Raw genomic sequence first — 57671 nt, forward strand, 5'->3', positions numbered from 1 at the left:
TATTCTCTATGACCAGCAGACTCTTTTCATTGAAAGGAACCTCATTGTCTTTTAACCATTTATTAAACAGTTTGATTCCTTGCTCATCATTGTCAAAACGAACAGACAGCATCGCTTGCTTTTCATTGTCGATGACACTGATCATAGAAAGATCAAACCATGATTTTGATACATCAATACCCAGGTAACACTGTTTTTCCTTTTTCATAATTTTGTTTCTCTTTATTAAAGTTTGACTAACCATTTTGCCCCATCGTCCAAGTCCTTAATAATGGGTCACAAACCCTAATTGCTATATGGACACCAAGGGAAAAATCAGCAGGGAATTTTATCATTGCATAGGCATTTAAGCCTTGACCGTATAGGTAATCCGTCCCTGCTGAGGTTAGTTATTTATCCACAAAATTTGTGGATTTCTAAAGAAAAAAGAAGCAAAAAAGAAATAGTAATAATAATAGTAATGTCTTTAGGGAATTGCCAAGGCAAATCTAAAGGACCGTGTTATTGTAATTATATTTTAAAACTCGCGATGGACAACACCTCGCGCGGGTCATTGCGAAGACGAGGAACGAGGATGTGGCAACCTGATTTCGCGCAGGGTGTTTTCATGCAGACTCCATAAACCTGGTTTACTCACTGCACAATGCAGTATACTCAATGCACTATTCAGTGTACTCTTTGCGTAAGCTAGTGCACTACTTGCAGAAGGCATTATACTGGTTGCAGAAGGCGGCGCACTACTTGCAGCACCAAATGTATTCCTTGCAGAACGCATTGTACTACTTGCGGAACCCAGTGCACTCTTTGCAGAAGGCGGTGCACTACTTGCAGCACCCAGTGTACAACTTTCATAAGACTGTGCAGTGCTCGCATCATGCAATGCACTCAATAACTAACAAAATCTGAACAATGCTATACTAATCAGATACCTGCATTTTGCATGAGGGATAGCAGCGGAAAGCCCACAACGAAACGAAGTGGAGTGAGGACTTGCAGCGGATAGCCCGACCCGAAGGGGCACGCCCAAATTCATTGACAAAGGGTGCTGGAAATCCTCCTCCTTTGGAGGAGTTAGATGAGGCAAAAAAAACCGGCTGCCTTCTGGCAGCCGGTCCGTTTTTCATATCTGTAAAGGTGAAACCTGACCTTCCATTATTTGATAACGCTCAGTTTTGCGTTTTTCTGAGTACCGTTAGACTGGATCAGAACCATGTACAGACCAGTGTTCATGTCAGACAGGTTGATGTCGATGTTCTGAGTACCAGATACTTTGTCACCAGCGAAAACTTCTTTAACCAGTTTACCGGTGATATCAGCAACTACTACGCGCAGGGTACCTGCATCTTTCAGTTGTACCATTACTGTTGCATTGTTAGCAGCAGGGTTAGGGAATACAACAGCAGACTGTACGTTTGTAGGCAGTGTAGCTACAGCAGTTGGGGTATTTACTTTAGAATAGTCAGTGTGCAATGGATCGAAGTTACACCAGCCTGACATCCAGTTGTCGTTTGTAGTACCAGTACCAGCAAATGCACCTACATAGTTTACTTTAGTGAAGAACGCATCGCTTGATTTGTTGTCATTAAAGTTAGGAGCGAAACCTGGCATGTTATAGTTTGCATAGTTGCCAGTAGTATCCGGATTCAGCGGATTGTTCGGATTGAACGTGTGCGCTGCGTTGTAAACGATCGGAGAAGTACTTGTTGGAACCATGTTCGGGTTCGTCATGTTGAACGGATCTTGCAGACGAACATCACCAGACTGAGAAGTGTAGATTTTGTTACCGAAAGCAGGATTCAGACCCCATGAGAATGGACCGGCAAATGGATTGAACGGATTGTTTGTAACTGTATCAGCGTTCAGGTTTGTTGGTGTCAAAGAACGTGCACCATCCACTACATACATAAACTCTTTACGAGAAGGAGTGCTTGCAGTTGGGATACCAGCAACGATGTTGTGACGGAATTGTACTCTGTCAGCAGTGATATTAGCAACTGTAGAACCGAAAGCTGCAGCTGATTCGTCGATCAGTACACCAGCAGGGTAACCTACTACAATACTGTTTACAAGGCTCAGTGCACTACCACGACGGATATGCAGGGCGCTTACGAAGTTAGGATCTACTGAAGCAAAGTTTGCCGGATTCTGGATTGGACCGAGAATAGTAGCGTTAGAAAAAACTGGTGCAGTAAGACCTGTAGTATCAGTCAAACCTGTAACAGTACCAGTCTGGTAGCTATCGCTTTCAAAAGCTTTAGAACCGCTCTGATCAGCTGCATTAGCACGCAGACTTGCTACGAACTGGTTTTTACCTTTATAACCGTTATCAGTATCGAAATCATCATCCCATGTACCAAGTGCAACGAGATATTTAGCATTTACAGTACCGCCAAACCATTCGTAGCTATCATCGCCAGAATAAGAAACCTGAATGTGATCAAGCTGTGTGCCATCACCTACAGAACACAAAGTCAGACCGTTGATTTCATTGTTTGGAGAGAATGCGATACCTGGAAATTCGATACGTACATAAGACAGCTGACCGCTGTTATCATGAGCATCAGTACCACCATACAGAGAGCGTGGACCGCCTTCTACCTGAGATGTACCGCTAGCCCAGTTGTTTGGTGCTTTACCGCAAAGGATTACACCACCCCAGTCACCGTAAGAACGGTTACCAGGAGCCTGGTTTGAAGTGAAAACGATTGGCGCTGTAGGCGTACCTACTGCAATCAGTTTTGCACCACGTTCTACGATAAGGCTACCTTTAGTGTTTTTATCACCTTTAATGATTGTACCGCTATCAATAGTCAAAGTTGCTCCCGCAGTAACATACACATAACCTTTCAACAGGTATTGCTGATCGTTTGTCCAGTGTGTATTTGTAGAAATGCTGTCCTGTACGTTAACTACAGTTACAGTTTGAGCTGAAGTGCGGCCAATGAATGCAGCGCTCAGCAAAAAAGGGAGGAAAAATTTTTTCATACGTTCTGTATTAATTTGAAGGCGAAATTATCTGCGCAGTGTTAAGGGATCATTACGCCAATGTTATCAACGTATGATTATTCAATCTCTGTAATGCCCACCAGTAAAGACTTTCAACAAAAAAAGCGCCACCAGAAAAATTCCGGTGGCGCACACATAGTATAGTGGTTATCCGATGAAAGACTAGATCTTGATTTTTACGCCAAGTGTAAAGTAACGACCCGGCTTATAGCTATAAAGATTACGATCATTATTCTTGTCAAACTTATTATCTCTGTTGATATCCTGTACATAACGAACCGATTGATCCAACAGGTTTTGGACACCAAAACTGATATTATAATAGCGTGCAAAAGTTTTAGAAATCGAGAAATCCAGAGACTGGAACGGCAATTCACCTTCGCTCGGATCATCTGTAGTACCCAGAGAGGACATACGCGGACCAAATACATTGTACAACAATGAACCTTGCAACGCTGCCTTCTCATTCTGGTAGAAGAAACCGGTATTTACGATATACGGAGATTGTCCCTGCATGGTTGTTTTCGGAATGATCTTCTTAATGCGCTGACTATCGAGACTCAACTCACTTTTGCTTAAAGAAAGGTTACCGACAAACACAAAGTTTTTAAACACATTAGTACCGAACTTATCATCGAAGAAACCAAGGTTTTTACGAACATCGATTTCTACACCATACATGTAGGCTGATTTACCGTTTGCAAAAGTATAAGCCTTACTGTCTGAACCACTACCCGGAATCACGATCTGTTGAATCGGATCTTTGAATGATTTGTAGAAGCCACCGATATGGATCATTTCACCAGCAGATGGATACCATTCCCAACGCACGTCGAAGTTCTGTACCTGAGCCACTTTCAGCGTATCGCCTTTCTCAGCGAATGAGTGCGGGAACAAAGCACCGTAAATACCGGCACGCTGATCGAAATCATAGAAATAGATCGGTGCAGCTTCACGGAACTCAGGACGGTTCAATGTTTTACCATAAGCAGCGCGGATCAGACTCTTCGTGTTGAAGTTATAAGTAGCATTCGCCGAAGGCAGAAAATATTTAGTTACAATGCTCGGATGAATGGTATCAAGGTTTACATAACCGTTGATCTCTTGCTTATTGTATTCATAACGGCCACCACCAAGGATATTGATCTTGTCGCCAATCGGGAGCTTTAATGAAACGAAGCTCGCAATCAAAGTATTTTTACCTTCGTATTTATCAGATGGCGCTGTGATTTCGCTCATCTGGAATTTACCTACATCACCCACATTCTGATCAGAGAAAATAGAACCTACATCCTGGTGCAACAGATAGTAACGTTGATCTGGCGGCGTCTGCAGTACATTAAGCGTATAACCCATCAGACGCTGAGAAAATTCACGCTGTTTATATTCCAGGAAGTTACCGGCATTTACCTCAAAGCTGTAAGCATTGCCAATATTCACTTTCTGTGTAATCATGTGGTTAAAGCTGTAAGTATGTTCCGAAAGACGGGCGTAATATTTACCACCACCGTTTACAGGATCCACCACACCCGCAACCTGTGCTACGTACATGCTATCCGGATCACCCGCTGATTTATTGTAGCGGATTCGGCGCAGGTCGGGCATATTTTTAAACATGTCGTTGTACCCGAGCGTCCAGGTATATTTAGTGTTATCGTTTTTTGATTTGTGCGTACCGCCAAGTTGTGTGTTGTAAGACGCACGGCTTTCATAGCCCATTGCGTAAGAAAGTTCATCCTGCGTAGACAATCCCGGATAAGGCTGATTCGTACGCATTGTGATGTAAGACTTCCCAAGCTGGCTGTACAGGTTTTTAAACTCAATTTTATTGTTGCCCCATACTACCGCAAGGTTATCCATCAAACCTACGTTCACTTTATTTTCAGAGCGCTGATCTTTATAATTGTATTGAATAGCTGTATCCTGCCATTCCTGGCGGCTTACCGAGTAGTTTGTATTAGTATTTGAATACGCCACGCCAAAAGTGTTACCGATTTTTACTTTCTTCAGTTTAAATACATTTTGCAAAGTCAGACTACCACGAAAATCCATCGGAGTGGCTTTCGTATTGAAACCCCAGTCATTTGGGAATGATTTGGTGATCGCATTTTTATTTGGGTCAGCAGCATCGATAAAAGATGGAACCGCGGATGGAATATTTCTCATACCGTTGTCAAAGCCCATCCAGTCTGTCGGAGATGGTTTGTTGAAATTAAAATCAGTACCCGTAGAACCAGAACGGTAAGAGCTGGAAAGACCAACAGTCAGCTGATTTTTTTCCGGCATTGAAGTCGTATAGATCTTCACCATACCGCCTGCAAAATCGCCGGGAAGATCCGGAGAAGGTGTTTTAAACACTAGGATACGATCAATAAGCCCACTCGGAATCATATCGAAAGAAAACGACTTTTTATCCGCTTCACTACTTGGCGCACTCGCGTCATTGAGCCAAACAGAGTTGTAGCGGTCAGACAAACCGCGAACAGTAATAAAACGATCTTCCTGAATAGTTACACCCGGAATACGTTTTACCACATCAGCAGCGTTACGGTCCATTGTTTTGGAGATCTGTGCAGCGGAGATACCACTCACAATTGTGGCACTTTTGCGCATTTCAAGTACCACAGCACTTTCTGTGTGTGTGATCTTATTCGTTTTCACAGTTACTTCTTTCAGCTGACTTTTATCTGCTTCCATTGTAAAATCGAAAGTAGTTGCGCCTTTTACCGTAATCTGTGTAATTGTCTTTTTATACCCGATATAAGAAAGTGTCAATTCATACTTACCATCCGGAACATCTTCAATGATAAACTTTCCGTCTACGTCCGACGCCGCGCCTTTTGTTGAATTTTTCAAAGTCACCATTACACCGGTAAGTGGTGTACTAGTGCCAGCGTCTTTAATGACACCGGAAATGTTGCCTGCGTACGAAAAAATAGAGGTGAAGAGGAGGAAAAAAATGAGGTGTAAAGCTTTCTGCATGCCCGTTAATTTATTTTGCAAAATTACCGGTTGACATGCCGGAAGCGGCCGCTAAAGCTATTATGCTTGGATTACCATTAAGTTAAGTAATCATTAATTAAATCGTGATTCTCAGGGGTTGAAAACAAAAAGCTTAAAGCCTAAAGCTTGCTCGTATTCCCTTGGCTGATCACAGTTAGATCGCAAACATCTGATGTTTATTCCCGTCAAACCCGAATAAGAAGCAAAGACACAAAGCCAGTATAGACCTACAAGCAACCTATCCCTATGCTAAAACCGAAACACAACTTCAGTATTTCTTCAACTTCTATTCTTAAGCGAGCAAAAAAACACAAAGCGCGTACAGATGCTGCGTGCAACAGCTCGATACTACTCGCATCAAAAGATCAGGGATCAGGGATCAGCCATCCACTACTCGCTCGGAAATCCCCTCCCTCGCGGGATTAGGGGAAGCAAAAAAAAGGCTCCCTTTCGGAAGCCTTTTCAAATTCAGTTTGAACGAAACTAAGCGTTTTCTTCTGTAGCAGCATCCTGTGCAGGAGCTTCAGTAGCAGGAGTTTCTTCAACAGCTGGAGCAGCTGTTGGAGCAGCAGCTTTAGCTGTGTTACGGCTACGGCGAGTTTTCTTCGCAGCACCGTCTTTAGCTTCTTTACCGTAGATTTCGTTGAAGTCTACCAGTTCAATCATTGCCATATCAGCAGCGTCACCCATACGTTTAGGCAGCTTGATGATACGCAGGTAACCACCAGGACGGTTAGCAACTTTATCACCGATTACACCAAACAGTTCTTTGATCGCTTCTTTGTCTTGCAGGTAGCTGAATACAACACGACGGTTGTGCATGCTGTCTGCTTTAGCACGAGTGATCAATGGTTCCGCATACACACGCAGAGATTTCGCTTTAGCGAGTGTAGTAACGATACGTTTGTGTTCAATCAGTTGGCAAGCCAGGTTGCTCAACAATGCAGCGCGGTGCGATGCAGTACGACCGAGGTTTTTGATTTTGTCTCCGTGACGCATGACTATTTAATTTTAAAATTTGCCTTTCGGCTTTCCCCCACACCGTGTCAAGGAATGTGAAGTACTCTGGTTAATAAAAAATGTATAAAAGGATTTTCAAAGAATGACTGACCAATCGTCAATCACAAATCTCCAATCATCAATATTCAATGATTAGTCTTCGCGAGAAGCGAATTTACCGATATCCATTCCGAAACCCAGACCGCGTTCGTGCAGTACTTGTTCAATTTCAGACAGAGATTTCTGACCGAAGTTGCGGAATTTCATCAGTTCTTCCTGAGTGTATTGAACCAGTTCGCTCAGAGAGTTGATCTTAGCAGCTTTCAGACAGTTGAAAGCACGAACAGAAAGTTCCAGATCTTCCAGCGGAGTATTCAATACTTTACGCAGTTGCAGTGTTTCTTCATCGACTACTGCTTCTTTTTCTTCGCGTTTAGTATCCAGAGAGATGTTTTCATCAGTGATGATCATCAGGTGCTGGATCAGAATGCGAGATGCTTCTTTAACTGCTTCTTCAGGATGAATCGTACCATCGGTAACTACATCCATGATCAGTTTTTCGAAGTCAGTGCGTTGTTCTACACGGGTATTTTCGATCGTGTATTTTACGTTTTTGATTGGCGTAAAGATAGAGTCGATCGCGATGAAGCCCAGTGGAGCATCTTTTGGACGATTTTCTTCAGACGGCACATATCCACGGCCTTTGCCGATGTGGATTTCAATGTTGAACGTAGTAGTGCTGTCCATGTTGCAGATTACCAGTTCAGGATTCATAACTTCAAAGTTTGGAGTTGCTTCGCCGATCATTGCTGCAGTGAAGTTATCCTGGCCTTTGATAGTCAGTTCAATTTTGTCAGTAGAAACATCGCTGTCAACGATTTTCTTCAGACGTACTTGTTTCAGGTTCAGGATGATTTCTGTAACATCTTCCAGAACACCTTTGATGGTAGCAAATTCGTGATCTGCACCAGCAATTTTAATAGCAGTGATTGCATAACCTTCCAGAGAAGACAACAATACACGGCGCAATGCGTTACCGATGGTAACACCGTAACCAGGTTCTAACGGACGGAATTCAAATTGTGCTTCGAAATCCGTTGCTTTTTGGAGAACAATTTTGTCTGGTTTTTGGAAATTTAAAATCGCCATAATGAGAGATTGATTTTTCTTTTTTTTGTTTGATAAATATCAGGTCGACCATTGTCTTCCTATCAGCATCCGTTGCGTCGCACACTTCGGGGTTCGGGATTCTCTTGCCCACCCTCAAATTCTCGCTAGCAAACGGAGTGCAAATTTACATAAAATAGTAATGTCAAAAAACAGGTAAAGCCCCTGCTTGTCGCAGGGGCTTTAGAAAGTTTTATTATTTAGAGTACAACTCTACGATCAGTTGTTCCTTAATGTTTTCAGGAACGTTCTCGCGCTCAGGGTGAGCGATGTATGTACCTTTCAGATCTTTATCGTTGAAGTCAACCCAGTTGATTTTTGGATTCTTCGGACGAATCAGACTTGTAACAGCAGTGTTTGCCTTGCTCTTAGGTTTCAGTTCGATCACATCACCTGGTTTCAGACGGTAAGAAGGTACGTTTACCACTTCACCGTTAACCATTACGTGCTTGTGAGAAACCAGCTGACGAGCAGCAGGGCGTGTAGGAGAAATACCCATACGGTAAACTGCGTTGTCCAGACGGCTTTCCAGCAGTTTGATCAGGTTTTCACCAGTTGCACCTTTCAGGCGGGAAGCTTCTACGTAAGTGTTACGGAATTGTTTTTCCAACACCATGTAAGTGTACTTCGCTTTTTGTTTTTCTTTCAGCTGAATAGCGTACTCAGAAGCGGTTTTACGCTTTTTAGAGTTACCATGCTGACCTGGAGGATTGCTATTTTTACCCAGGTTTTTGCCAGATCCTAAGATCGGTTCACCGAATTTTCTACAAATTCTGTTTTTCGGTCCAGTATAACGTGCCATGACGCGATTTTTTTGTTTTCTGCTCCGTCTCGTTTAAAAATCGTAAAAGCTGATCCGGAACAGTATTGTTATAAAAAATGAAACTACTACTTAAAATATACTCAGCCTGTCATGCAACAGACTGAGTATAAAATATATCGAGCGTTAAAAATTAAACGCGGCGTTTTTTCGGAGGACGGCAACCGTTGTGTGGCATAGGAGTAACATCTTTGATAGAAGTAACTTCGATACCGATGTTGTTCAGTGCGCGGATAGCGCCTTCACGACCAGAACCAGGACCTTTAACGAAAACGTCTACTTTTTTCAGGCCTGCGTCCAGTGCTACTTTACCACAATCCTGAGCAGCCATTTGTGCTGCATAAGGAGTGTTCTTTTTAGAACCACGGAAACCCATTTTACCAGCAGAAGACCAAGAGATAACTTGACCAGACTTGTTGGTAAGAGATATGATAATGTTGTTGAACGTTGCGCTGATGTGTGCATCACCGTGTGGATCAACCTTTACAATACGCTTTTTAGCGACGGTCTTAGCAGATGATTGTGCTTTTGCCATTTTTTGTTAAATAAGGTAATCAAACAATATAATTAAGCTGAAAGTTTCCAGCTTCGTACCACTCCTCCCCGCAACACCCACGCGGATCCGGCAGCGGCACTAAGATTATTTCTTAGGTGCTTTTTTCTTACCTGCAACTGTCTTACGCTTACCTTTACGGGTACGGCTGTTGGTTTTGGTACGTTGACCACGCAAAGGCAATCCTTTACGGTGACGAAGACCACGGTAACAAGCGATATCCATAAGGCGCTTAATGTTCATTTGCACTTCAGAACGCAATTGACCTTCTACCTTAAACTCATTTGTGATGATGTTACGGATAGCAGCCTGTTCGTCATCGTTCCATTCAGCAGCTTTTTTATCGAAATCGATACCAGCTTTTGTAAGGATGTATCGTGCAGTTGCGTTGCCAATACCAAAGATGTACGTGAGGGCTATCTCACCACGTTTGTTTTTCGGAAGATCAATACCAGCTATACGAGCCATTAATATTGAATATTTAAGTTAAAATAAAAAAATCTTACCCCTGACGTTGTTTAAAACGAGGATTCTTTTTGTTGATGATGTACAGCTTTCCTTTGCGACGTACAATCTTGCAATCAGCGCTACGCTTCTTGATAGATGCTCTAACCTTCATGTCTGGTTATTTATAATTGTTTACTTATACCTGTATATGATACGACCACGGCTCAAATCATACGGACTCATCTCTACGCCTACTTTATCGCCCGGCAGAATACGGATGTAGTGCATGCGCATTTTTCCGGAAATAGTTGCTAAAATTTCGTGACCATTTTCCAGGCGCACGCGAAACATAGCATTCGACAAAGCTTCTACAATTACTCCGTCTTGTTTGATTAAAGACTGTTTAGCCATATTTAAAAGGACTGCAAAGGTATTGAAAAAATCAGAAGTAAAAAGTAAAAAACAAAAAAATATTTTACGCCGGTCTGGTTACCAATACACTGTCTTTTAGAGACCACTTCCGCACTATTCCTTTTAATTTATTAGTAAACAGAGACTTAAATGATTATTTAGCCAACAACCTCTGGCGTATGCAATGATTTTGTCCACATCAGCAAGGAATCAAACTGCTCATCAATCAGATCATGCGGCAGCGGATATGGGTCATGTTTGGACGTCAGGAACACAGTATGCATCGACAAATGCTTGCCAAACTCCATATCAGACATACTATTACCTACCATTACACTACGCCTGAAATCTATCTCGGAAAAATCTTCTCTCGCCTGCATCGCCATTCCCGGGTTCGGCTTACGGTTATGATCCTCATCCGACACAGCCGTACAAGCGTATATCTTATTCACGCGACCGCCGGCAATGTTGATATCATCCATCATTTTGTGATGAATATCAATCAGTGTATCCAGACTCATAATACCACGCCCTACTCCACGCTGGTTGGTCACAATTACGATATTTCCAAACAACTCATTCAGCGAACGAAGTGCTTCCAGCACGCCGTCACAAAACACAAATTCTTCCCAGGTAGTCACATAAGTGCCCGGGGTTTCCACATTTATCACACCGTCCCTGTCCAGGAACAGCGTCCATTCTTTATTGATTCGTGGCTGTATATCCAGTAACGACATTATAATAATTACTTGTAGTTCAATTAAAAAAGAGCCTCTTCCGTCAGTTGACAGACGATATGCCCGATTGTGATGTGACTTTCCTGAATACGCGGCGTATCACTGCTCGGCACATTGATCAGGTAATCACACAATGTTTTCATTTTACCGCCGGTGCTCCCCGTAAAGCCAACAGTCACCATGCCCAGCGAAGCAGCCTGCTCCATCGCTTTCACGATATTGGCAGAATTGCCCGACGTACTCAAACCAATCAATACATCGCCCTTTCTTCCCATAGCTTTCACCATTCTGCTATATACGACATCGAAGCTATAATCGTTTGCAACGGCCGTCATATAAGAAGTATTGCAGTGCAGCGCTTCAGAAAAAAGCGGATTACGATCCGTATAAAAACGGCCGCTGAATTCTGCCGCCAGGTGTTGTGCATCTGCTGCACTGCCGCCGTTACCGCAGAAAAGCACCTTTCCGCCATCGCGAAACGCCTTAATAACTACCGCTGTAACTTGTTCAATGGTAGACAACAATGCTTCATTTTTCAGAATTTCCTGCTTGGTATCTATAGATGCCTGTATGATGGATTTAATTGACTGTTGCATAGTATAATCTCCAAAAATACAACAGCGCGGGTAAATTACCCGCGCTGTCTTGTTATCTGTTCGTTTTTTAATATCTTTTAGATCACGATCATTGCATCACCGTAGCTAAAGAAACGGTATTTTTCTTTGATCGCAGTCTGATATGCTTCCATGGTCAGATCATAACCTGCAAACGCGCAAACCATAATCAGCAAGCTTGTTTTAGGCAGATGAAAGTTTGTAACCAGAGAATTAGCGATGTTGAAATCATACGGCGGATGGATAAATAAGTTTGTCCAGCCTTCTTCTGGTTTCAGCAAACCTTGCGCAGTTACTGAACTTTCCAGTGCACGCATTGTCGTAGTGCCGATAGAACAGATCTTACGTTGTTCTTTCTTCGCTTTGTTTACAATCTGAGCAGCATATTCATCTACGTGGAAATATTCTGCGTCCATTTTATGTTTAGACAGATCTTCTACTTCGATTGGACGGAAAGTACCGAGACCAGTGTGCAAAGTAACTTCTGCAAATTTCACACCTACGATTTCCAGGCGTTTGATCAGCTCGCGGCTGAAGTGCAAACCTGCTGTAGGAGCGGCAACCGCACCTTCATATTTTGCGTAAACAGTCTGGTAACGTTCTTTATCTTCTTCTTCCGGTTTACGTTTGATGTATTTAGGAAGTGGTGTTTCACCCAGGCTTTCCAATACAGCTTTAAATGCTGCTTCGTCACCATCAAACAGGAAACGGATAGTACGGCCGCGGGAAGTAGTATTATCAATTACTTCTGCTACCAGTTCGTCGTTATCGCCAAAGTACAGTTTGTTACCTACGCGGATCTTTCTTGCGGGATCAACGATTACGTCCCAGAGACGGTTTGGCTTGTTCAGTTCACGAAGCAGAAAAACCTCGATTTTAGCACCGGTTTTTTCTTTACGGCCATAAAGACGGGCAGGAAACACTTTGGTGTTGTTTACCACCATTACATCTTTATCATCGAAGTAAGTGAGGATATCTTTAAATACTTTATGTTCAATTTTTCCGGTGTCGCGATGCACAACCATCAACCGGCTTTCTTCACGAGTCTTTGCGGGGTGTTGAGCTATTAGATTTAATGGGAGGTCGAATTTGAATTGCGACAACTTCATATGTAGAAGAATATTTTAAAAGCCTGCAAAGTTATCAAAAAGGTAAGAGAATATGAAATTAAGAAAAAATCCTGTCGTTTTACAACATTTTTTGCTCATTATCAGTCTTCCGTCAGAAAAATAACCCGTTAATTCCCATTGTACGGATTCCCGGCATTGAATTACATTTGAGCTCTCAAAATTAAAATCTACTGATTATGCAGGTTTGGAACGACTATCTGTCTCAAAACAAACAACGCTTTCTGGACGAATTGCTCGATTTGTTGCGTATTCCGTCTGTAAGTGCCGATAGCAAATACAAAAATGATGTAGCCCGCTGCGCCGAGGCTGTAAAAGAAAATCTGCTAAAAGCAGGTTGTGACAAAGCTGAAATCTGCCCTACCGAAGGTCATCCGATCGTGTATGGTGAAAAAATAATTGATGCTTCTCTGCCAACAGTACTGGTTTATGGTCACTACGACGTACAACCGGCAGATCCGCTGGAACTGTGGCATAGCGGTCCGTTTGAACCTGTAATTAAAGATGGTAAAATCTTTGCCCGTGGTGCCTGCGACGACAAAGGCCAGATGTTTATGCACGTAAAAGCGCTGGAAGTAATGGTGAAAACCAACACACTGGCTTGCAACGTGAAATTTATGATTGAAGGTGAAGAGGAAGTTGGTTCTTCTAACCTCGGTAAATTTCTCGCTTCGAACGTAGAAAAACTGAAAGCAGACATCGTGCTGGTTTCCGACACTTCTATGATCAGCATGGAACATCCTTCCCTGGAAACAGGTCTGCGCGGTCTGGCCTATATGGAAGTAGAAGTAACTGGTCCAAACCGTGACCTGCACAGTGGCGTGTACGGTGGCGCTGTAGCCAACCCGATCAATATTCTCTGCAAAATGATCGCTTCGCTGCACGATGAAAACAACCACATTACAATTCCGGGCTTCTACGATAAAGTAGACAACCTGAGCGATGCTGACCGCACGGCACTGAATGCAGCTCCATTCAACCAGAAAGAATACAACGAAGATCTGGGCGTAAAATCTGAGTGGGGCGAAAAAGGCTATACGACGTTGGAACGCACTGGTACTCGTCCAACGCTGGACGTAAACGGCATCTGGGGCGGCTATATCGGTGAAGGTGCTAAAACGGTGCTTCCATCTAAGGCAAACGCTAAAATCTCTATGCGTCTGGTACCGCACCAGAGCTCAGAAGAGATTTCTGCTATGTTCCAGAAACATTTTGAAAGCATCGCACCAGACTATGTGCAGGTGAAAGTAACAGCACATCACGGCGGCGAACCAGTTGTAACCCCAACCGATTCTGTCGCGTATCAAGCTGCTGCAAAAGCGATCAAAGAAAGCTTCGGTAAAGATCCGATTCCTACACGCGGCGGTGGAAGCATTCCAATTATCGCGCTGTTCGAAAAAACACTCGGCCTCAAAACTGTGCTAATGGGCTTCGGTCTGGATAATGACAACATCCACTCTCCAAACGAGAAATACGATGTTGCGAACTATTACAAAGGCATCGAAACGATCCCTTATTTCCACAAATATTTTGCGGAGATGAGCAAATAAGGACATGTGAGTGGTGAGTTGTCAGTTGTGAGTGTGCTCACGCTGTTACTTAAAACTCAAAACTTATAACCGAGAACGGGTGCGCTTTAAGCGCGCCCGTTTCTTTTTATGTTGATTAGATTTGCTGTAATGGGAAAATTGCACTTATACAATACTGAGATACCTTTAGAAGCACTTGCTCACGAGCGCGCGATGCTTTACCAGAGCTATTCACCGGAGCGCAAATTCAATGAATTACTTGCGCTTATTGAGACTGCACGTATTCTGAATAACGGCGAACCGCTTAAAAAGCCACAAGGGAAAGGCATTATCATTAGCAAACAGAAATAGCTAAGCGTCTCCCCAGCAATGCGCGAAAGCCCAACATTACGTGCGGCTTGCTTCGTGCCTCGCAATGACGCGAGAAACAAACACATTAAGTCACATTCCCCACATTCATCACATTCTCCACATTAATTGCAGCACCGACCATTTAACTTTTTAACGCTTTAGCCCTACAACCATTTGGCTTTTTTCCCGAAATTTGCCGCATGGCAACGAACAAGATTATTATCGCTATTGACGGGTTTTCTTCCTGTGGAAAAAGTACGCTGGCCAAACAACTGGCCGCGAAGCTCGGTTATGCTTTTATAGACAGTGGGGCCATGTATCGTGCCATTACACTTTATTTTATTCGCAACAATGTATCGCTTCAGGACCACAGTCAGATTCTGGATGCTTTGAGCAATATTCATCTTTCCTTTGTTTTCAATGAAAAATCCCAGCAGTCCGACATCTACCTTAATGATGAAGATGTAGCGCATTTGATCCGCGAAATGACTGTAGCGGAAAAAGTGAGCGAAGTGGCAGCTATTCGCGAGGTACGCTCTTTTGCGGTAGCGCAACAGAAAAGAATGGGCAAGAAAAAAGGCATCGTAATGGATGGCCGTGACATAGGCACCGTCGTTTTTCCGGATGCAGAACTCAAAATATTTATGACCGCAGATCCTGAAGTGCGCGTAAAACGCCGCTTCCAGGAACTATACGTTACGAATCCACATATCACACTAGACGAGGTGCGCCATAATCTTGAAATGCGCGATTATATCGATAGCAATCGTGAAGAAAGTCCGCTGCGCCGGGCCGAAGACGCTGTACTGCTTGACAACAGCACACTCACCCGCGAAGAACAGCTCGCCAAAGTCCTGGACTGGGTAAAGGAAAGAGCACAGACGGTGGATGTTTCGTGAATGGTGAATAGTGAATAGTCAATCGTGAATACCCTGCGCGAGCCACAAAAGTGTTGCCGCAGACAATTATTCACCGCACTGAATATTGACCTATTCACGATTGACCATGACATTTTCTTGTCAGGCTGAGCGGAGTCGAAGCCTCCATTGACGTTTGACGTCTCACAACTATTGACCATTCACCATTGACCATTTACAATTTTATCAATGACCAACTACGATATAGCAGATCATTTTTCTCTTTTGTCTAAACTGATGGACATCCACGGAGAAAATAGCTTTAAAACAAAATCATACAGTGTTGCAGCATTCAATATTGAGAAATTACCGGTAGAACTGGTAACCCTTGATGATGCGGGCATTTTTGCGCAGAAAGGAATCGGCGAAACGATCGGAAAGAAAATCCGCGAATTACTGAACGATGGCAAAATGTCTTTACTACAACAATACCTCGAATCTACACCCGCAGGTATAGTCTCCATGCTTGACATAAAAGGTCTGGGGCCGAAAAAAATTTCCGTGATCTGGAAAGAACTCAGTGTGGAGAGCATCGGCGAGCTGGAATATGCCTGTAACGAAAACCGCCTCGTGACTCTAAAAGGGTTCGGCGCAAAAACACAGGAAAACATCCTGAAAACAATCGCATTTATCCGCGCCAATGAAGGATTCCATCTTTGGGCGGAAATCGAAGAAATCGCCAAGGGCATCTTACAACAACTGATACAGAAATTTCCGGAATATCAATTTTCACTTACCGGTGATTTCCGTCGTCAGATGCCAGTTATCAGCAACATCGATTTTCTGACCAGCAGCAATGAAAATATCATCCGTGAATTTTTCTCCTCGGTAAATGAAGCCAGTTTTGAAAACGCACAGAAATGTTTGATTGTAAGCATTCAAGGCCAGCCTAAACTGCGGTTTCATTTTACCAGCGAAGAAATTTATTTCAACGACCTGTTTCTTACCACAGGCAGCCCGGCATTTATTGAAAGTTTTATCGCGAAATATCCTTTACCTCCAAATGCAGCAAGTGAAGAAGCAATATTTTCAGCGCATAACCTGCAATTCATTCCGGCGCCTCTTCGCGAAACCGAACGAATTATTGAAAAAGCCGCCAGCAACGCTATTCCCGAGCTGATCACCGCCGGCGACATAAAAGGCATCATTCACTCCCACTCTACCTGGAGCGATGGGATGAACAGCATTGAGGAAATGGCGAAAACAGCCATGAAAGCCGGATTTGAATATTTAGTGCTCAGCGATCACTCTCAAGCTGCATTTTATGCGAATGGATTGACACCAGACCGTATTGCCGCGCAACATGCAGAAATCGATGCACTGAATGAAAAAATAAAACCGTTTAAAATTTTCAAAAGCATTGAAGCCGATATTCTATACGACGGCAGCCTCGATTACAGCAACGATGTTTTAGCCACTTTCGATCTCGTAATTGCTTCTGTCCACAGCATTTTGAAAATGACGGAAGAAAAAGCAATGGAGCGGCTCATCAAAGCGATCGAAAATCCATACACCACGATTCTTGGTCACCCGACAGGACGACTATTGCTTTCACGCGAAGGTTATCCGGTTGATCATAAAAAGCTGATTGACGCTTGTGTCGCAAATAATGTAGTGATGGAAATCAATGCGCATCCGCGCCGTCTGGATCTTGACTGGCGCTGGATCGACTACGCAATGGAACGTGGCGCATTGTTATCCATCGATCCGGATGCGCACACTGTGAACGGCTTCCGCGATGTGTATTACGGAGCTATGGCTGCGCAAAAAGGCGGATTAACAGCTACAAGAAACCTGAGCAGTTTCAGCCTTTCCGAGTTTGAAGCATTTCTTGCTAAGCGCAACGCTTAAAGCTCAAAGCCTAAAGCTTAAACACCTTACCATGTTTTACTGAGAACAAAAAACGTTTCTGATAAATAAAAAGCCGTCCTTACACATTACTGTAAAGACGGCTTTTTTCATAAAATATTATTTTAAAACAGCGCGAGCAGGCTTTGAGCTTTATGCTTTTGACTATCTATAAGGAGGCCCACCGATCCAACCTACAATAGATAGACGATTGCCCTTGGTTACAGGCAAAACTCTATGCTGTGCATACGATGGAAAAATAACGGCGGTTCCTTGCGTTTTCGGTGCACTTACTGCATTATGGTTGATCATAAATTGCAGGTCACCACCTTCATATTCATTTTCGTCCGACAACTGAACAGTGATACTCAGTTTGCGGTTGGAAATATCACCGGCACCGTAGTCCATATGCCATTCAAAGAAATCATCCGGGCCGTAACTTGCCAGTTGTAACGCGGTTTGAAAGCCAGTCACATCAAATTTGAAGCGATTGGTGTTGATCTGAATACAGGCCGTTGCCAGTTTACTGTAAATCCATTCATGTTCTGGGCCATCAATAAACATAATCCTTGAGCGCCGCAGATCTTCGCGATCTATTTCCGATCCCGACTTATTCACTTTCGATTCTATTGCTTTCGCATCATCCCAGATAGCACGTATTTTTTGTACTTCTTCCGGGGTAAAATAATTGGTCAGCCACACATAATCTACGAGATCGGTGTTGTAATCCTTTCGTTTAATGTTCTGAACCTGCCTGAAAGGCTTGTAAATGGCCATAATAAGAGGTTGGACGGGCAAATTACATCCTTATGAAAAACGAGAACGTTAAAAATTGGTCAACCTGTAAAATATTGCTGTGACATGACATATATGCAAGGGCCATAGATTCGCATATGGTAAATAAAAAAAACCGGCCTATATACGGCCGGGATTTTCGATCAAGGAAATGTCGAATGTAAATATGAAGTAGCGAACATCGAATATCTAGCTCCTATTGGCTGCAATTGCCAGCTTTCCACCAAGCAATGCAAAGGGAATATAAAGCACAATAAATAAAGCAGCCATCCATATCGGATGCCGTATCAATACAACATTGGCAACACCCGAAGCCATTAAGAAACAACCGACCACAAAGCTCTGTCTGATTTTTTTACTGATGCGGCTTGCTGTATATCCAGCCACAAAAGAAGAAAGCATGTAGGTGAATACCATTAAGGCCACAGCGGCAAAAGGCATTTGCGCAATATGCCTGGCCATACCTTCTGCATCATGTATATCCAGATTGGCGGGAGCAGGGTAAATTTTATCCACATACCCTTCCATTCCCATTATAACGAGAATCCCAACGCCCAAACCAGCCAGTACTGCAAGTATATTTCTTACCATTTAAAAAGTTGAAGAAGGCGAAAATAATAAGCCTCGGGGAATTCACTATTTTTTATTCGTGATGACCAGGTCTTCCATCCGCCCGGCCTGATAGCCTTTAGACGCGGAGTACACAAAACGGATGGTATAGCTGAAGGCACAAGATTTAAAACCTTTCATTTTATCGTGAATCTCATCAATTTTCACTTCCCCTTCATCAGCCATTATATACTTCCCTTTTGTTTTGATCACTATGTCACGGAAATATTTCTTATCGCTTTCAGGAACGGAGAGCTCACTGCTCCAGCTCGACTGGTCGTCCATCCCGTCTGTCCGTCCCTCACCATACGTAGCAAGTACTTGACTGTATTTACCATTTGCACCGGCAATTACAAAAAAACTTTCGTCGTAAGGACCGCCGGCACCGCCATTTAAATGGCGCAGATAAAACGCAAACTGATCATCCCCGATTTTAATCACTTGGGGTGTGGGACAACTTGCAAACGCGCCATACGCCGCAACTGCAGGATCAAAAGAACGCAACAGCCAGCCGCTATCTGTTTTGGTAAATTTTGCCAGTCCTAAAAGTCCGCCGCTAAACCGCCCAGTCTGCATACCATCGGGATCATACACCGAATGATTAAACGCAAGCATTTTATATTGCTTGCCATTTGCATCAGAAAGATCAATCACCGTAATCATGCGCGTTGCTACGCCACCTTCAAATGGAAAGACCGGATTATCCTCCACTCCATTTACATCTTCGTATTTTTTAGGCTTACAAGATTTGCATTCCCAGCTGATGAGCTTATCCTTATAACCGCTTGCTTCCAGATTGTAATATTTACCCGGAAATAATTTGCGCAGCGCAGCCATGCCGTCAAATGATCCTGGAACAAGCAATGTACGGTTACCAGATAAAACCGTATCCGGAAGATTTTTAATCAGGAGATCTCCATCAGGTTTCTGCGCTTTCGCTACAAATGAAAACAACAAAAGAAACAAGATGATTTTATAGCGATTCATGGACACAAAAATAAAGGCTCGCATCGGAATGATGCGAACCTTTCGAAAAGGAAAATATTTATCTGAAAATTAGATTTTCTCGATAACCATTGCGCTTGCGCCGCCACCACCGTTACAGATACCAGCAGCACCGTATTTGGCACCTTTCTGTTCCAGAACGTTGATCAGCGTAACAAGGATACGCGCACCGCTAGCACCGAGTGGGTGACCCAGCGCAACTGCACCGCCGTTTACGTTTACCTGATCAGCTTTCAGGTTCATTTTCTGACTGTTTACAACACCTACAACGCTGAATGCTTCGTTCAGTTCGAAGTAGCTGATATCTTCCATTTTCAGACCAGCCTTAGCTACTGCTTTCGGAACTGCCAGAGAAGGAGAAGTAGTAAACCATTCAGGAGCTTGTTCTGCATCTGCATAACCTTTGATCTTAGCGATCGGTTTCAGACCCAGCGCTTCTGCTTTTTCTTTGCTCATCAGTACAACTGCTGCAGCACCGTCGTTCATTGTAGAAGCGTTAGCAGCCGTTACTGAACCATCTTTTGTGAACGCAGATTTCAACGCAGGAATCTTATCAAATTTTACGTTAAATGGTTCTTCGTCTTTAGCGAAAACAACTGGTTCGCCTTTTTTCTGTGGAATTTCTACCGGAACGATTTCGTTTGCGAAACGGCCTTCGTTTACAGAAGCCTGGCTACGTTTGTAGCTTTCAATCGCGAAATTGTCCTGATCTTCACGGCTGATGTGGCATTCTGTAGCACACAGTTCAGCAGCGTTACCCATTGCATAGTTGTGGTATACATCAGTCAGGCCATCTTTCGCCAGACCATCTACCAGTGTTACGTTGCCGTATTTGCTACCCCAACGGAGATTCGCGTTATAGAAAGGAACGTTGCTCATGCTTTCCATACCACCGGCAACTACTACGTCAGCATCGCCAAGCATGATAGCCTGAGCACCCTGCATGATTGCTTTCAGACCGCTAGAACAAACTTTGTTCACGGTTGTAGCGATCACGGCGTCGGGAAGACCTGCAAATTTCGCAGCCTGACGCGCAGGAGCCTGGCCTAGGTTTGCCTGCATTACACAACCCATCAATACTTCATTTACTTCCTTACCGTCGAGGTTGATTCTGTTCAATGCGCCTTTGATAGCGATAGCACCCAGTTGGGTCGCAGAAAAATCTTTCAATGATCCGCCCCAGCTACCGATTGGTGTGCGAACAGCGGAAACTATATATACTTCTTTCATAATTGAAATGTCTGCACTTTGGAAAATGCGCAACAAAAATAATAAAAAAGCGGTGTCCATGCGTTTATCATTTAACGCAGTTTTATCATTTGTGAGGCATTTCTTATGTGTAAATAGAGGCTTTCAATGAGGCTGTTAAACCACAGTTAAAAGCTTTTCGTAATGTGATTTTTTACGGTCAATCTTTACTAAATTTGAATAACTCAGATTTCACATTTACATTATTTTTTATTTATTTATTAAGGTAACGTGTTCATGAAAAAATTCACGCTGTGCATTGTGGTATGCCTTCTTCTGGCCTTACAAGCCAATTTTGTATTTGCCGGAAGTTCTGTAAATGACTTAAACAATACTACCACTGATCAGGTAGCTACGTACATCAAAAACACCTACAAGCAAATAGCTTTTCCAAAAAACGACACGCTGGATTACGATATTTTCGATAAAGCGATGCATGGTTATATTAATCTGAGGAATGCCGGAAAATTAAACCAGCAAAAGAATCTGCTTACGGTTTGTGATCTGACGCGCTCTTCCAATGATTATCGTTTATGGATTATTGATCTCGACAAAAAGACCATCGTTTTCCACACTTATGTGGCACATGGCCAGGGTTCGGGTGAAGAATTTGCAAAAGCATTTTCAAACCGCAACAATTCACACCAAACCAGTCTTGGCTTTTATGTAACCGGCGAAACCTATGAAGGTGAACACGGAACGTCTTTAAAGCTGAATGGAATGGATAATGGTTTTAATTCTGCAGCTTTTGATCGTGGCATTGTGGTACATGGTGCTGATTATGTCTGCAAAAACTTTATTGCCGACAATCAACGTCTGGGTCGCAGCTGGGGCTGTCCCGCCGTGCCTTCTGCTTTATCGCTGCCAATTATCAATACAATTAAAGACGGTACCTGCTTATTTATTTATTACCCGCAGGCAAAATATTTACATACCGCTTTCTGGTTGAATAAGAAAATTGAGCACCTGCCAATGGATGATAGCCAATTCGGCATAATGCCTTTGACTCCGGAAGCCGAGGCGACTCGTCCGCAGGCGTCTGCAATCACACCTGCGCCAGCGATGCAGCAAAGTCCGATGCCAGCTTTCAATGCTGATCCGGGCGCTATTCGCGTACACTAATTCTGAGAATCAAAAGACATAACAACTCAAATAAAAAACGGGCATTGCGGAATAAATCGGCAATGCCCGTTTTAATTTCTATTTATCGCTATGATTAAATTATACTTTTTGCTGTGATATTTTCCTCAAGAAACGAAAAGTACTTTCCGTTACCATCAAAAACCGAAGATCAGCGATAACCTATTGCATTAACGAAAGCAACTTCGCGTCTCTTCCGTAAACATCCCGGAGGAAACGTATTTGTTTTCCGGTGCTGTCTTCAAAGGCTGTCAGATAGACAATATGTACGGGAATTTTGTTTTTCAGAATTTCGTAGCGCGTTTTATGCGTCTGTACAAGCGTGTCAATGTATGGCTGTCCAAAGCGGTTACGTCCTTCCAGCTCTGTAAGAATATACTCAGCAAGTTCACGCGGTTTCTGCAATCGGATACAACCCGAGCTTTTAGCACGACTATAATTTGGAAAGTCTTCTTTATGCGGTGTATCGTGCAAATAAATATCCCACTGATTCGGAAGATTAAACTTAATTACACCCAGCGAATTATCATCACCAGGCGGCTGTTTGTAGATAAAACGTTTGTAGTTAGCTTCAGTAATACTACCTGCGTCTACCGCATTGCCATTATGGTCGTAGGCACGCAAGCCTTTTTTTGACAAGTAAGCAGCGCCGCTTTTCGTCAGGCCAGGTAACACATCTTTTTTAAGAATCGTTGGCGGCACACCCCAGGACGGATTAAACACAATATTGACCATGCGCGCATTCAATACCGGTGTTTGTCTTTCGGGCTTACCTACTACAACACGCATCCGAAACGCATCGAAATTATCTTTGCGCAACATAAATTCCATCATCGGAATATTTACGAGCACATATTCATCCTCCAATTTTTTCGGCAACCAACGCAAACGTTCCATATTCGCTTCGATCATTTTGATCGTTTCGTCAGGCTGGCGCGAAAGAACAGCAACCGTTATACTGTCTTTTTTCCCCGTCATGCGGAGCCCGTTATAATATTGGTAGTTCTGCAAAATTTGCCTGGAGCGGCTCACAGTATCATTTCCAGGATCATATGTATCACCAATTTCTTTTTCGGCAATAAAGGCTACCACACTATCTTTCGGAACAGTACCCATGTTTTCCTTAACAGCCATGTACGCCGAATCCTTACTTAACTCGCGATAGCGATGCAATGTTTGCTGCAATAAAGCATAAGTTGGAATCTCACTGCGAAACTCTTTCAAACCTGGATAATCGTCACTTTCACCAAGCTTCGAAAGCATCAGCTTTGGCGCACTCCATACAGAATCATTGACGTGATACCAAAGCGAGTCTGCTTTTTTTAAAGGAACACTACCGATCAGTAAATCGCGGGAAGCCTGTAAATAAGCACGAGTACAGGTTGTGTCAAAATTCACAACAGCACTCAGTTCCGCAGATTTCTGTCCCTTTAATGCATCCAATTGTTTGCGGAGATCTGAAACATGATATTTTTCCGGATCCAAACCATCATCACCGAGTTGTGCTAATTCGTCAATCAACTTGCCTGCTGCATCCGTAACACCTTTTTCCTTTACCCAAAATGGGGAAAATTCGTTTCTTGTATACGCGTATCGCAATGCTTGCTGTACGGAAAGTATTTTTGTTTTAAGGTATACGCTGTCTGTCGTATCCAAAGCCGGGACTTTGGCCTGCAGCGCTTTCGCAAATTCGTCCTGATTAAACAGGCCGTTTTCGAATAAACCTACTCGGTCTTCTTTTTTGCCGGCCTTTTGCGGCCCGCTTTCGTTACATGAAAAACAAAAAAGCAAAACTGGTAGTAAAAAGAGATGTTTTGTTTTCAAAGTGTGTGTTATATTCTTTTTTCCGATGGCTAACATATCTAACTTTCGTCTTTAATTCCTATTAAGGTAGAACAAAAACCGTTCCATTTTCATTTTTTCAATATCTACATCGACAGCTCCACAGCCGGGTCCCAAAAACGTGTTTTAAAATCTGCGACTTTATCGTCTTTAACCGTTACACCTTCCTTTTCAAGCAATTCCTGCATTTTGGAAGGCGGGTTAAAATGATGTTTACCTGTAAGCAGGCCAATCCGGTTTACAACCCGGTGTGCCGGTACTTTGGGTTTGGCACTGCCGGCAGAAAACATAGCATAGCCAACCACGCGCGCACCCGATTTCGCACCAATAGCGGCAGCGATCGCTCCGTAGGAGGTCACCCTGCCCTTAGGTATTTTACGAACGATCTGGTAAATAAGTTCGTAAAGGTCTTCCTTATTTTCAGCCATTAGATTCTTTTTTGCTACGTAAAGCTAACAAATGAGAACGTTTCGGCTCTTTTACATTAATGTAATCAAAAGGACAATGCAGGCATCCGTTACCACAGCAATACCCGCGGTCACGGTGATATTTTTCCGTAAGTACCATCAATCCCTGCTCGTTGAAATAGAAATCAACGTGCTCCAGGAGGTGTTTGCTCATGTATTATCTGTTTTAGCGTTTCATCCTTTTCCAGCGGCAGGTCTTTATTCAGACGGAACTCGAGGTAATGGATACGATTACTCTGCGCGATATCCAAGCCTTCATAATGGGTTTTAATTTTCAATTCGGGATGCACCTCCGTTTTTGCAAAGACATTATCGTCATCCTGCAATAATTCAAGGTCGTAAAGTTCAATTACCGTTTTTGTGAAATTGTATAGATCGGGGCTGTCTGTTTTGAGATGCACGATACCATCATTTACCAGAAATTGTTGGTATAGGCGAAGAAAGCGCGGATGTGTCAGTCGCTTTTTTATGCGGGAAATACGCAGCTGTGGATCAGGAAACGTAATCCAGATTTCTTTTACCTCATCTTTTTTGAAGTAATCAGTCACCTTGTCTATCTGCGAACGGACAAACGCAATGTTGTTCATCCCTTCCTGTAAAGCTGTTTTAGCGCCCTTCCAGATTCTGTTTCCCTTTACATCGATTCCGATAAAATTTCGCTCCGGATACATTCTACCCAGTCCTACAGCATATTCACCCTTTCCACAGGCAAGCTCCAACGTAATTGGATGCTCGTTTTTAAAGAATTCATGCCACTGTCCCTGCATATTTTCAGGATACTGCAACACGTTAGGAAAAGTTTTTATCTCCGCAAATCGGATCAATTTTTTCTGGCCCATAATTCCGGCAAAGATAGCTTGAATGCCAGGCTAATAAAAGCGACCCTTTTTTTCGAAAAAAAATAATATAGATGTACCAACCTTGATCTTCAAACTATTGTCTTTTATGGCAATCCTTTTTACTCTAATAATTAATTAGCTATACTTTTTTTTGATTAATTATTAATATTTTCATCATTCACTCAGCCTTTTATGTGCAAAAAATTTATTCTCTTTTCTGCATTTGCCGGAATGGCAATTGTAACATTGTCGAGCTACCAAAATGGGCCATACCAGGGCGGTAATCTCAACAGAACCGGTAGTGCCGGTTCTTCAGCCAATTGCAGTGGTGGTTGCCATGGCTCAAACACCGCCAGTACAATCGTTAACATTACGCTGAGCAGTAATGGACAAACTGTAACCAGCTATACGCCGGGCCAGACCTACACCGTTACCATCACAGGCTCCAACGCCAACAACCTGCCGTATTTCGGGTTCCAGGCATCTTGCGTAAAAAATAGCAGTACATCTACTCAGGCGGGCAGCTTTGCCGCCAGCGGCACTAATCCTGCAGTGCGCAACGCCAGTGGAAGTCTCCAATTGGTGGAACACAACTCCCCAATCGCAGGTACAGCTGCAGGTAGCGGCTATTCTTACAGCACCAGCTTCTCCTGGACGGCTCCAGCTGCTGGTACAGGTTCTGTAAAATTCTTCGTAACGCTGAATGCAGTAAACCACGACGGTACCACAAACGGCGATCAGCCAAACGCAAATACGGCGCTTATCAGCGAAGCGACTACAGGCGTGAGCGAAGCAACCAAAGATGTTGCGTTGAACATATTCCCGAATCCAGCGCAGAATGATATCAACATTCATGCAGACAATGTAACGCCAGGTACTTATTCACTGACTGTTTTTGACCTCACCGGCAAAAAACTGGAAAGCAAAAACGTTATAGCAAATGGCTCAGAACTGGAAACAAGCGTTTCTGTCGGCGGATGGGCTGCAGGCTTGTATCATATTCAGCTCTCGAAAGATGGCATGAAAAAAGTGATTCCTTTCGTGAAAAACTAAAAGTTGCCCGGCAGCACTATGCCATTGTGTACGCCTTTGCGACATTTCATTCTGCCAAGCATAATAAAAATCCCGGCTATATGGCCGGGATTTTTATTTCTACATTCTTACAAGCAAAAGCAACTTTACAATTTCATCGCCTTTGCAACCCATCAATTACAATGGAATATTGCCATGTTTGCGTTTCGGCATGTTCACGACTTTATTCTCCAGCATTTTGAATGCACGGATGAGTTTTTCACGTGTTTGTTCCGGAAGAATTACTTCATCAATAAAACCGCGGGCAGCCGCTCCATAAGGATTAGCGAATTTTTCCATGTACTCCATTTCCTTTTCTTTCCATTTTGCATCATGATCTGCAGCTTCGGCGATTTCTTTTTTGAAGATAATTTCCGCTGCGCCTTTTGCACCCATTACTGCGATTTCTGCTGTTGGCCATGCATAGTTCAGATCTGCACCGATATGTTTTGAATTCATTACATCATAAGCACCGCCATAAGCTTTACGAGTGATTACCGTAATTTTTGGAACAGTAGCCTCGCTTAATGCATACAACAATTTAGCACCATTAGTAATGATGCCGTTCCACTCCTGATCAGTTCCCGGCAAGAAACCTGGCACGTCGACCAACACAAGCAATGGAATATTAAATGCATCACAAAAACGGGTAAAACGAGCACCTTTTTTGCTGGAATTGATGTCCAAAACACCTGCGAGCGCAGCTGGCTGATTGGCTACGATACCAATACTGCGGCCAGCAATACGTGCAAAACCTACTACTATATTTTCTGCGTAATTTTTATGTACTTCCAGAAATGAATCAGCATCCACCAGTTCTTCAATCACTTCTTTCATATCATACGGCTGGTTCGGATTTTCCGGGATCAGCGTATTGAGTTTGGCCCGCAATTCATTGCCCATTTCGTATGGATAAACCGGAGCATCCTCTTCACAATTTTGAGGAATATAGCTCAGCAGGGATTTCAGATACTCAATACATTCTACTTCATTGGCACAAGCAAAATGCGTAACGCCAGATTTGGAGGCATGTGTTTGTGCACCACCCAGCTCTTCGCTGGTTACCGTTTCATGCGTCACCGTTTTCACTACGTTCGGACCGGTTACAAACATGTAAGAGGTATTTTCCACCATCATGATAAAATCAGTGATGGCAGGAGAATAAACAGCGCCGCCGGCACATGGGCCCATAATCGCAGACAGCTGCGGAATCACACCGGATGCTTTTACATTGCGGTGGAAAATATCAGCATAACCGCCCAGAGAAACCACACCTTCCTGGATACGCGCACCACCACTATCATTCAGACCAATTACCGGAGCTCCGTTCTGAATTGCCAGATCCATAATCTTGCAGATTTTTTCTGCATGCGTTTCAGAAAGACTTCCGCCGAAGACTGTGAAATCCTGTGAAAAAACGTATACCAGACGACCGTGGATCGTTCCATAACCAGTTACTACGCCATCGCCGAGGTACACTTCTTTCTCCATACCGAAATCACGGCTGCGATGTGTTACCAGCATACCCACTTCTTCAAATGAGCCTTCATCCAGCAATAACTGCAGGCGTTCGCGCGCTGTGAGTTTACCTTTTTTATGTTGAGACTCTATTCTTTTTTCACCGCCGCCTTTTAATGCTTCTGCGGATTTCTGCTTCAGTAAGGCTACTTTGTCCATAATTTCCTTTGAAAAATAACGGGGCAAACCTAAGCGTTTTCGCTGATTGATGCTGTATTATTTACAGAATGTGACAAAAAACAAAATGCAGACCACCCCTGTTTTCAGCACCGTCATAAATATAATGGCTTACTATTTCTTCAATCAGCAGATAGACAATAACTTTATTATTCAGAACACTATTTATGAAGCTATTCCAAACAATTATTCTGCTTTTTGTCGCCAGCGCGGCCGTGAAAGCACAAAGTTACCAAAGCACAAACGCAGATCAGCTGATGTCGAGGGTTTCAGGTAAAGACACTACTTATATCGTTAATTTCTGGGCCACCTGGTGCGGCCCCTGTGTAAAAGAATTATCTGTTTTTGATACGCTGCAGCAAAATTTTAAAGGCAAACCCGTGAAAGTACTGCTCATCAGTTTTGACTTCCGCGAGGATTACCAGAAAAAACTGGCAGCTTACGTTGCGAAGAAAAAACCAAAACCAGAAATCATGTGGTTTAGCGACACTAATGCCGATGAGTTTATCCCTAAAATAGACGAGCGTTGGGGCGGCGCATTGCCCGGCACACTGGTGATTCACAAAGATCGTAAATGGTTTCACGAAGGCACCGTTACGGTATCTGATGTAACAGCAGCCGTTCAGGAAATGAGTACACCCTAGCATTTTGTAACTCAGGATTTAAATTTAAACCGATCTTTTTTTGAACTACTTAAAATCATATAAACGACTCAACCAATTCATCCAAAACGAAACTTTTGAGCCCACGCTCAACTGGGGACTCCGTATGGCCGTTGCCTCGGTGGCACCCGTAATATGGGGTGTTGCTACAGGTCATATGGATATAGCAGAGTGGATTACCCTGACTGCTGAAGGCATTTGCTGGGTAGAACTCCGCGGTGGCGCTGGTTTGCGCATGCGCGTACTCGTTGGTGGCACTTTGCTGACTTTCTTCTTTGCACTATTAGGCAGCATTACGGGCACCAGCATCTGGCTTAGCATGGTGTGCATGCTCTTTGTCGGCTTTCTTTCCAGCCTGTTCAAAAACCTGGGAGATCGCGGCAGCGGCCTTGCCATCTGTGCTTATGTGATGTTTATCATCTGTAATGCCTACCCTGTAAAAACGCTGCATTCATTGGAGATGCGCTCACTATACATTCTTATTGGCGGCGTGTGGACAATATTGGTAGGACTGGCAGCATCCGCTTTTGTACCCGAACAAGAACCTTACCGGCGGTCTATTGCCATGATCTTAAAATCGATCGCTTCACTGATAGATACGGTATCAAAAGGCTGGGACGGAAATGGCGTGCGGAGCGGATTAAGGGAAATTTACACGAAAGAAAAGGATGTGCGCGCCAGCATAGACAGCTCTATACATTTCTTTGAATCGATGGCCTACCAGGTAACACACGACAAAGGAAAAGAATACAACCTGGCGCATACACGGAAAGCGACTTCACTGATTGCAGCGCACGTTATTGCCATCAGTGAAGAATTGGATTCCATTAAACTACCCGCAATCACTAATGCAACACGACTCAAACTCTACGCGCTGCACAAAGCATTACAACAAACGGTAGAACGTCTTGCGGAATATGTTTTGTCGCTGAAACCCGAAGAGGAACTATTGTTGAATTCAAGAATTGAGCGGTTACGTAAAATCATCAAGCTGCTTAATGACCATTTATTTGAAGAAGACGCGAGTAATCGTACTACCATTTTCAGGGTGATCCAACTCACAGAGCGAAGCATTAAATTGGTAGAAAGTTGCGTCAACAATATGAAACAACTCGGCGAAGAACAACCGATTTACCGTTCTTATTCGCTGATAAAGACACTCTACATTTTACATCCAAAACATCTGCTGCACAATATCCGTATCCTGTTCGACATGAACACGAACACAGCGAGGTATGCGCTGCGCACAGCGCTGGCGGCTACGTTGGCCATGTTTATTTTTAAATGGTTTAATATTGACCATGGCTATTGGCTTCCGTTTACAGTGATTATTATTATTCAGCCTTATTTCGGCGCCACCTTCACAAAAGCGATTGATCGCACACTCGGAACTGTATTAGGCGGTATTGCTGGCGGATTACTCCTGCGTCTTCCAACAGCGCTCCACGTGAAGGAAATTTTCATGTTTATCTGTGCAGTACTAATGGTTTATTACCTCCGGAAAAAATATTCTGTAGCCGCATTTTTTATTACGGTTTCACTCGTACTACTATTCGCAGTAGAATCAGAATTAAGCTGGACCATTCTTTTCTCCCGACTTTTCTGCACCATTACAGGTGCTCTACTTGGTATCGTTGCAGGATTTGCGCTTTTACCTACCTGGGATAAAAAATATTTGCCGCGCTACCTCGCTGAATCGATCTATCACAACTATGAATATTTCAAAGTGACATTCTTTCCGGACGAACAGCAAACTGCATTGCCGTGGACAAAATACAAGCGACTGGCAGAAACCGGCAACAGCAATGCTTTTGACTCCTTTAACCGCTTTTTGCAAGAACCATCAGGGAGGAAAAAATCGTTTAGTCTTTTCTTTCAACTGATCACCTATAACGTGCGGCTGACCCGCGAACTAAACAGTATTCACCTGGAAATTGAAAACAACACTGCCGGCAACACAGCAAAAGAACCAGACGCTGAGCAACAAGCATTGATCAATGAATGTCTGTATTGGTTCAATAAGTCGGTGATTATGTTGCAAAAAATTAACCCAGCCCAGGAAACTACCATGCTGGCCGTTGGAGAAATTCTGCATTCGCCGTTTGTGTTGACACAACATCAATATAACTACCTGAACAAAATGTTGATCGATCTAAAATCGATGCATCAGGATTTGCAGGAATTGATATTGACGGTTGACACAATTATGGAGAGTTCTACTGTGCCGGCATAAATCGCTACGCAAAAGAGTTTCTGGTGTTAATTTACTAATAATCAGAAAAATGGGCAGTTGACAATATTTCAAAAACAGCTGTCCATAACACTTTAAGCATTTTTCCAATTATTGTTTACCTCTGTTTTTAGTTACTTTGCGACGATGAATTACCTCGGCCATGCCTTTCTTTCCTTCGGAGATGCGGAGATACTTACCGGAAATATGATCGGTGATCATGTGAAAGGAAAACTCGCGCTCGAAAAATTTCCAGAGGGCATCCGGAAAGGATTAATGCTTCATCGCAAAATCGACAGCATTACGGATGTTCATCCTGCGATACAGAGAGCCAAAGTATGGTTCCGACAAGATTATGGTCTTTATTCGGGCGCTATTTTAGATAGTCTGATGGATCATTTTCTAGCCAACGACCCGCAGTTTTTCCCTTCCTCACATGATTTACTCCAGTTTTCGGAAAAGACTTACAACCAATTGGAGACCCAACAAGCATATTTTCCGGAAACGTTCAAGCAATATTTTCCATATATGCGCGAGCATAACTGGCTGTATAATTACCGAACGCTCCAGGGTATGCAACGTTCGTTAAACGGCCTGGCACGTCGGGCTGCACATATTCCTCCCATCGAAAACGCTTACAAAACCTTTATCGGCCACTATTATCAGCTGGCACAATGTTATTACGAGTTTATCGACGACATCGTGAAAGCTGTTAAAATTGAGTTAAACCCCAATTCGCTCTAAACGTCAATTTTTATATTGCAATTCACAGAAAAATATCATGCGGAGGATCAGCATTTATATATATATCAGCACAATCATTTTCTCAATATATCTCATTTCATGCCAATGCAGTAATGCCAAACAACCGGCTGTTCTCCACGAGAAACCCGGGGTAAACCAAATGGGCAGTATCAAGCTAAGTTATGCTGATACAACTACGGCGGAATGGCAGGATATGATTCATAAACTGGATTCTTATTATGCCACACAAACACGTGCAGGATTTAACGGCAGTGTATTGGTGGGTTATCAGGGTAAAATCCTTTACGAACGTTATTTCGGTTTCGGCAACCGCGAGCAAGGTATGCGTCTGGATGCCACGTGTCCGGTACAATTAGCTAGTGTATCGAAAACGTTTACCGGAGCGGCGGTTCTGTTTCTGTACCAGCATAAATATCTGGATATAAATGAAAAAGTGCAGCAATACCTGAAAGATTTTCCGTACCCGAACATTACGGTAAAAATGTTGCTATGTCACCGTTCCGGATTACCTGATTATACGCATTGGGTGCCTTCATATGTAAAGGATACCAAAACGCCGATCTACAACGAAACAATGCTGAAGTTAATGGCGCAATACAAACCTGGGCTGGAATTCAAACCAGACAGTCGTTTTAAATACAGCAATACCAACTACGCAACGCTTGCGCTGGTAATCGAAGCTGTGACCAGCATGAAGTACAAAGACTTTATGAAGCGCTACATCTTTGATCCACTGGGTATGCAGCATACTTTTGTTTTCGACCCGGCAGATAAAGCACCAGAAAACACAACTGTGAGCTATAAATACAATTGGGTTCGCGAACCAATCATGTTTGCAGATGGCGTGTATGGCGATAAAGGTATTTATAGTACCGTAGAAGATATGTATCGTTGGGATCAATCATTTTACCAAAACAGATTGCTTAGCAATGAAACGCTCGAACTCGCTTACGGCCCGTGCTCTTTTGAAAAACCAGGCATCAAAAATTACGGCCTCGGCTGGCGCATGCTCTGCTACCCTGATGGTTATAAAATCATTTATCATAACGGCTGGTGGCATGGCAACAACACGTCTTTCTACCGTTTTGTAAAAGATAACTTCACGATTATCGTTCTGGGTAATAAGTTTACCAATAGCATCTACCATCAAGCGCCAGTGATATACAGTATCGTAAAAAATAAACAAACCGCCGACTTTGATGAAGGCGAATAATTTTTCTAAACAGATAAAGAGACTGCCAATGGCAGTCTCTTTTTTTATGTAGCACTTCAGTACCTTTTTGAGGCGTCGCTCTATTCAGAGACGACGCCTTTTTATTTCCGGTCATTCAAATGAAAGAATAGCTTGTTTCACCAAAGAGACACATTATATATACTGCAAATAAGTATACCCTTCCGAAAAAATTTTTGAGTTTTTTTTGAATTTTTTCTCATTTCTAAAAATCTGCATTCCTACTCCTAACAATTTGAAACATAATTGAAAACACCTTTAATGGCGGCATTCCAAACGTCGCTATAAATTCCCGTTAACTAAAAATTTACAAAAAGTGGCATCCCATTTGGAATACAGCTAGGCAGTTTAAAAAATCAATAAAAACGTATACAAAAAACAGCCACCACATCAACAAAAAACTACCAAAACAATGAAAAAACATTTCATTTTACTTTCAGCGTTTAGCGTATTGGCCATGATTAAATCATATGGTCAGTGCCCAGCTAGTCCGTCTGTAACAGTACAGGGCCAAACAGCAGCGAGCTGTCCTTCAAACGGCTCCGTTACATTGGGAGGCAACGGTATCGGCAATGCCAGCGTACTTTACAGAGTGATCACCGCGCCTAATAATTCTTACATAGGCACCACGCAGCAAGGCACAAACCCGACATTCAGCAATCTGGAGCCGGGCAATTACCAAATTGAAATGAGCTGTACAGCTGGAAGTCTTTTAAAAGATACTGCGACATTTACCATAGCCGACAATTATACGGCACCTGCGGCTGATCTGACTAGTACTTCAGGTTGTACCGGTGGTTCCAAACAGCTTACGCTAACACTGTCTAATATTCAGGGTAGTTCTGCTCCACTGCAATATGCATTTTATCCGACTAACGATCCAAATATTGCGGATAACCTGCTCACTTATGGCAGCAGTACAACCCAAAATTTCACCACTTTCGGCAATTTCATTGTTCGTATTAAGGATGCTTGCGGCAACTATATAACCAAGACAATAAACGTTGCAGCGCCGCCAACTTATGCAGCGCAATATATATTCAGCAGCTATAACAGCTGTACTGAGATTACAGCCCAATTGCAGCTTGTGGATCCATTAACATACAATGAGATCATGAACACCCCTAACGATGGCATTACTGTTAACGTGTACAAGGAAGCTACGCCGGGCTCATGTACTAAGGGCTCGTTGTATTCAACAAAAACATTTCCCGGAAACACACCTACTTCCGGCCTGACATACACAACACCGGCCGCACCAAACTTTATTGTAGAGGCTGTAAACTCCTGTGGAGATGCTGTTGCGAGATGCGTTAACGGAAGCAGCCTGAATCCCAGTACAGAATGGACAATGGTCAACGCATCCTGTGGCATTCCTGCAACCTCGATAACGCTTCAACATAGCGTTGATGTTCGTTTTAACGGTGCAGTCAATTATTGTGCCTATAAAAACAATACACAATTATTTTGTACAACAGACGCAAACGATCCCCGATTCAAAAACATTCAATCAGCTGCGGGCGATAACTTCTATATTGTAGCTAACGACCCGTGTGGCCGTGTTGACACTTCAGATATTTTCTCTACACCAACAGCTGCAGCAACAGTAGCTGTAGATCACGGATGGGCTTCATGCATTGATGGCCGGGTAAGCTCTTATCTGAATATCTACAACATTCCACAGGCCGATAAAGCAACACTGGTTATTACTGCGGGTCCTTGCTGCGTAGGAACAACAATAGCAAGTAATTTCTCTAATGGTCACGGGTATGCTAACGATCTGCTTCCAGGAACTTATACAGTAAAAATCACTTATCCTGGCGGCGAATGCTCGGATATTCCTAATTTCTCATTGGTTGTTTTACCTACAGACAATTCAATTCAGCTTAACGCTACTGTAGCTCAGGTTTGTGGCGGCGGTGCATCTATTACGGCTACTGTTAAGCCTTCAAATGATATAACTAGTGGCTGGGGCAGCCATGCTGACATTTTCAATCTTATCAACTCGTCAAACACAATTGTTGTCAGTAATAATACGGGTGTATTTAACAACGTGACTCCAGGAACATATACCGTAAAAGCAACCTCTACATTCTCAGGTTGTACCCCAAATAAAATTGGCACATCTCAGACTACGACAACGATAGTAAGCGCGGGCTCTGCACCTGTAATCAACAAAAAATACGGTGTCGTTTGTGAAAATGGTTCGGGAACACTTCAGAATAATGGTTCTGCATTGTTTGATCTTGCAGGTTTTGGTCCTTATGATATTTATTATAACACTACAAATTCACAACCGACCAATCCTCAAATGTCAAATCAAAGCAACCCAATAGCAATTACAGGACTCAATGCCAATCAAACTTATTATTTCTGGTTTATGGATGCGTGTGGTAACCAGTCATCCACTCAGTTAGGCATTCTGCCAATTGGAAAAATCTGGGCAGAACAAGCAAACCAACCATGTACAGGTGCTCCATACCAACTCTCATTACCGGAGTATCCAGGTGCCACTTATTCATGGAAAGATCAAAATGGAAATGTTATCAGCAGCGGCAGAGTAGAAGACTTTGGTACTTACCAGGCTTCTGATAACGGACAATATACAGGTACTATGACTTTGGCAAACGGTTGTGTAGCGCGAACAGCAGTTATCGACCTGAACAGCGCACTTTGTGGCACACCGCTCCCATTAAAACTCTTGAGTTTTGACGCGGAAAAAGCTGGTACTTCTAATAACGTGAGCTGGACAACCGCTGAGGAAAAAAATGTGGGTCACTTCGAAATCGAACGCAGCGCAGATGGTGCTAACTGGAATACCATTGGAATTATAAGCGTTGACGCGCACGAAACAGTGACACATTCTTATTCTTACCAAGATCAACAACCAATTGCAGGCACCAATTTCTACCGACTGAAAATTGTGGATCAGGATCAACGTTTTCAATACAGCCAGGTAGTTGTGATCAGACAGAATGCATCCGGTGTGGCAAGTCTACACATTTACCCGAACCCGGCTCACGCAATTGCAACAATTGAATTGCCGGCAGACGCTACAGGAAGTGAATTGAGTGTATACAATGCAGTAGGTGTACAAATCTATAAGCAATCTGTTACAGGTCAGCAAACGACAATCTCAACAGAAAATTATGCACCAGCCGTTTATTATATCGTTATCACCAAAGATGGCAAGACCCTTTACCGTGAAAAACTGACGAAAATCTAATATTGTGCGGTTCTCTTTTCGATTTGTTTGATGTCAAATGGCGGCCTTCATTGGTCGCCATTTTGTCTTTCTACCTAAATAAAAATGACAGCCGACCGATTCGCGGAACAATTTTTTTGAGACTGCTTCTACATGAATTCCCAGGCCAAAATCCTGTGAAAACAATAACACATATTTTTTGTTATTATGTTTTATTTCTATTATCTTTAAATTGCTATGGACTTCTTGAATCCCATAAAACAAAATGATCCTGTGCTGGCAACCGGTAAGCTGTTGATTGCGGAACCGTTCCTGCACGACACCAATTTTGCCCGTTCGGTAGTTTTGCTTTCTGAGCATACTGAGCAGGGAACAGTGGGCTTCATTCTCAATCGCCCCACTACTCTGTCATTAGAAGATCTACTTCCCGAACTGAGCAATACCAATCTTAATATTTACCAGGGAGGCCCGGTACAAATGGACACGTTACATATGCTCCATCGCTTGCCCGAGCTAATCGGTGGTCATGAAATTTCACCTGGTATTTATTGGGGTGGTTCTTATGATGCCCTAACTGACGCCGTGAAGCATAACCTCTGCGATCCTGCCGACTTGCGGCTGTTTATTGGATATGCGGGGTGGAACGAGGGTCAGCTCGAAAAAGAATTAAAAGACGGATCCTGGTTGGTCACCGATGGCAATCCGAATATATTGTTCGATACCGCCATTGAAGAAACCTGGAAAAAAGCCATTTTCAGCCTGGGCAAAGACTTTTCCTATCTCGCCAATATGCCGATCAATCCGTTATTGAACTAGCAATAACGACCATTTATTTTCCCGGCAGGTAATGTATCTTTATACATTATTAATCTTTCAGAGCATCTAGTATAAAATGCGCTTATTTCAAAGCATCGCAATTCTGTTTTTTACTGTTTTAACCCTGGCTTCCTGCGGCGGCGAATATGCCAGCAGCACAGGAAAAGGCCTTGATTCTGCCGGCACCTATTATTCCGTTAATATATTTGCACGTGATCAGTGGGAGATGTATTACGGCCAGCCTTATATGTTGGAGAAAGTCGCGGTATTGAACGGACAGAAAGATTCATCTCTTGTAGCAATTGAAAATATGGACTGGGGTGCAATCCTCAAGATTTTTTCGGCAACGGATATTAGTAACAAAAAATATTTAGGCCAGTACGATTTTTCTATGTTTGACAATAATCTGGCTGCATCAAAAGTATTTTACTACCAGGCGAAGGATCCCAAACTATTTACACAGGTGTTGGAGATTAACGTAGATCCATTCAACAGCAGGATTCGCAGCATTTATATCGAAACGGCAAAACATTCTTTCTGGAACGATAAAATACAAAAGCTGTATTACGCCCCATTGAAAACATTGCAAATACAGGAAACTGAAAAACCATTTATGGGTGACAAAAAAGAACTGAAGGTCACTTATAAATTTATGGTTTAGCAGCAGCGTTATAAGTTTTAGGTTATAAGTTGTAACTCTTAAGTTTTACGTTGTAAAACATTATTAGGAAGAAGCGCATGACACGTGAAGAATTTAATACAATTTCGGCATCAATCCCGCATCAGCCGGGATGTTATAAATATTACGACGAGCACAGCGAAATCCTTTATGTTGGTAAGGCAAAAGACCTGCGTAAACGAGTAGGTTCTTACTTCAACAAAACACAGGATAATTTTAAAACCCGCAAACTCGTATCGCTGATACATCATATTGAGTTTACGGTAACCGACAGCGAACATGATGCATTCCTGCTCGAAAACTCCCTGATCAAGCATTACCAGCCGAAATACAATATTGAGCTTAAGGACGATAAAACGTATCCATACATCGTCATCAAAAAAGAAAGTTTTCCTCGCGTATTTTTCACCCGCCGGCTCATCAAAGACGGCTCGGAATATCTGGGTCCATTTACCGGCGTAGGCAGGGTTCGTGAATTACTGGAGCTGGTAAAACAGAACATCCCATTGCGGACCTGCAACCTCAATCTTTCGCCGCAAAACATTGCCCGCGGTAAATTTAAAGTATGCCTGGAATATCATCTGGGCAACTGTAAAGGCCCTTGTGAAGGTTTGCAAAGTGCTGAAGATTACGCCCAAAATCTACAACAGGTAAAGCATATCATGAAAGGCAATATCGGCGAGGTACTCAAATACCTGAAAGCCGAAATGACGCAGCTCGCTTCTGAAATGAAATACGAAAGAGCCGCTGTAATCAAAAGCAAAATTGATACGTTACAAAACTACCAGAGCCGTTCATCGGTGGTAAATCCGCATCTCGGAAACATAGATGTAGTAAGCCTTGTAGAAGGTGGCGCCGATGTTGCGTTCGTAAATTACATGATGGTCAACGGCGGCAGTATCATCTATGCGAAAACAGTGCAGGTAGAGAAAAAGCTGGAAGAGGATGACAGTGATGTCTTGTCGCTGGCGCTGGCAAGACTGCGTGAAACTTTTCAGAGCAATACCCGCGAGGTGGTGGCACCTTTTGAAATAGAAGTGGCCGAAGACAATCTTCAGGTGACTATTCCCAAAGCAGGCGATAAAAAGAAACTGCTGGATCTGAGCATTAAAAATGGTGAGATTTTCCGCGATGAACTGCGGAAGAAAAATACTTTACTGCTTGGCAAAACAGCTAAAGAAAATCCGACACAGGTATTAGAAGAATTGCAGGACGCATTGCAATTGCCTGATCTTCCTACGCACATTGAGTGCTTTGATAACTCCAATTTCCAGGGCGCCTATCCGGTTTCCGCGATGGTTTGCTTTTTGAATGGCATTCCTGCGAAGAATGAATACCGCCATTTTCACGTAAAAACAGTAGAAGGCATCAATGACTTTGCGACAATGTCAGAAGTAGTATTCCGCCGGTACAAACGATTGATGGAAGAGAAAAAGCCGTTGCCACAGCTGGTCATTATCGATGGTGGTAAAGGCCAATTGGGTGCAGCGCTGGAGAGCATCGAAAAACTGGGGCTCACGGGGCGTATGACTTTGGTAGGTCTGGCAAAACGTGAAGAATCCATTTTCTTCCCGGGCGACAGCGAGCCACTACAGCTGCCCTATGACAGTCCTGCGCATCTGCTGGTACGCCGGATTCGCGATGAGGTACACCGTTTTGGTATTACTTTCCACCGGCAAATACGCAGCAAAGGCACGTTTAAAAATGAATTGGAAGGGATTCCCGGTATCGGAGAAAAAACAGCGACCGATCTGCTGAAAATGTTCCGTTCGGTGGCTAAAATAAAGCAACTGACCCAACGCGAAATCGCAAAAGCAGTCGGCACATCCAAAGCTAGGCTCATCTGGGAACATTTCCATGCCAATGATCCCGACGCGCCAATCGCGGAATAGATTGTGAAATGTGAAACTGTAACATTCATGCCTTCGCAACTAAGCATTTTTACAACTTTGCACCCTCTAGAAAAAGTGACTAAAATCACCTATTTAAAACGGCCACAGTAGCGAGTTTTCTAACGGTACAATCGCCAAATAAAAGTAACTTTGCGACTCACATTCTTCATCTTGCTATGTCAGATGTAAAACCACCGGCGCTGCTGCCTAGTATATTCAAAATGCGATGTCCTAACTGTCGTAAAGGACATATGTTTACCCACAAAAGCATATTTCCGCTGAGTCATATGTTAGATATGCCAGAACGTTGCGAAGTTTGCGGCCAGAAAATGGAACTGGAAGTGGGCTTTTATTATGGAACCGGATATGTTAGTTATGGCCTTTCCGTAGCCTTGCTGGGCGCGGTTTTCGTAGCCTACTGGATCATTTTCGGACTTTCATATAAAGATTATAGTATTTTTTACGCACTCGGTGCTGCCATAGCAATTGTACTTTTATTACAGCCCTGGTTGATGCGAATCTCCCGCGTGTTATATCTTTATGGCTTCGTGAAGTATGGGAAAGGTAGCCGGATGGTATCGGAGGAATAATTTCAAATGTGTCAAATGTAGATAATGTGAGTAGTGTGCCGCACTCAAGCACATTCAACATATTCATCACATTCCAAACACATTGACTCAGTAAAAACAAAAGCAGATATGCAAAAAATATTAGTTGCCAACCGCGGTGAAATTGCAGTCCGCGTAATGCGCACAGCCCGTGAAATGGGTATAAAATCAGTAGCGGTGTTTTCGGAAGCGGACCGCAATATGCCATTCGTGCGTTATGCTGATGAGGCTTATTGTATTGGTCCGGCGCCGTCTTCACAGTCTTATCTCCGTGCAGATAAAATCATCGAGGTTGCTAAAAAATGCGGTGCTGACGCAATCCATCCGGGTTATGGCTTTCTGAGTGAAAACGCCAGTTTCTCGAAAGCGGTTTCTGATGCAGGTCTTATTTTCATCGGACCATCTGCCCACTCTATCGAAATAATGGGTAGCAAAATTTCAGCAAAGCAAGCAGCGAAGAAATTCAATGTCCCAATGGTTCCTGGCACAGAGGATCCAATCCAAAATCTTGCTGAAGCTACAGAAATCGGTGCACGTGTAGGTTACCCAATCCTGATCAAAGCTTCTGCCGGCGGCGGTGGTAAAGGTATGCGCGTGGTAAATAACGAGTCTGAACTGGAAGAACAGATGCGCACAGCAAAAAGCGAAGCGCTGAATGCATTTGGCAACGACGATGTTTTCATTGAAAAATATGTAGGTGCACCTCGCCACATCGAAATACAGATCATGGGCGACCAGCACGGTAATTATGTATACCTGTTCGAGCGTGAATGTTCTATTCAGCGCCGTCACCAAAAACTGATCGAGGAAGCGCCATCCAGCTGTCTGACACCAGCCATCCGTAAAGCGATGGGCGAATGTGCGGTAGCAGTAGCGAAAGCTTGTAACTATTACGGTGCCGGTACGGTAGAATTCCTGGTAGATGAAACATTAAACTTCTACTTCCTGGAAATGAATACACGCCTGCAGGTGGAACACTGTGTAACTGAAATGATCACCGGCATTGATCTGGTAAAAGAGCAAATTCAGGTAGCACGTGGCCATAAATTATCTTTCACACAAGAAGAACTGCGCATTAATGGTCATGCCATTGAAGTGCGTGTTTGTGCGGAAGACCCAATGAACAACTTCCTGCCGGATACCGGTAAACTGGAAATCTATCAGCCGCCGAAAGGACCGGGCGTACGTGTAGATGACGGTTATGAAGAAGGTATGGATATTCCGATCTTCTACGATCCGATGATCGCTAAAATGATTGCATATGCTGCAACACGTGATGAAGCAATTGATCGCTTGTGCCGTGCTATTGATGAATATTATGTGCGTGGTATCGAAACAACATTAGGTTTCTGTAAATGGGCGGTGCAAACAGAGCCATTCCGCAGCGGCAACTTTGATACCAAATTCATCGAGAAATATTACAAACCAGAATACTTGTTGCAGGAAAATGCAGTTGCTGAAGAAGTAGCAGCATTATTTGGCGCCTATATCTGGGAAAAAGAAAGGAAACAAAATTCCCCAACTTCCACAGCTTCAACAAGTCGTGGTAGCTGGAAACTTCGCCGGAAATAAATTTGCCACACATAATTTTTTAAAACAGAACGCTTAGCGGCGTTCTGTTTTTTTTAACACTTAGTGGTTGGGGTTGGTAAGGTATTTGTATTCCCCATAGGTGAAAGGATCAATCACTGATTAAAAATTATAGTTATGAAAAGCAAAAACTGGATCGTACTTGGTGCCTTATTACTTGCAGGATTATGTTTTAATAGTATTTCATCAGAGGCGCAAGTAAGAGTAACAGCCATTCTGCCGGCTCCGCCATTACCACCGTTGCCGCCTCCCCCACCCGTACCGGTTGTGGTAGCGCCTGCGCCTGTATATTATGACCAACCGGTCTATTATGCGCGGCCAAGAGGTCACTACCATTATGATCACAGAAGACCACGCGGTTATTATTATCGCGCTACTTATACGCGTCCTTGCCGTAGCAATTACTACCATGGGCGTGGCGAATGGCACAGTAATGGCCATCGCGATAACGGCCATCATTACGGCCACAGACACTAAGTTTCTATAAAGGCCGGTCACTACCCGGCCTTTGTGATTCTTTATTGTTCACTTAAAATTATCTGTTATGAAATTGATTAAATCTTTGCTTATCGCAGCTTTTGTGCTGACTTTTAGCATAAGTCAGCCTTCATATGGATACGCTTACTGGCATCATCACCATTATTATTATCAACACCCACCACACCCGCCATATCCACCTCATCCGCATCCTCATCCTTACCCACCTCATCCGCCGGTGCCACCGCACCCGCCGTTACCTCCTGGCCCACCAATACCGCCGCCTCATCCACCATTACCGCCGCACCCACCAGTGCCGCCCCATCCGCCGCTCCCACCGCATCCTTAGCGGAAATGACGAGATAATGATGTTTGTATTTTTTTTAACAGTCGCCAATGCAAATTTGGCATCGTTGTTGCGGTACACTAAGTAACAGTGTACAAAAACACACAACCAAGAATATGAAAAGAACAATCATTATCGCAGTCTTCGCCGTTATTGGTTTGGTAACAACTATGGCAACCGAAACACAAGCTCACCCTCACGGCTGTCGCGGAGGCTTTTTCGCACCACGCCCGAGAGTGGTAGTTAGTTACAACAGTGGTTACGGTTATGGAGGTGGTTACGGCTATGCCGCGCCGATGCCGGTTCCGGTTCCAGCTCCGGTTTATTACGGTGGCGGTTACTACAATCACTACCACAATGGTTACGGCAGAGGCTATAACCGCGGTTATAACAACGGCTACAATAATGGATACAATCGCGGTGGTGGCTATGGCTACCGCCGATAGACACAAAAAATAAAAATTGGGTAAAACGCAGAGATCCGGACTAGTAATAGTCCGGATTTTTTGTTTGAGGCATCAAAGACGCGAAGTGCAGCGTTCCAGATTCAATCTGGATAGATTTTTCAGACACGGGTGATCCTTCAGAACACCCGCGCCAGCATGTCCTTTCTTTTGCCTTGAAGCAAAAGAAACAAAAATTCAAGGCTGAAGGAAACTACGGCTAAGTGCAGCGTTCCAGATTCAATCTGGATAGATTTTTCAGACACGGGTGACCCTTCGGAACACCCGCGCCAGCATGTCTTACATTTCATTTTTTAACGCCGTAGTTTCCTCACGCCGGATGTGTTACGGAAACCAATTTTACTTAAAAATTCAGGGCTGCTTAATAATGAGCAAACCGATGAAATGTGCGACGCAACTTGGTTTAACCGGAGTAATGCAGCTCGTAACAAAAAAGATCAAAATTTGAAGTTTTGCCGGGAGCACGGCGACGCCACGGCACAACACATGTGCACTCAACTGACCACATACGCTTTTGACTTCAAAAATTATTTCTCAATTGCGCTGATCACATCTGGATCAGAAGGTTTGGTGGCAGATGAAAAAATTGCAACCAGCTCCCCTTTTTCGTTGATGAGATATTTCTGGAAATTCCATTTTACGGAACTGCTCTTGTAATGATTGTAATCTTTATTAGTGAGCCATTGATAAACGGGTGCCATATCACGACCTTTTACCGAAATTTTTGCTGCCATCGGAAAACTCACACCATAATTTTTTTCGCAGAAAGAATTGATTTCGTCGTTAGATCCTGGCTCTTGCCAAAGGAAATTATTAGACGGGAAACCAACAATCACCAATTTGTCTTTGTATTTCTCGTAGAGCGCTTCCAGATCTTTGTATTGCGGCGTAAAACCACATTTGGATGCGGTATTTACGATCAGTATTTTTTTCCCTTTAAACTGCGAAAAATCGATTGTATTTCCGGTAAGACCGGCCACTTTAAAATCATAGATGGAAGTCGGAACATCACCTTTTGGCGCTGGCGCAAAGAAGAGAAATTTAAAGAATAACATCATGCTCAGCATCATAATACATAGATTTTTCGTGGATAAACGCCGGAAATAATGTTCCGCAACACAAACCTAAGGATATTTGACATACAACAGAATTGCCTCCGTTACCCGAGAAGTGTTATTTTTGGTCGCAAATGACGGCATCCCTTACTCGATTATTTTTATTTTCCCTGATAATATGCCTTGTTGCAGGCTGTGCCAACATCGTTCCACCAACAGGTGGGAAGAAGGACGTGACACCGCCCAAACTCGTGGAAATTACACCAGCAGATTCTCAGCGCCACCAAAAAGTGAGCAAAATAGTGATGCGGTTTGATGAATACGTTACTGTTTCCGATATCAGTACTCAGGTTCATATTTCTCCGCTGATTGATGTACCGCTGAAAGTGGTGGGTGCATACAAACATGTGACAGTCTCCATTCCGGATTCACTGCTGGAAGAAAATACCACGTACCGCATTTCATTCGGCAATGCTATTAAAGATCTGCACGAAGGCAATCCTTTTGCCAATTATGTGTATTCATTTACTACCGGCGATTATTTCGACTCGCTGAAAATTCGCGGTAAAGTTTTCGATGCCTCTACTGGTCTCCCCGACTCGTCTGCCACTATTATGCTATATCTGGCCAGTACAAATGACAGCGCCATAGCAAGAAAAAAACCGATGTATGTAAATAAGGTAAACGGTGACGGCAGTTTTGAAATCAGTGGTCTTCCTGAAAAAAGCTTTCGTATTTATGCCGTGCGTGATAAAAACGGTAACCTGATTTATGATGGTATCAGCCAGGGCGAATGGGTCGGTTTTGCCAATGCCCCTGTGACACCGCAGGCAGATTCTGTAAAAAGTATTGAACTGCGCACCTTTCCAGAAGGAAAAGATACAACTAAAGCCGCGCAGCCTGGCGGCTTAGCACGAAAGAGTGTTGAAAGAGCTAAAGAAGAAAATAAGACCAAGGAAGGCTTTAGTTATATCGTGGCAGTCGATACAAATGATGTACGCAAACGAACTGCTGAGATCACGAAACCGATCACTGTAACATTCAACAAAGCGCCTGAAAGTATTTTGCATGAAAAGATCTTCCTTTCTTATGACAGTTCTGGTGTAGCAGTAGAATCACCGACGACGGTTGATTTTGATACCGCGACGCATAAAATCATGCAGATCCATACTAACTGGAAAGAAAACTCGGTATACACACTGCGCCTGATTAAAGGTTTTGCCAAAGACAGTGCAGGTGCTGATGTCATGCCTTCTAAGTATGTATTCCGCTCTAAAAGAGATGATGATTATGGTATACTGGATATTCACCTGCCAACGAAGTACTATGGCAATGGCTATGTACTGCAAGTAATGTTTAACGCAAAGGATACGATTTATCAGAAGCCGGTATTGGATACGATGGTTCATTTACCGCGCCTGACACCTGGTACATACACATTCTCCGTGATTGTTGACTCAAACAAAAATGGTATATGGGACAGCGGTGATCTTTTCGGCAAAAAACAACCGGAACTGGTCATTCCATATAACAGCAATGTAACCTTGAAACCGGGCTGGCAGAACATTATCGATTTTGACGAGAAAAAACGGAAATAACGACCACAACTAAACATTTTTCAAATAAAAGATACATGAAACGCATCTTTATTCCAATCCTGCTCGCTGGCGCATTGCAAGCTACTGCACAGGATCACATGACTCCAGAACTGCTCTGGTCGCTCAAAAAAGTGAATGCCGACGGTATGACTGCCAGCGGAAATTCCGTGTACTATAACGTAAGACAAACAGACGTTACGACTGAAAAAAGCAGCACGAAAAGATATTTGCTGAATGTCGCAGACGGCAACCGCAAAGAATGGCAAATGCCGGAAGGCAAAATGATCATTCAGCGCGATGCAAACGGATGGTATGCTACGGATGACAAAAGCCTCTACCATAGCACTGATAAGGGCAAAACATGGAAGGAAATTTTCGGCGGACTGGAAAATGTAGACAACGTACGTGTATCTCCGGACGGAAAATATATTGCGTTTTCGAAAGAAGTGCTGGTAAAACCAATGATGGGCACGGATCTTTATCCTGAACTGAAAAAAACTACAGCACAGGTCTACACAGATCTGAACTACCGTCACTGGGATACCTGGGAAGATGGTAAATTCTCCCACATTTTTGTAGCACCAATCAGCGGCGGCGCAGCAAAAGACATCATGGCCGATGAACCATACGATTCGCCACAGAAGCCATTTGGCGGCGCGGAAGATTTTGTATGGAATCCGGACAGTAAAGGTGTGGTTTACGTTTGTAAAAAGAAATTTGGCAAAGCGTATGCTACGAGCACCAACACTGATCTTTATTATTATGAACTGAAAGCAGGCAGCACCACCAACTGGACTCCGAACATGATGGGTTATGATACGAACCCGGTTTTCAGCCCAGATGGTAAGCGCGTTGCATGGACGAGCATGGCACATGATGGTTACGAAAGTGACAAGAATGACATCTACGTTATGCAATTAGGCAAAGGCGGTAAAACAGACGTGCAGAAGCTCAATATGACTGCGGGTTGGGACGGCACTGTAGGTGGATTTACATGGGATAATACCGGTAACAATATCTATTTCACAGCTCCGGTAAAAGGTACTGAACAACTCTTCTCTATAAAAGTTCCTGCCAACCTGATGGTACGTATGATGCCGGTTCCGGTACAGGTTACGAACGGTCAGTTTGACGTAAATGGTATTGTAGGCGAAGCTGCCAATCATGAAGTGGTGGTAACCCGTTGCGACATGAACCACGCTAACGAACTGTATGCCGTAAACACTGCTAATGGCAATATGCGCGCACTCACTCATGAAAATGACGAAGCGTACAGCAAAATAACACCAAGCGAAACAAAACTGCGTATGGTACGCACTACCGATGGCCAGGAAATGGGCGTATGGGTTGTGTATCCGCCAAATTTTGATCCGGCGAAGAAATATCCAACACTGCTTTATTGCCAGGGTGGACCACAATCTGCACTCACACAGTTTTACAGCTTCCGTTGGAATTTCCAGCTGATGGCTGCACAAGGTTATATCATTGTAGCGCCAAATCGTCGTGGTATGCCAGGTTGGGGTGTAAAATGGAATGAAGCGATCAGCAAAGACTGGGGCGGCCAACCGATGAAAGACTACCTCGCTGCTATCGATGATGTTTCGAAAGAAAGCTATGTAGATAAAGATCGTCTGGGTTGTGTAGGCGCCAGCTATGGTGGTTACAGCGTATACATGCTCGCAGGTATGCACGAAAACCGTTTCAAAACATTTATCGCACACGATGGTTTGTTTGATCTGAGAAGCTGGTATGGCAACACGGAAGAACTGTGGTTTGCCAACTGGGATATCGGCGGTCCATACTGGAATAATTCTGCAACTAAAAGCTACGAAGATTTTAACCCGAGCAATTTTGTTGCAAAATGGAATGCACCAATCATGATCATTCAGGGCGGTATTGATTACCGCGTTCCGATCGAGCAAGGTCTTGGCGCTTTCCAGGCGGCTCAGCTGCGCGGCATTAAGAGCAAACTGCTTTACCTGCCAAACGAAAACCACTGGGTATTGCATCCGCAAAACGGTTTAGTGTGGCAGAAAGAGTTTTTCAAATGGCTGGATGAAACGTTGAAATAATACTGATTTGTGAGTAGTGAGTTGTCAGTTGTGAAAGGTTAACTTAAAACAACGCAACATACTTTCAACGATAAATAAAAAATAAGCGCGACGGTCGTCGCGCTTATTTTTTTTAAAAACATCAGATGTTTTAATCAATTCAATTTAACCGGGATCAGACATCAAAAATCCAACAACTGCATTTTCTATTTTTTGGCACATTAAAGAATCAACATGCAAAAGGCCATCAATATGACGGCCTTTTCTTTATTTCTCAACAGAACAATAACTGTTATTATTTTACCACTGTGAATACTTGACTTGCAGCAGTATTTTTACCTTTTACCTGAAGAATGTAATTGCCTGAGCTAAATGACTGCAAAGGCACCATCCGGTGCAAACTAGCGCCAGCCGCATCATACCATCTCATCATCAATACACCATTCATGTTATAAATAACAACTTCTGTTTTCTCCGGAACATCGTATACTATATCAATCGTAATAAAAGATGCTGCAGGATTTGGAGAAAGTGCCAGCGCAATTTTATTGACCGTTGTTGTTGCTACAGATGTTGGCGTAGTGTTTGTTGTATAATTTTCGTAATAGTACCTTGATCTAAAAGTAGCAGCACCCACCTGCGGAATTTCCCATTGCCCCGTTCCATAGTTGGCAAATGTGTCTGTATAAACAAGTTGCTGACTAGTATTATATTGATTTCTTCTTAAACCAAGATCAGACCACGGGTTTTGTGTGGAGACCCTGGTTTTAACCCTTCTATATACCCAATTCTGATCATAAATCAGCGAATCGTAGCTGTAAGAATTCCAATAAGGATGCGTATTATAAGCGGAAAAGAGCTGTATCAGCTTATTATTCGCATTGTACAAAGCACTATCTACGTTCTGCAGAAAATAGTCGCCATTAGCCCAGGTCTCATAATGGAATTTTCTTGTCAGTAAATTTCCCGTGTATTCGCTAGTATCTGCGCTCTTGGTTATCCAGTTAGCTCCGTACTCTGCATAAGTACCTGTAAGCAGGGCATTATTTGCAGTATAACTATACACCCATCTGTTGCTATATTGCCAACTAATGCCGTCGTACGTATTTGTATACGCACTCAATACATTGTTGTTTGCATCGTAAGTATAGTTAATCCGGTTGGTCGGCTGAAAAGCACCGTTGTTCCAATTAAACTGATAATCGACACTTACATTATTGTTGCTATCATAGCCGAGAGAATCTTTGCGCATGTTGAACCATTGCGCCGCGAGGAAAAACTGCGCAATTGCCACAACTTTCCGGTTAGATGCATCGTAAGTCATCAGCGTACGGTCGACTCCTTCCCAGGAACCATTATTCAGTTGATAATTACCGTCCTCGAGAATGTTGCGGTTTCCATCAAAAACACGTTTGTGGAGCAAGTAGCCAGTATCAGGACTGTTGCCAAACACCTGCTTCGTGATGGTGCTGTCAAATACATCAGTGGGTGTAGAATAATAATAAATCGTTGTATCCCAGATCTGAGTAGAATTGACAAAAGTGTCTGAGGACGAAATAATACGGGACGCCGTCTGCGCAAATGCTGCTGTACCAAACAGCAGCAGAAAGGGCATAAGTAGGGCTTTTCTCATAACCTATAAAAAATTGAACCGCAAAACTAATGAAAAAGCCAGGCTTGCACTAACAACATTTTTAAAATTTTCTGCATCCATCGTACCTTTAGAGAAGTCAACTTTTAATTTATACCATCATGAAAAGTGAATTTGCAGCTCAGGTTACCATTCATATCGACGCCAACCCAGAAGCAGTTTGGGACGCGCTTGTCAATCCGGCTATGATCAAGCAATATTTCTTTGGCACTGATGCTATATCAGATTGGCGGGAAGGAAGCACACTGCAATTCAAAGGCGAGTATGAAGGCAAAGAATATCTGGACAAAGGTGTTATAATAAAGTACGACAAACCAAAAATACTCCAGTACACCTACCTGAGTTCCATGTCAGGCAAAGAAGACAAGCCGGAAAACTACGCACTGATTACCTATGCGCTGACGCCAGACGGGAATAATACAAAACTCGATATCACCCAGGATAATATCCCAACTGCAACGGAGCAAGAACACAGCCTGAAAAATTGGTCTGATGTTTCCAAACACATCAAACAGCTCGTAGAAAATACGCCGGCAGCATAAACTACACAGATAAGCAACTTTACAACTCAGCAATAAAACATGGAGCCTATTTTTTTCGAATCACCTGCCGCTTTTCGTAAATGGCTGGATAAAAATCACGCTAAAGAAACTGAAGTACTGGTCGGTTTTCATAAAACAAAAACAGGAAAGCCAACTATCACCTGGCCGGAATCAGTCGACCAGGCACTTTGCTTTGGCTGGATAGATGGCGTCCGGAAATCAATAGACGAACACAGCTACACCATTCGTTTTACACCACGTAAGACAACCAGCATCTGGAGTGCCATCAACATAAAAAAAGTAGAAGACCTAACAACAAAAGGCCTGATGAAACCTGCCGGACTGGAAGCCTTCAAGCACCGGAAAGAACATAAATCAAAGATCTACTCCTTTGAGCAGGACCGGGAAAAGATAAAACTGGAACCCGCGCAGGAGCAAAAATTTAGGTCCAATAAAAAAGCCTGGAAATTCTTCACGGAACAATCGCCATCTTACCAACGAACAGCCACATGGGTGGTGATCAGCGCCAAACAGGAAGCCACCCGTGAAAAACGGCTCGATGCGCTCATTGCAGATTCCGAGGCAGGATTGTTACTAAAACAGCTTAGGAGACCTGAGAAAAAATAATTATATTCAGGTTCTTTATCATTAACGAAGTCAACGCTACGAAAATGTCCAAAAACCTGCTTGCAATCTCCGGCAGTATTCGCGCTCATTCGGCGAATACCTCAGTTTTAAAATCCTTGCAAACCTTTGCTCCGGAAGATATCTACATACATCTCTACGAAGGCATTGACCAATTTCCACACTTCAATCCGGACATCACGGATGTTGCACAGCTGAAACCGGTAAATGATTTCAGAGATCAGTTACGCAAAGCAGACGGTATTATTATCTGTACGCCAGAATATGCATTCGGACTGCCGGGTGTATTGAAAAATGCGTTGGACTGGCTCGTTTCGTCAGGTGAATTTACAGACAAGCCCACTGCTACAATCAGCGCTTCACCACTGGTAACCGGCGCCGACAAGGCACATGCGCAGCTCATTCAAACTTTAAAAGTAATGGGCGCTAAAATTCCAGCGGGTGCATCACTCACTATTCCAACTATTCTTAAAAAACTAGACGACCACGGCCGCGTAAACGACCAATCGACGATTGATGATCTGACAGACCTGATCGATACTTTAGTGGAACAAATGAACCAGCCTGTTTCTTACGAATTATAAACATCAGATGTTTTATACTGAAGAGCAGTAAAATTGTAAAGCTTTGAAGCAGTGTCAGCGTAAAATCCAGACAACTTCAAAGCTTTACAATTTTACACCTTCGCTTTTTACGGAAGTAACCGACGCCCTATGACAAAGAACCACAACCACCAGCAGGCCACAAAGACTGGAAATGAAATCAACCAGAGTTTCTGTCGCCCTTCCTTGCCAAAGCTCATTTGATACATCAAAACTGCGCCGCCGACAAGACAAACAAAAAGCAAATAGTAAGGCAGCATGTGAAAGTTAAAATGATAGCCACCTTCCTGTATTGAAAACACGACTATGTTAGCTAGTTCTATGACCACGTGATACAACGGCGTTACAATCATAATGACACCCAGCCATTGTAAAGCAGTCCCAACGGCATTTTCCACCTTTCGTGATATCAGACGTATAAGCACACCGGCAACAGGCCACAAAATCAACGCCACCCAGTATATGTAAGCGAAATGATTGAGATTTACTTCTGGATGCGTTTTGATAAACTTTTTCAGATTAACGCAAGGCAGCCAGCTTCCTTTCCAATAGAAACTAACAGGATACCCCATCCACAAGCCAATCCGGTAATTGATCCAATGAAATAAAAGGAAAGCCATTGGCAGATAAAACAGTCCTGCGATTGCAAAAGACAGGCGGGATGCATTGTTGAGATAGGGTTTGGCATTCATCAGATGAATTTATGAAACAATAAACTTCTAAAAAAACGGACAACAATTTTGAGGTTTTAAAAATTAGCCTACCTTTGCACCGTTAATCCATAACACAAACCAAACACCAAGTGGAGGGTTTAAAATATGCTGGAACAATAACTACATATCATCCGTTGGCACATTCGGCACTCTGACCGGAACAGGCATTTTATTTCCATTAGTTTATTAGAACAATACTGATCAGAAACGCAAAACCGTTTCTATCTGCTTCCGTATGCTCTTTTATCGTTTATGGCTACAATATAGACCTGGAAAGGTTTTGCCAACCCGCCTGCCAACATTATTCCAATTAAAAACCAATTAAGCTTTCGGGCATCACGCCGGATAAACATCTGACGTCTGGCCATTTATATGTCCTGAAGCGAATTAATCATCCGTATGCATAACTGCATACCGGAGCAAAACCGTCGTGCCATGTAGATTCAACACATCTGATGTTTCAGAATTGACAAGCAGACAACAACAAAACATGAGCATTAAACTAAAAGAACTCAGCAAGCTGGGCATTACCACAGACATCGGTCGCAGCCTTGCTATCAACATTATTTCAAAACATTGCAAACACGAAACCAAAGAATATATAACAAATATTATCAGACAAATTACGGAAGATCCAGCCGCATGGCGGAACGACGAAATATGGAGCAAACTCGCCAACCATCTGGCACCCGAAGAAATCATTACCGATGCAAAAAGTTACGAATTGCGTACTGATTCAGTGTTTTGCAAAACATATGGCGGTAAGTATATCGACACGAATGCCAAACATCAGATGAATGTTGCCTTGCAACTTCCGGTAGCTGTACAAGGCGCATTGATGCCGGATGCACACGGCGGCTATGGTCTACCCATCGGCGGTGTACTCGCTACAGACAATGCGATAATTCCTTACGCAGTAGGCGTAGATATCGGTTGCAGAATGGCTTTGACAATCTTCAACGAAAATGAGAAATACGTTCAGCGTTACGCCTATCAAATAAAACAAGCAATAAAAGAATGGACACATTTCGGAATGGAAGGAAGTCTGAATGTAAGACAGGAGCATGCGGTAATTGATAATCCCGCATTTAAAGAAATGGCGTTACTGCGTTCGCTGCAAGGCAAAGCAGCAAGGCAATTGGGCACTTCCGGCGGGGGTAATCATTTTGTAGAATTTGGCAGCATTGAACTGTATGAAAACAATACACTCAACATTCCGGCAGGCAACTATCTGGCACTGCTCTCCCACTCCGGTTCACGTGGATTAGGCGCAAACATCGCCATGGAGTACACGCAAATTGCAAAGGAGTTATGTCGCTTACCGCGCGAAGCACAATACCTCGCCTGGCTGGATATGAACAGCGAAGCTGGTCAGGAATACTGGGTGGCCATGACGCTGGCAGGAGATTATGCAAAAGCTTGCCACGACCGCATCCATGCTAATCTCACGAAAGCACTGGGCTTACAACCTATGGCACTGGTAGAGAACCACCACAATTTCGCGTGGAAAGAAACGCTTAATGACCGAGAAGTGATTGTACACCGAAAAGGTGCTACACCCGCGCACGAAGGCGAGCTGGGTATCATCCCCGGCAGCATGACGACACCAGGTTATTTAGTGGCAGGAAAAGGCGCAGACCAGGCACTAAACTCTGCGTCGCACGGAGCCGGCAGAGCGCTTTCGCGGAAACGCGCAAAAGAAAGCACTACGCAATCTGCCCTGAAAAAGATGCTGGCGCAAGCCAATGTCACACTGATCGGCGGCAGTACAGAAGAAGCACCGACTGCCTACAAAGACATCGACACCGTAATCGAAGCACAACAAGATTTAATTACAGTACAAGGAAAATTTCAACCGCGTATTGTACGCATGAATAAAGAATAACCCCATCCCCTGAAGGGAAGTCTCAGCGCGGGCATTACTCGTGTTGGTCACATCGACTAAGGAGATGTCCCGCGAAATGTGGCCTTCGACTCCGCTCAGTCTGACAGTGAGTGCGAAGGGGCTATTAGCCCATTTAAGGTGGAGTAAAAAAAACAACACCCCTGGCCCCTGAAGGGGAATCACAGCGCGTTCTTCGCTTCAGGTTATGAATCGCTTGGGAAGTCCCCCTTTAGGGGCGGAGGGGTTAAAGCAGGTAATATGTATTTACAAATATCATCAGGTCGTGGACCTGCAGAATGTTGCAGAGTGGTAGCCAAACTTGTACCCGTCATCCTGAAAGATGCAATAGCGGTTGGTTTGACCGCAACGGTAATCGACAAAACGGACGGAGACATTAATGGCACATTGCAATCGGCATTGATTCAGATAAACGGAAAAGAGGCTGCTGCATTTGCACAAAGCTGGAATGGCACGGTGCAGTGGATTGCACAAAGTCCTTACCGGAAATTTCACAAACGGAAGAATTGGTTTGTGAGCGTGCAATCATTTGAGCCGGTAGCTACGAATGTTTTTTCAGAAAGAGAGATCAGCTACACTACCTGCAGGTCTTCTGGTCCGGGCGGACAACATGTGAACAAAACGGAAACGGCTGTGCGTGCCACCCACAATGCTTCAGGCATCAGTGTAGTCGCCAGTGATTCACGCTCACAACATCAGAATAAAAAACTGGCAACCGAACGGCTGCTCGCCAAGATTACCGCCTGGCAAATGGAACAACAGATTGCGCAAGCACAAGATCAATGGCAGCAGCATAATGAACTGGAAAGAGGAAATGCGATCCGCGTGATAACCCAAAAGTTGTGAGTAGTGAGCTGTCAGTTGTGCGTACTCGCATTATCACATCGGAAGGAGATATTCCTCGAAATGAATGCTTGTATTTCACGGGATCCCTCTTGCATCGGGATGACACACGCGAGTGAAATTGTATAACAACACGGTCATGTCGACGAAGGAGACATCCCGCTAAATGTGGACACACAATACGCGGGATCCTTCTTGCATCAGGATGACAAACGCGAGTGAAATTATATAACAAAATGGTCATGTCGACGCAAGGAGACATCCCGCGAAATATAGACACACAATACGCGGGATCCCCCTTTCATCAGGATGACAAACGCGAGTGAAATTGTATAGCAAAATGGTCATGTCGACGCAAGGAGACATCCCGCGAAATATGTAAACGCATAATACGCGGGATCCCTCCTGCATCGGGATGACAAACGTGAGTAAATCATTCTATCACAACATAGGATGACCGTTTAATTAAATACTCGTAGCTATGTAAAAAATAGTTAAAAGAAATACTGATTCAAAAAACGGCACGGGCTTTACTATAGCGTTAAGAGAAGATTTTTTTAACCCTTAAAAGCAATTAACATGCCGATCAATGAATTAAATCAGCACTTCGTAGACGAGCAGACCCTGACCACAATCAATGGTATGCTGCAACAGACTATTGCAGACCTTAAACCGGGTGTCCAAAATGCCAATCTCACACCGGATGAGCGTAAACGCTATGTTGTGCTCTGTAACAAAACATCTTCCGAGGCTACAAATTTCCAAACTACCTGCGTATATTAGCTTCCATTCAAAAACCAACAAATGAATACCCGTATTATTCCCCTAGCCTTATTCATCTTTTTGAGCGTTCCGTCCTTTGCACAAACATGTTCTTTTGAAGAAAGTTCCACCGACAAATTCACTGGCAAAAAGCACAGATTATCTGAAAAAACGGTCATTGCAAAACATGTAAAAGGCGATGCCAAACTGAAAATATCGGAGTTCTATATGGTGTTCAAACAAGAAGGTGACGCGTATACACTCAAATTGGGTTATAAGACGGCAAAAACACCAGTACTCATGAATGCCGGCAATCAAATCATTTTATTGCTCAACAACCAGGAAAAAATTGCACTTACCGTCAATAACTTCTTACCGTCCATGACTAACAGCGGCCTTAAAGGAGACTATTCTTATTGGTTTGATATTTCGACGGAAAACATGCAAAAAATAAAAGCCACCAGAATTACTGATATCAGAGTTGCTGCTCAAGTCAATCCTGTCGATATTGAAATTGACGAAACTGCGGGCGTAGATATCATGACTATGGCCGGTTGTATGCTCAGTGAATAATTTAGCAGATAGAACAACAAATTAATGAATGCTCACTGCAACCAAAACCGACAGGTCAAAATGTGAATGGCCCATTCAACAACTTAAAACCTGGCGAAAAAAATAGATGATCCGAGTTTATGAAATGTTCGAGGATTACCTTGACCTTCTATCAATGACCAGCAAAACAGAAAACTAGTAGACATTTTTATAAAGCTGAAAAGGTCGAAGCAAACGCTTCGGCCTTTTTATTTGAAAAGTATTGCCCCCGGAACACACAGACCTTCAATCAATAACCCGATTTCACTTCAGGAAAATGATTGAGCAAAACCGTTTACAACGAAAATTGGCACAGCGTTTGCGAAGAGTTAGCTAATAAGCTTCATTTTATTACCCTTTAAAAAACGTTTTAAAATGCCAATCAACGATTTAAATCAACAACTGGTAAACGAGACTACCTTAACCACGGTACGCGCAACATTGCAACAAGTGATTGCCGATATGCAATCGGCCGCTCAAAATTCAAATCTTACGCCCGACGAACGCAAACGCTATGGCAGTATCAACGAGCAAAATAAATTGCTGGTCAACAAAGTAAACGATTATGCAACCGACCACCCTTCCTTTCGATCACCTGATGTAAACTGGGACGATTATCAAAAACATCTCTCACTTCGCAATCATCTGGCTGCTATAGAAAAAGCGCTGGAACAAATTGATGAGATGTGCAGCGATATCCGGATTACGTATGATTACAGCCTGTACCAAAATGCGCTGGTGGATTACGACTACACCAAATACCGCGCAGGAAGCACTGCGAGTGGCGCAGGGTTTCATAGCAAGTATGAAGATATTAAGCAACTGTTTGGCAATCCAACGGGCATCAAAAACATTAAACAGGATACAACAAACAAACCGACAGAATAACGATCGGCAACCAACTAAAATGAAAGGAAGCTATTTCTAGCTTCCTTTTTTCATGCACCTATATCTCAGATACGTCCTTGATTCATCTCAGTTACGTCTCCTGTGTATCTCTGATACCAATTTTACGTATCTCAGTTACATTACTGGCCTATCTCAGTTACGTCATCAATGTATCTCTGATACACTCTTGATCTATCTCTGATACATCTTTGATCTATCTCAGTTACGTCTCCGATGTAACGCTGATACCAATTAGATGTATCTCAGTTATATTCCTGACCTATCTCAGTTACGTCATCCTCACATCTGTGATACTTATCCGATGTATCTGAGTACCGAAAGACAGAGAAGTAGCTACATTATTGGGCTTTATGGAACTAAAACCTGACAACATGGAAACAAAGAAAATTATGCCGTAGGCATAGTACACATTATAGCACACATATAATCCCACACTCCGCGAAATCAGATTGCCACATCCTCCTTCGTCGTCTTCGCAATGACAATGTTTTTATAACTCTTGTCATTAAACCCGCGATAGACAACGCGCAACCGGGTTATTTTTAACACCGGTCATTGCGAGAAGTTGCCAAACAGCAAAGCTGTGGGAACGACGTGGCAA

At 43.3% G+C, this 57671-nt stretch carries 55 protein-coding genes; 29 read left to right on the forward strand and 26 right to left on the reverse strand.

Translation table 11 applies throughout. The annotated features are described in order from the left end of the window. From DN068_RS07105 to queA, 14 genes are all read right to left on the reverse strand, one after another. The coding region (locus DN068_RS07105; protein WP_133254086.1) for a hypothetical protein at window positions 1-208 on the reverse strand (208 nt) is incomplete at its 3' end. Window positions 209-550: 342 nt separating this feature from the next. Continuing rightward, the gene (locus DN068_RS07110; RefSeq protein WP_110998213.1) at window positions 551-889 is read right to left on the reverse strand and encodes a hypothetical protein; all 339 of its coding nucleotides are present in this window, start codon (window positions 887-889) and stop codon (window positions 551-553) included. Window positions 890-1152: 263 nt separating this feature from the next. Continuing rightward, window positions 1153-2985 carry a T9SS type A sorting domain-containing protein gene (locus DN068_RS07115; RefSeq protein ID WP_110998214.1) on the reverse strand — a complete coding sequence of 611 codons (1833 nt, stop codon included), beginning with the start codon at window positions 2983-2985 and terminating at the stop codon, window positions 1153-1155. Between the two features lie 183 nt (window positions 2986-3168). Next, window positions 3169-5988: a TonB-dependent receptor gene (locus DN068_RS07120; protein ID WP_110998215.1), complete on the reverse strand. Its 2820-nt coding sequence runs from the start codon at window positions 5986-5988 to the stop codon at window positions 3169-3171. A gap of 504 nt (window positions 5989-6492) precedes the next feature. Next, the gene (gene rplQ, locus DN068_RS07125; protein ID WP_110998216.1) at window positions 6493-7008 is read right to left on the reverse strand and encodes a 50S ribosomal protein L17; all 516 of its coding nucleotides are present in this window, start codon (window positions 7006-7008) and stop codon (window positions 6493-6495) included. A 153-nt stretch (window positions 7009-7161) separates the two neighbouring features. After that, the gene (locus tag DN068_RS07130) at window positions 7162-8157 is read right to left on the reverse strand and encodes a DNA-directed RNA polymerase subunit alpha (protein WP_110998217.1); all 996 of its coding nucleotides are present in this window, start codon (window positions 8155-8157) and stop codon (window positions 7162-7164) included. 214 nt (window positions 8158-8371) lie between these two features. Beyond that, complete coding sequence (gene rpsD / locus DN068_RS07135; RefSeq protein ID WP_110998218.1) at window positions 8372-8977, reverse strand: 30S ribosomal protein S4; 606 nt, start codon at window positions 8975-8977, stop codon at window positions 8372-8374. 151 nt (window positions 8978-9128) lie between these two features. Then, entirely contained in the window at window positions 9129-9530 is a 402-nt protein-coding gene (gene rpsK / locus DN068_RS07140; RefSeq protein WP_110998219.1) for a 30S ribosomal protein S11, read from the reverse strand. 105 nt (window positions 9531-9635) lie between these two features. Beyond that, window positions 9636-10016 carry a 30S ribosomal protein S13 gene (gene rpsM / locus DN068_RS07145; RefSeq protein WP_110998220.1) on the reverse strand — a complete coding sequence of 127 codons (381 nt, stop codon included), beginning with the start codon at window positions 10014-10016 and terminating at the stop codon, window positions 9636-9638. A gap of 34 nt (window positions 10017-10050) precedes the next feature. Then, window positions 10051-10167, reverse strand: a complete 117-nt coding sequence (ykgO, locus tag DN068_RS07150; RefSeq protein ID WP_071836964.1) for a type B 50S ribosomal protein L36 — start codon at window positions 10165-10167, stop codon at window positions 10051-10053. A 20-nt stretch (window positions 10168-10187) separates the two neighbouring features. After that, window positions 10188-10406, reverse strand: coding sequence for a translation initiation factor IF-1 (gene infA / locus DN068_RS07155; RefSeq protein WP_110998221.1), 219 nt, complete (start codon window positions 10404-10406; stop codon window positions 10188-10190). Window positions 10407-10564: 158 nt separating this feature from the next. After that, entirely contained in the window at window positions 10565-11143 is a 579-nt protein-coding gene (locus DN068_RS07160) for a D-glycero-alpha-D-manno-heptose-1,7-bisphosphate 7-phosphatase (RefSeq protein WP_110998222.1), read from the reverse strand. A 23-nt stretch (window positions 11144-11166) separates the two neighbouring features. Then, complete coding sequence (locus tag DN068_RS07165) at window positions 11167-11739, reverse strand: D-sedoheptulose-7-phosphate isomerase (protein WP_110998223.1); 573 nt, start codon at window positions 11737-11739, stop codon at window positions 11167-11169. A 77-nt stretch (window positions 11740-11816) separates the two neighbouring features. Beyond that, window positions 11817-12866 (reverse strand): tRNA preQ1(34) S-adenosylmethionine ribosyltransferase-isomerase QueA, encoded by a 1050-nt coding sequence (queA, locus tag DN068_RS07170; RefSeq protein ID WP_110998224.1) that lies wholly within the window; start codon window positions 12864-12866, stop codon window positions 11817-11819. Between the two features lie 197 nt (window positions 12867-13063). Between queA and DN068_RS07175 the strand changes: the two genes are divergently transcribed. The 4 genes from DN068_RS07175 to DN068_RS07190 all read left to right on the forward strand — a co-directional run bounded on the left by DN068_RS07175 (window position 13064) and on the right by DN068_RS07190 (window position 17532). Continuing rightward, complete coding sequence (locus DN068_RS07175; RefSeq protein ID WP_110998225.1) at window positions 13064-14434, forward strand: dipeptidase; 1371 nt, start codon at window positions 13064-13066, stop codon at window positions 14432-14434. Window positions 14435-14563: 129 nt separating this feature from the next. After that, window positions 14564-14764: a hypothetical protein gene (locus DN068_RS07180; protein ID WP_110998226.1), complete on the forward strand. Its 201-nt coding sequence runs from the start codon at window positions 14564-14566 to the stop codon at window positions 14762-14764. A gap of 200 nt (window positions 14765-14964) precedes the next feature. Beyond that, window positions 14965-15663 carry a (d)CMP kinase gene (cmk, locus tag DN068_RS07185; protein WP_110998227.1) on the forward strand — a complete coding sequence of 233 codons (699 nt, stop codon included), beginning with the start codon at window positions 14965-14967 and terminating at the stop codon, window positions 15661-15663. A gap of 207 nt (window positions 15664-15870) precedes the next feature. Next, window positions 15871-17532, forward strand: a complete 1662-nt coding sequence (locus DN068_RS07190) for a DNA polymerase/3'-5' exonuclease PolX (protein WP_110998228.1) — start codon at window positions 15871-15873, stop codon at window positions 17530-17532. A gap of 162 nt (window positions 17533-17694) precedes the next feature. Here the strand turns inward: DN068_RS07190 and DN068_RS07195 are convergent, their stop codons facing one another. The 4 genes from DN068_RS07195 to DN068_RS07210 form a co-directional block, all read right to left on the reverse strand. Further along, window positions 17695-18306: a 2OG-Fe(II) oxygenase gene (locus tag DN068_RS07195; RefSeq protein WP_110998229.1), complete on the reverse strand. Its 612-nt coding sequence runs from the start codon at window positions 18304-18306 to the stop codon at window positions 17695-17697. Between the two features lie 207 nt (window positions 18307-18513). After that, entirely contained in the window at window positions 18514-18915 is a 402-nt protein-coding gene (locus tag DN068_RS07200; protein WP_110998230.1) for a hypothetical protein, read from the reverse strand. A gap of 45 nt (window positions 18916-18960) precedes the next feature. After that, a complete protein-coding gene (locus tag DN068_RS07205; protein WP_110998231.1) occupies window positions 18961-19920 on the reverse strand; it encodes a hypothetical protein in 960 nt (319 codons plus the stop codon). A 69-nt stretch (window positions 19921-19989) separates the two neighbouring features. Continuing rightward, window positions 19990-21168: an acetyl-CoA C-acyltransferase gene (locus tag DN068_RS07210; RefSeq protein WP_110998232.1), complete on the reverse strand. Its 1179-nt coding sequence runs from the start codon at window positions 21166-21168 to the stop codon at window positions 19990-19992. 255 nt (window positions 21169-21423) lie between these two features. On the opposite strand from DN068_RS07210, the gene DN068_RS07215 reads away from it, so the two are divergent. Further along, complete coding sequence (locus DN068_RS07215; protein ID WP_110998233.1) at window positions 21424-22308, forward strand: murein L,D-transpeptidase catalytic domain family protein; 885 nt, start codon at window positions 21424-21426, stop codon at window positions 22306-22308. Window positions 22309-22488: 180 nt separating this feature from the next. Here the strand turns inward: DN068_RS07215 and DN068_RS07220 are convergent, their stop codons facing one another. From DN068_RS07220 to trmB, 4 genes are all read right to left on the reverse strand, one after another. Further along, the gene (locus DN068_RS07220) at window positions 22489-24150 is read right to left on the reverse strand and encodes a L,D-transpeptidase family protein (RefSeq protein WP_165836308.1); all 1662 of its coding nucleotides are present in this window, start codon (window positions 24148-24150) and stop codon (window positions 22489-22491) included. Between the two features lie 104 nt (window positions 24151-24254). Next, window positions 24255-24596 (reverse strand): MGMT family protein, encoded by a 342-nt coding sequence (locus DN068_RS07225; protein WP_110998235.1) that lies wholly within the window; start codon window positions 24594-24596, stop codon window positions 24255-24257. Next, complete coding sequence (locus tag DN068_RS07230; RefSeq protein ID WP_110998236.1) at window positions 24589-24789, reverse strand: DUF5522 domain-containing protein; 201 nt, start codon at window positions 24787-24789, stop codon at window positions 24589-24591. Before DN068_RS07230 ends, DN068_RS07225 begins: the two co-directional genes overlap by 8 nt. Continuing rightward, a complete protein-coding gene (gene trmB / locus DN068_RS07235; protein ID WP_110998237.1) occupies window positions 24761-25474 on the reverse strand; it encodes a tRNA (guanosine(46)-N7)-methyltransferase TrmB in 714 nt (237 codons plus the stop codon). The genes DN068_RS07230 and trmB overlap by 29 nt, the downstream gene beginning before the upstream one ends. A 192-nt stretch (window positions 25475-25666) precedes the next feature. On the opposite strand from trmB, the gene DN068_RS07240 reads away from it, so the two are divergent. Then, window positions 25667-26527, forward strand: coding sequence for a choice-of-anchor V domain-containing protein (locus DN068_RS07240; RefSeq protein WP_110998238.1), 861 nt, complete (start codon window positions 25667-25669; stop codon window positions 26525-26527). Between the two features lie 156 nt (window positions 26528-26683). Here DN068_RS07240 and DN068_RS07245 read toward each other — a convergent pair whose 3' ends face one another. Next, entirely contained in the window at window positions 26684-28222 is a 1539-nt protein-coding gene (locus DN068_RS07245) for an acyl-CoA carboxylase subunit beta (RefSeq protein ID WP_110998239.1), read from the reverse strand. A 185-nt stretch (window positions 28223-28407) separates the two neighbouring features. Here DN068_RS07245 and DN068_RS07250 point away from each other — a divergent pair, with 185 nt between their 5' ends. The 13 genes from DN068_RS07250 to DN068_RS07305 all read left to right on the forward strand — a co-directional run bounded on the left by DN068_RS07250 (window position 28408) and on the right by DN068_RS07305 (window position 43187). Then, window positions 28408-28884, forward strand: a complete 477-nt coding sequence (locus DN068_RS07250; RefSeq protein WP_110998240.1) for a TlpA disulfide reductase family protein — start codon at window positions 28408-28410, stop codon at window positions 28882-28884. 40 nt (window positions 28885-28924) lie between these two features. Beyond that, window positions 28925-31135 carry an FUSC family protein gene (locus DN068_RS07255; RefSeq protein ID WP_123985269.1) on the forward strand — a complete coding sequence of 737 codons (2211 nt, stop codon included), beginning with the start codon at window positions 28925-28927 and terminating at the stop codon, window positions 31133-31135. Between the two features lie 144 nt (window positions 31136-31279). Beyond that, window positions 31280-31876, forward strand: a complete 597-nt coding sequence (locus DN068_RS07260) for an acyl carrier protein phosphodiesterase (RefSeq protein WP_110998242.1) — start codon at window positions 31280-31282, stop codon at window positions 31874-31876. 160 nt (window positions 31877-32036) lie between these two features. Beyond that, window positions 32037-33110, forward strand: coding sequence for a serine hydrolase domain-containing protein (locus tag DN068_RS07265; protein WP_165836309.1), 1074 nt, complete (start codon window positions 32037-32039; stop codon window positions 33108-33110). A 430-nt stretch (window positions 33111-33540) separates the two neighbouring features. Next, the gene (locus DN068_RS07270; protein ID WP_110998244.1) at window positions 33541-36354 is read left to right on the forward strand and encodes a T9SS type A sorting domain-containing protein; all 2814 of its coding nucleotides are present in this window, start codon (window positions 33541-33543) and stop codon (window positions 36352-36354) included. A 225-nt stretch (window positions 36355-36579) separates the two neighbouring features. Continuing rightward, the gene (locus tag DN068_RS07275; RefSeq protein ID WP_207798868.1) at window positions 36580-37149 is read left to right on the forward strand and encodes a YqgE/AlgH family protein; all 570 of its coding nucleotides are present in this window, start codon (window positions 36580-36582) and stop codon (window positions 37147-37149) included. Window positions 37150-37225: 76 nt separating this feature from the next. Then, window positions 37226-37810, forward strand: a complete 585-nt coding sequence (locus DN068_RS07280; protein WP_110998246.1) for a hypothetical protein — start codon at window positions 37226-37228, stop codon at window positions 37808-37810. Window positions 37811-37887: 77 nt separating this feature from the next. After that, window positions 37888-39720: an excinuclease ABC subunit UvrC gene (gene uvrC / locus DN068_RS07285; RefSeq protein WP_110998247.1), complete on the forward strand. Its 1833-nt coding sequence runs from the start codon at window positions 37888-37890 to the stop codon at window positions 39718-39720. Window positions 39721-40016: 296 nt separating this feature from the next. Beyond that, complete coding sequence (locus DN068_RS07290) at window positions 40017-40310, forward strand: hypothetical protein (RefSeq protein WP_243630145.1); 294 nt, start codon at window positions 40017-40019, stop codon at window positions 40308-40310. A gap of 108 nt (window positions 40311-40418) precedes the next feature. Further along, the gene (gene accC / locus DN068_RS07295; protein ID WP_110998249.1) at window positions 40419-41900 is read left to right on the forward strand and encodes an acetyl-CoA carboxylase biotin carboxylase subunit; all 1482 of its coding nucleotides are present in this window, start codon (window positions 40419-40421) and stop codon (window positions 41898-41900) included. 135 nt (window positions 41901-42035) lie between these two features. Beyond that, window positions 42036-42395 carry a hypothetical protein gene (locus DN068_RS21945; RefSeq protein WP_123985270.1) on the forward strand — a complete coding sequence of 120 codons (360 nt, stop codon included), beginning with the start codon at window positions 42036-42038 and terminating at the stop codon, window positions 42393-42395. Window positions 42396-42529: 134 nt separating this feature from the next. Then, on the forward strand, window positions 42530-42829 hold the full coding sequence (locus tag DN068_RS21950; protein ID WP_123985271.1) for a hypothetical protein: 300 nt from the start codon (window positions 42530-42532) through the stop codon (window positions 42827-42829). 28 nt (window positions 42830-42857) lie between these two features. Further along, a complete protein-coding gene (locus DN068_RS07305) occupies window positions 42858-43187 on the forward strand; it encodes a hypothetical protein (protein WP_123985272.1) in 330 nt (109 codons plus the stop codon). A gap of 545 nt (window positions 43188-43732) precedes the next feature. On the opposite strand, the gene DN068_RS07310 is transcribed toward DN068_RS07305, so the two are convergent. Further along, a complete protein-coding gene (locus DN068_RS07310) occupies window positions 43733-44275 on the reverse strand; it encodes a glutathione peroxidase (protein ID WP_243630146.1) in 543 nt (180 codons plus the stop codon). 119 nt (window positions 44276-44394) lie between these two features. Between DN068_RS07310 and DN068_RS07315 the strand changes: the two genes are divergently transcribed. Together DN068_RS07315 and DN068_RS07320 are read left to right on the forward strand one after the other, a co-directional pair. Next, a complete protein-coding gene (locus tag DN068_RS07315) occupies window positions 44395-45858 on the forward strand; it encodes an Ig-like domain-containing protein (protein WP_110998252.1) in 1464 nt (487 codons plus the stop codon). Between the two features lie 35 nt (window positions 45859-45893). Continuing rightward, entirely contained in the window at window positions 45894-47930 is a 2037-nt protein-coding gene (locus DN068_RS07320) for a S9 family peptidase (RefSeq protein WP_110998253.1), read from the forward strand. A 274-nt stretch (window positions 47931-48204) separates the two neighbouring features. Here DN068_RS07320 and DN068_RS07325 read toward each other — a convergent pair whose 3' ends face one another. Then, window positions 48205-49524, reverse strand: a complete 1320-nt coding sequence (locus DN068_RS07325; RefSeq protein WP_165836310.1) for a T9SS type A sorting domain-containing protein — start codon at window positions 49522-49524, stop codon at window positions 48205-48207. 137 nt (window positions 49525-49661) lie between these two features. On the opposite strand from DN068_RS07325, the gene DN068_RS07330 reads away from it, so the two are divergent. Genes DN068_RS07330 through DN068_RS07340 form a run of 3 tightly spaced genes read left to right on the forward strand, consistent with a single transcriptional unit; the run spans window position 49662 to window position 51331 of the window. After that, the gene (locus DN068_RS07330) at window positions 49662-50102 is read left to right on the forward strand and encodes an SRPBCC domain-containing protein (protein ID WP_110998255.1); all 441 of its coding nucleotides are present in this window, start codon (window positions 49662-49664) and stop codon (window positions 50100-50102) included. A 39-nt stretch (window positions 50103-50141) separates the two neighbouring features. Then, complete coding sequence (locus DN068_RS07335) at window positions 50142-50729, forward strand: YdeI/OmpD-associated family protein (protein WP_110998256.1); 588 nt, start codon at window positions 50142-50144, stop codon at window positions 50727-50729. Between the two features lie 44 nt (window positions 50730-50773). Beyond that, window positions 50774-51331 carry an NADPH-dependent FMN reductase gene (locus DN068_RS07340; RefSeq protein WP_110998257.1) on the forward strand — a complete coding sequence of 186 codons (558 nt, stop codon included), beginning with the start codon at window positions 50774-50776 and terminating at the stop codon, window positions 51329-51331. A gap of 107 nt (window positions 51332-51438) precedes the next feature. Here the strand turns inward: DN068_RS07340 and DN068_RS07345 are convergent, their stop codons facing one another. Then, window positions 51439-52041: a hypothetical protein gene (locus tag DN068_RS07345; protein ID WP_110998258.1), complete on the reverse strand. Its 603-nt coding sequence runs from the start codon at window positions 52039-52041 to the stop codon at window positions 51439-51441. A 511-nt stretch (window positions 52042-52552) separates the two neighbouring features. Between DN068_RS07345 and DN068_RS07350 the strand changes: the two genes are divergently transcribed. The 5 genes from DN068_RS07350 (at window position 52553) to DN068_RS07370 (ending at window position 57049) form a co-directional block, all read left to right on the forward strand. After that, complete coding sequence (locus tag DN068_RS07350) at window positions 52553-53947, forward strand: RtcB family protein (RefSeq protein WP_110998259.1); 1395 nt, start codon at window positions 52553-52555, stop codon at window positions 53945-53947. Between the two features lie 258 nt (window positions 53948-54205). Beyond that, window positions 54206-54811, forward strand: a complete 606-nt coding sequence (prfH, locus tag DN068_RS07355) for a peptide chain release factor H (protein ID WP_110998260.1) — start codon at window positions 54206-54208, stop codon at window positions 54809-54811. A 576-nt stretch (window positions 54812-55387) separates the two neighbouring features. Then, the gene (locus DN068_RS07360; protein WP_110998261.1) at window positions 55388-55591 is read left to right on the forward strand and encodes a hypothetical protein; all 204 of its coding nucleotides are present in this window, start codon (window positions 55388-55390) and stop codon (window positions 55589-55591) included. A gap of 21 nt (window positions 55592-55612) precedes the next feature. Beyond that, the gene (locus DN068_RS07365) at window positions 55613-56143 is read left to right on the forward strand and encodes a hypothetical protein (RefSeq protein ID WP_123985273.1); all 531 of its coding nucleotides are present in this window, start codon (window positions 55613-55615) and stop codon (window positions 56141-56143) included. A gap of 393 nt (window positions 56144-56536) precedes the next feature. Beyond that, window positions 56537-57049: a hypothetical protein gene (locus DN068_RS07370; RefSeq protein ID WP_110998263.1), complete on the forward strand. Its 513-nt coding sequence runs from the start codon at window positions 56537-56539 to the stop codon at window positions 57047-57049. Window positions 57050-57671: the final 622 nt, after the last annotated feature.

Origin of the sequence: Taibaiella soli (assembly GCF_003236175.1) — a bacterium.
Lineage (GTDB): Bacteria > Bacteroidota > Bacteroidia > Chitinophagales > Chitinophagaceae > QKTW01.

Bases quoted from the DNA above. Each gene is read 5' to 3' on its own strand.
- DN068_RS07115 (WP_110998214.1), bottom strand. From the start codon at position 2,985: ATGAAAAAATTTTTCCTCCCTTTTTTGCTGAGCGCTGCATTCATTGGC.
- DN068_RS07120 (WP_110998215.1), bottom strand. From the start codon at position 5,988: ATGCAGAAAGCTTTACACCTCATTTTTTTCCTCCTCTTCACCTCTATT.
- rplQ (WP_110998216.1), bottom strand. From the start codon at position 7,008: ATGCGTCACGGAGACAAAATCAAAAACCTCGGTCGTACTGCATCGCAC.
- DN068_RS07130 (WP_110998217.1), bottom strand. From the start codon at position 8,157: ATGGCGATTTTAAATTTCCAAAAACCAGACAAAATTGTTCTCCAAAAA.
- rpsD (WP_110998218.1), bottom strand. From the start codon at position 8,977: ATGGCACGTTATACTGGACCGAAAAACAGAATTTGTAGAAAATTCGGT.
- rpsK (WP_110998219.1), bottom strand. From the start codon at position 9,530: ATGGCAAAAGCACAATCATCTGCTAAGACCGTCGCTAAAAAGCGTATT.
- rpsM (WP_110998220.1), bottom strand. From the start codon at position 10,016: ATGGCTCGTATAGCTGGTATTGATCTTCCGAAAAACAAACGTGGTGAG.
- ykgO (WP_071836964.1), bottom strand. From the start codon at position 10,167: ATGAAGGTTAGAGCATCTATCAAGAAGCGTAGCGCTGATTGCAAGATT.
- infA (WP_110998221.1), bottom strand. From the start codon at position 10,406: ATGGCTAAACAGTCTTTAATCAAACAAGACGGAGTAATTGTAGAAGCT.
- DN068_RS07160 (WP_110998222.1), bottom strand. From the start codon at position 11,143: ATGTCGTTACTGGATATACAGCCACGAATCAATAAAGAATGGACGCTG.
- DN068_RS07165 (WP_110998223.1), bottom strand. From the start codon at position 11,739: ATGCAACAGTCAATTAAATCCATCATACAGGCATCTATAGATACCAAG.
- queA (WP_110998224.1), bottom strand. From the start codon at position 12,866: ATGAAGTTGTCGCAATTCAAATTCGACCTCCCATTAAATCTAATAGCT.
- DN068_RS07175 (WP_110998225.1), top strand. From the start codon at position 13,064: ATGCAGGTTTGGAACGACTATCTGTCTCAAAACAAACAACGCTTTCTG.
- DN068_RS07180 (WP_110998226.1), top strand. From the start codon at position 14,564: ATGGGAAAATTGCACTTATACAATACTGAGATACCTTTAGAAGCACTT.
- cmk (WP_110998227.1), top strand. From the start codon at position 14,965: ATGGCAACGAACAAGATTATTATCGCTATTGACGGGTTTTCTTCCTGT.
- DN068_RS07190 (WP_110998228.1), top strand. From the start codon at position 15,871: ATGACCAACTACGATATAGCAGATCATTTTTCTCTTTTGTCTAAACTG.
- DN068_RS07195 (WP_110998229.1), bottom strand. From the start codon at position 18,306: ATGGCCATTTACAAGCCTTTCAGGCAGGTTCAGAACATTAAACGAAAG.
- DN068_RS07200 (WP_110998230.1), bottom strand. From the start codon at position 18,915: ATGGTAAGAAATATACTTGCAGTACTGGCTGGTTTGGGCGTTGGGATT.
- DN068_RS07205 (WP_110998231.1), bottom strand. From the start codon at position 19,920: ATGAATCGCTATAAAATCATCTTGTTTCTTTTGTTGTTTTCATTTGTA.
- DN068_RS07210 (WP_110998232.1), bottom strand. From the start codon at position 21,168: ATGAAAGAAGTATATATAGTTTCCGCTGTTCGCACACCAATCGGTAGC.
- DN068_RS07215 (WP_110998233.1), top strand. From the start codon at position 21,424: ATGAAAAAATTCACGCTGTGCATTGTGGTATGCCTTCTTCTGGCCTTA.
- DN068_RS07225 (WP_110998235.1), bottom strand. From the start codon at position 24,596: ATGGCTGAAAATAAGGAAGACCTTTACGAACTTATTTACCAGATCGTT.
- DN068_RS07230 (WP_110998236.1), bottom strand. From the start codon at position 24,789: ATGAGCAAACACCTCCTGGAGCACGTTGATTTCTATTTCAACGAGCAG.
- trmB (WP_110998237.1), bottom strand. From the start codon at position 25,474: ATGGGCCAGAAAAAATTGATCCGATTTGCGGAGATAAAAACTTTTCCT.
- DN068_RS07240 (WP_110998238.1), top strand. From the start codon at position 25,667: ATGTGCAAAAAATTTATTCTCTTTTCTGCATTTGCCGGAATGGCAATT.
- DN068_RS07245 (WP_110998239.1), bottom strand. From the start codon at position 28,222: ATGGACAAAGTAGCCTTACTGAAGCAGAAATCCGCAGAAGCATTAAAA.
- DN068_RS07250 (WP_110998240.1), top strand. From the start codon at position 28,408: ATGAAGCTATTCCAAACAATTATTCTGCTTTTTGTCGCCAGCGCGGCC.
- DN068_RS07260 (WP_110998242.1), top strand. From the start codon at position 31,280: ATGAATTACCTCGGCCATGCCTTTCTTTCCTTCGGAGATGCGGAGATA.
- DN068_RS07265 (WP_165836309.1), top strand. From the start codon at position 32,037: ATGGGCAGTATCAAGCTAAGTTATGCTGATACAACTACGGCGGAATGG.
- DN068_RS07270 (WP_110998244.1), top strand. From the start codon at position 33,541: ATGAAAAAACATTTCATTTTACTTTCAGCGTTTAGCGTATTGGCCATG.
- DN068_RS07280 (WP_110998246.1), top strand. From the start codon at position 37,226: ATGCGCTTATTTCAAAGCATCGCAATTCTGTTTTTTACTGTTTTAACC.
- uvrC (WP_110998247.1), top strand. From the start codon at position 37,888: ATGACACGTGAAGAATTTAATACAATTTCGGCATCAATCCCGCATCAG.
- DN068_RS07290 (WP_243630145.1), top strand. From the start codon at position 40,017: ATGCCAGAACGTTGCGAAGTTTGCGGCCAGAAAATGGAACTGGAAGTG.
- accC (WP_110998249.1), top strand. From the start codon at position 40,419: ATGCAAAAAATATTAGTTGCCAACCGCGGTGAAATTGCAGTCCGCGTA.
- DN068_RS21945 (WP_123985270.1), top strand. From the start codon at position 42,036: ATGAAAAGCAAAAACTGGATCGTACTTGGTGCCTTATTACTTGCAGGA.
- DN068_RS21950 (WP_123985271.1), top strand. From the start codon at position 42,530: ATGGATACGCTTACTGGCATCATCACCATTATTATTATCAACACCCAC.
- DN068_RS07305 (WP_123985272.1), top strand. From the start codon at position 42,858: ATGAAAAGAACAATCATTATCGCAGTCTTCGCCGTTATTGGTTTGGTA.
- DN068_RS07310 (WP_243630146.1), bottom strand. From the start codon at position 44,275: ATGATGCTGAGCATGATGTTATTCTTTAAATTTCTCTTCTTTGCGCCA.
- DN068_RS07315 (WP_110998252.1), top strand. From the start codon at position 44,395: ATGACGGCATCCCTTACTCGATTATTTTTATTTTCCCTGATAATATGC.
- DN068_RS07320 (WP_110998253.1), top strand. From the start codon at position 45,894: ATGAAACGCATCTTTATTCCAATCCTGCTCGCTGGCGCATTGCAAGCT.
- DN068_RS07325 (WP_165836310.1), bottom strand. From the start codon at position 49,524: ATGCCCTTTCTGCTGCTGTTTGGTACAGCAGCATTTGCGCAGACGGCG.
- DN068_RS07330 (WP_110998255.1), top strand. From the start codon at position 49,662: ATGAAAAGTGAATTTGCAGCTCAGGTTACCATTCATATCGACGCCAAC.
- DN068_RS07335 (WP_110998256.1), top strand. From the start codon at position 50,142: ATGGAGCCTATTTTTTTCGAATCACCTGCCGCTTTTCGTAAATGGCTG.
- DN068_RS07340 (WP_110998257.1), top strand. From the start codon at position 50,774: ATGTCCAAAAACCTGCTTGCAATCTCCGGCAGTATTCGCGCTCATTCG.
- DN068_RS07345 (WP_110998258.1), bottom strand. From the start codon at position 52,041: ATGAATGCCAAACCCTATCTCAACAATGCATCCCGCCTGTCTTTTGCA.
- DN068_RS07350 (WP_110998259.1), top strand. From the start codon at position 52,553: ATGAGCATTAAACTAAAAGAACTCAGCAAGCTGGGCATTACCACAGAC.
- prfH (WP_110998260.1), top strand. From the start codon at position 54,206: ATGTATTTACAAATATCATCAGGTCGTGGACCTGCAGAATGTTGCAGA.
- DN068_RS07360 (WP_110998261.1), top strand. From the start codon at position 55,388: ATGCCGATCAATGAATTAAATCAGCACTTCGTAGACGAGCAGACCCTG.
- DN068_RS07365 (WP_123985273.1), top strand. From the start codon at position 55,613: ATGAATACCCGTATTATTCCCCTAGCCTTATTCATCTTTTTGAGCGTT.
- DN068_RS07370 (WP_110998263.1), top strand. From the start codon at position 56,537: ATGCCAATCAACGATTTAAATCAACAACTGGTAAACGAGACTACCTTA.